Genomic DNA, 54,009 nt, shown 5'->3' with positions numbered 1-54,009 from the left:
ATCGCCGCCTTTATGCGCGACAACGGCCTGCTCAGCGACGCCTACAGCCTGACCTTCGCGCGGTAGCGGATCTAGGCCGGCTTGGTCGCCAGCCAGATCACATGCCGCGCGCCACGGCCCTTGTGGGCTCGCACGCCAACTTCCTCAACGGCATAGCCCGCACGCTTCAATCGGTTGGTGAAGGCCGTGTCGCGGGTCGAGGACCAGACCTCCAGAAGGCCGCCAGGACGCAGGGCGCGTTTGGCGTCAGCCAGGCCGGCGGGGCTGTACAGGCCGTCGTTTTCCTTGCGGCTGAGGCCGCCCGGCCCGTTGTCGACGTCGAGCAGGATGGCGTCCCAGGCGGCCTCGCCCGCGCCGATCAGCGCGCCGACGTCGCCTTCGTGGATCGTCGCGCGAGGATCCGACAGGCTGTTGCCGTAAAGCGCGCCCAGCGGGCCGCGCGCCCAGGCGATGACGCCGGGCACGAGTTCGGCGACGACGATCCGGGCGTCATCCCCGAACGCGCCCAGCGCCGCGCGCAGGGTGAAACCCATGCCCAGGCCGCCTATCAGCACACGCGCCTTTGACCGTGCGCCGACCCGCTCGAAGGCCAGGGTGGCCATGGCCTCTTCCGAACCGCTGAGCCGGCTGTTCATCAGCTCGATGCCACCGGTGATGATGGAATATTCGGTCCCCCGCCGCATCAGCCGCAGCGCGTCGCCGTCGCCGTCGCCGGGGACCTGGGCGGTATCAAGATGCTGCCAGGGGATCATGGGGACTCGCGATTGGGGACAGACACTCATTGCCCGGGTGGTGGTCGATGATCAACGGTTGTGGGGTGAGTGTGTGCCCCCGCCGTCCTAGCCGCTTGACGCAAGGCTCCAGCGGCGCGACCCTCAAGCTAACAATGATAACCTAGGGAGGATCCGCCATGGCCGACGGTACATCGCCGATCGTTACGTCACTCAAGGACCAGGTCAGCGAGGCGGAGTGGAAGGCCCGCGTCGATCTGGCCGCGCTCTATCGGCTGGTCGCGTTGCACGGCTGGGACGACATGATCTTCACCCACGTCTCGGCCCGCATTCCCGGGCCCGAGCACCATTTCCTGATCAACCCCTACGGCATGTTCTTCGGCGAAATGACCGCTTCGATGCTGGTCAAGGTCGATCTGGACGGCAATGTCATTGACAAGACGCCGTACTTCATCAATCCGGCGGGCTTCACCATCCATTCGGCGATCCACGCCGCGCGGGAAGACGCCCACTTCGTCATGCATCTGCACACAGACCAGGGCGTGGGCGTTTCGGCCAACCGCGACGGCCTGTTGCCGCTGTCGCAGCAATCACTAATTGTCTTGCCTCAGCTCGCTTATCACGACTATGAAGGCATTGCGCTCAACCTAAACGAACGGGAACGCCTGGTGGCCGACCTCGGCGACAAAAAGCTGATGATGTTACGCAACCACGGCACACTGTCGGTGGGCATGACGGCGGCCGAGTGTTGGCTGGGGATGTTCTTCCTCGAACGCGCCTGCGCCCAGCAGGTGATGGCGCTCAGCGCCGGTCCAGGCAACGTGCTCCACGCGCCCGAGAATGCTCAAGCCGAGGTCCGCAGCCAAACCGGCATGGGCATGGGCATGATCGCCGGCCTGGCCTGGCCCGGCTGTATCCGCAAGCTCGACCGGGAGTCTCCCGGCTACGCAGATTGACGCCGAGACGGCGAAAACGATGGGCCGCTGCGATCCTGGCGATCGCGGCGGCTTTCTTTTGCGCGCTGCCCCACGCCGCCCAGGCGGGCGCCTGGCCCATGTCGGACGGCCACGGGCTGGCGATCCTGAAATACGAGGACCAGCAGGCTGACGAGGGGTTTGATCCCGCCGGCCAGTTGCTCGCCATCGATCATCGCCGTGACGAGAGCCTGTCGCTCTACACTGAGTATGGACTGACGAAGCGTCTCACCCTGCAGGCCAAGGCCGGGGTGACCCGCGGCCACGACCGTTTCGTGGCCTATGATGGACGGGGGCCGATCGAACTGGGGCTGCGATACGCCGTGGTGCGTACGGATCGATCAGTCGTCAGTTTTTATCTGGGCGCCGCCAAGGACGGAGTGGGGCGCAACGCTGGCTACGCCGCGCCGGGCAGGGGCGACGCCGTCCTGGAAGCCCGGCTGCTGGCGGGGACGTCGCGCGACTGGCGCGGACGCCACGTGTTCGGAGACCTCCAGGTCGCGCGGCTCAAGCGGAGCGGCCTGGCCGACGAGACGCGCCTCGACGCCACCCTGGGCCTTCGTCCCGCAAAGTCCTGGCTATTGCTGGCCCAGACCTATGCCGGCAAGGCGGACTCTCGACCCATCGGGTCGCGCTGGATCAAGAGCGAGTTATCGGTGGTTCGTGACCTGGGCGATTGGAGCGTGCAGGCTGGGTGGCGGCAGACGCTAGCCGGTCGGGAGACTCCGGCCGATCGGGGTGTCGTCCTGGCGGTCTGGCGCAGGTTCTGACTGTTTCAAAACTGAGACATCCGGTCATCTGTGTGTCACTGGACGCGGGTTAGAGCAGGCGGCATATGAGCCACAGTGCACAAGCTAGGCCGACTCTCCTCGGCGCCCGGAGCTTTTCGTGATCCGCAGACACTTCTTTCTCGTCGCGGCGGTCGTCGCTGTTCTGCTGATGCTGCTGGTCGGGGGGCTCAAGCTGGCCTTCGGCGGCAAGGCCCCCAACCAAGGCGGGCCCGGCGGCGGTGGGGGTGGCGGTCGCGCCATCGCCGTGTCGCAGATCACCGTCAAGCCGCGCGATTTCACCGACCGGGTGGAAGTGCTGGGCGTGGCCAAGGGCCGCCAGTCGGTAACCATCACCTCCAACACCGCCGAACTGATCACCAACGTGCACTTCAGTGACGGCCAAGCTGTCTCCAAGGGCCAGGTGCTGGTCGAACTGAAGGCCGACCAGGAGAACGCCGGCATCGCCGAGGCCCAGGCCCGCTACGCTCAAGCCGACCGCGAATACACGCGATGGAAGACCCTGGCCGACAAGGGGATCGCCCCACGCGCCACCGCCGAGCAATATCTGGCCGCCCGCGACACCGCCCGCGCGGCCGTCAGCTCGGCCAGCGCCCAAAAGCTGGACCGGGTAATCCGCGCGCCGTTCTCGGGCGTGGTGGGCATTTCCGACATCGCGCCGGGCGCCTTGATCAGCCCCGGAACGCCGATCGTCAGTCTGGACGACGTTTCGATGATCCGCGTCGATTTCTCGGTGCCCGACCGCTATCTGCCGATCCTGCGCAACGGCCTGATGATCACCGCCGCGCCGGACGCCTTGCCGGGCGAGACCTTCACCGGCCGGATCGCCCAGATCGACACCCGCATCGACCCCGCGACCCGCGCCCTCAAGGCTCGGGCCGAATTTCCCAATGCTGGCGGGCGCTTGAAGCCTGGCATGCTGATCAAGGTCGGCATCGACCAAGGCCAGCACCAGGCCCTGGCCGTACCGGAAGCCGCCATCCAGTTCGAGGGGACCCAGGCCTCGGTGTTTCTGATCGCCAAGGGCCCCAAGGGCCAGGTCGCTCGTCGCACCACGGTGCAGACCGGCCTGTCGTCCGATGGGTTTGTCGAGATCGTCTCGGGCCTGAAGGCTGGTGACAAGATCGTCGGCGACGGCCTGAACCGCGTGCAGGATGGCGCGCCGATCGGCGGCGGACAGCCGGGCGCGGGCAAGGATGACAAGGCCCAGGGCGGCCAGCCCGGCAAGAAGGCCGGCTGATGCTTTCCGACCTTTCCGTACGCCGCCCAGTCTTCGCGGCCGTCGTCGCGATCATCCTGTGCGTGATCGGCCTGGCCGCGTTCAGTAGCCTGGCCATCCGTGAGCTGCCCAATGTCGACCCGCCGGTGGTGTCGATCTCGACCACCTATACCGGCGCCTCGGCCGAGGTTATCGAGGAGCGCATCACCCAGGTGATCGAGCGCCAGGTGGCCGGCATCCAGGGCATCGACCGCGTCAACAGCTCCTCGCGCGACGGCCGCTCGCAGATCACCATCACCTTCACCCTGGATCGCGACCTCGACGCGGCCGCCAACGATGTGCGCGACGCCGTCAGTCGGGTGACCTCGAACCTGCCCGACCAGGCCGATCCGCCACAGATCGCCAAGGCCCAGGCCGACAGCTCGCCCATCGTCATCCTGAACCTGACCTCAAAGACCCTCTCGCCGCTGGAATTGGCCGACTATGCCGACCGCTATCTGGTCGAGCGCCTGTCGACCGTGCCGGGCGTGGCCCAGGCCGGCTTGAACGGCCAGCTCTACGCCATGCGCATCTGGCTCGATCCCGACGCCATGGCGGCGCGCGGCGTGACGGTCGATGACGTCGAGGCCGCGCTGAACAGTCAGAACGTCGAATTGCCGGCAGGGGCGCTGGAGGGTGACTCCAAGGACTTCACCATCCGCGTCGCCCGCAGCTACTCCAAGCCCGAGGACTTCGTGAAGCTGCCCCTGCGTCCGGCCGACGCTGGCGGCTTCGTGATCCGCCTGGGCGACGTGGCGCGGGTGGAGGAGGGCTCCAACGAGCGCCGCAAGATCTTCCGCGGCAACGGCGTCAACCAGGTCGGCATCTTCCTGACCCGCCAGTCCCAGGCCAATGACGTGGCCATCTCCAAGGTGGTCGACAAAGAACTGGTCGAGATCAACAAGACGCTGCCGATCGGCACCCAGCTGATCAAGGCGGTCGACAATTCGATCTTCACCGCCGAGGCGATCCACGAGGTGTGGGTCACCATGGGCATTTCGATCGGCCTGGTGGCCCTGGTCAACCTGGTGTTCCTGGGCAGTTGGCGCTCGGCCCTGATCCCCTCGATCATCGCGCCGATCTGCATCCTCTCGACCTTCATCATCCTGGCGCCGCTGGGTTTCTCGCTGAATCTGCTGACCCTGCTGGCCCTGGTGCTGGCCGTCGGCCTGGTGGTCGATGACGCCATCGTCGTGGTCGAGAACATCCAGCGGCGCGTGGACGAGGGCGAGCCGGCCAATGTCGCGGCCCTGCGCGGCACCCGGCAGGTTTTCTTCGCCGTGGTGGCCACCACCATCGTGCTGATCTCGGTGTTCGCGCCGCTGATGTTCCTGCCCGGCTATATCGGTCGGCTGTTCGTCGAGCTGGCCGTGGCCATCGCCGCCGCCGTGGCCTTCTCGGCCCTGCTGGCGCTGAGCCTGTCGCCGATGCTGGCCTCTAAGCTGCTGAAGCCCGCCTCGGGCGGCAGTTGGTTCAACCGCAAGGTCGACCACGCGATGGACCGGTTGAAGGACAGCTATCGCCATTCGCTGGAACGCCTGCTCGCCGCCCGCGCGGGCGCCATCGGGACGGGTGCCGTGGTGTTGGTCCTGGCCCTGGTGGCCGGCGGCCTGTTCGTCGCCCTGCCGCAGGAGCTGGTCCCCGCCGAGGATCGCGGCCGCGTCGATATCTCGATCAACGGGCCCGAGGGCGCGGGGTTCGACTACACGGTCAAGGCCGCCAACGCCGTCGAGAAGCAGCTTGAAAAGTACCGCGCCGACGGCGTCGCCGCACGGACCATCATCGCGGTGCCGCGTTTTGGCCAGAACCAGTTCAACACCGGCAATGGCGTGCTGGTGCTGAAGGGCTGGGGGGAGCGGAACAAGACCGCCGACCAGGTGGCCGCCGAGCTCAACAAGACCCTGGGCAAGATCACCGGCGTGCGCGCCGTGGCCAGTGTGCGCGGTGCCTTCCAGCGTGGCGGAGGCGGTGGCGGCGGCACCAATGTCGACCTGATCGCCACCGGCAACGACTATGTCGAGCTGGCCAACTGGCTGAAGCCGATCCTGGCTCAGGCCCAGGACAATCCGGGCCTGTCCCGTCCCCGCATCGACTATGAGCCCACCTCGCCGCGCCTGTCGGTGCAGATCGACCGCGACAAGGCCGCCAGCCTGGGCATCTCGGCCCAGTCGATCGGTCGGGCCCTGGAGACGATGTTCGGTTCGCGCCGGGCAACGACCTACATCAAGAACGGCCAGGAATACGACGTCATCCTGCAGTCCAGCCTCGAGCAGCGCCGCAGCCTGGCTGACCTGGACCGGCTGCAGGTGCGCACCCAGTCGGGCGCGCTGGTGCCGCTGTCGACCGTGGTCACCACCCAGCTGCGGGGCGACGCTCCGGACCGTCCACGCGTCGATCGCCTTCGCTCGGTGACCCTGACAGCGCAGCTGTCGCCCGGCTACACCGTCGGCGACGCGGTGAAATTCTTGCAGGACCAGGCCGCCGCCAATCCGAGCCCCGGCGTCAGCGTCAAGTGGGGCGGCCAGGCCAAGGACTTCCTGGAAGCCTCCGGCGCCGTCGGCATCGCCTTTGGCCTGGCCCTGCTGCTGGTCTTCCTGGTGCTGGCCGCGCAGTTCGAAAGCTGGATCCACCCGGCCGTCATCATGCTGACCGTGCCCCTGGCCGTTCTGGGCGGGCTGTTTGGCCTGCTGATGACCGGTTCGACCATCAACACCTACAGCCAGATCGGCCTGATCATCCTGGTCGGCATCGCCGCCAAGAACGGCATCCTGATCGTCGAGTTCGCCAACCAGCTGCGCGACGAAGGCCTGAAGGTGAAGGAGGCCGTGATCGAGGCCGCCGCTCTGCGCCTGCGGCCGATCATCATGACCTCGATCGCCACCGCCATGGGCGCCCTGCCGCTGATGCTATGGACCGGGGCGGGGGCGGGCAGCCGCAAGACCATCGGGGCGGTGATCTTTACCGGCGCGATCTTCTCCACCCTGCTGACACTGTTCATCGTCCCGGTGTTCTACAACCTGCTGGCCCGCTTCACGAAGTCTCCGGAGTGGACGTCGCGGCAGATCGAGGACTATGAAGCTCGCGAGAAGAGTGGTGAGGGGCAAGCCTCACCCGTCTGACCCGGGTGAGGAAGCATGGCTGAAGCCGTATTGGCGGCGAAGCGGCAGGAGCTTGCGCTTCTGCGTCGCATCGAGGAACGCATTCTCTGGCTGGCCTCTTGGACCATCCACAACGCCAACCACCTGCGCGAGAGCCGCGACGGCCTGAAGGTGGGCGGCCACCAGGCCTCCTGCGCCTCGATGACCACCCTGATGACCGCGCTCTACATGAAGGCGCTGCGGCCGCAGGATCGCGTGGCGGTCAAGCCGCATGCCAGCCCGGTGTTTCACGCCATCCAGCACCTGTTCGGCCGCCAGAGCCTGGACAAGCTGAAGGCGTTCCGCGCCCTGGGCGGGGCGCAGTCCTATCCGTCACGGACCAAGGACGTCGATGACGTGGATTTCTCCACCGGCTCGGTCGGCCTCGGCGTGGCCATGACCGCCTTCGCCTCGCTGACCCAGGACTACCTGGCGGCGCGCGGGTCGGTGAAGCCCGAACGGATGGGCCGGATGATCTCGCTGCTGGGCGACGCCGAGCTGGACGAGGGCAATATCTACGAGGCCCTGATCGAGGCTTGCAAGCACGACATCCGCAACACCTGGTGGATCGTCGACTACAACCGCCAGAGCCTGGACGCCACCACCAAGGACCGGATGTTCACCCGCTACGGCGACATCTTCGAGGCGGCCGGCTGGACGGTCGAGACGCTGAAATGGTCCAAGCGCCAGCGCGAGGCCTTCGCCAAGCCCGGCGGCGCGGCGCTGAAGACCTGGATCGAGACCGCCCCCAACGACCTCTATGCCGCCCTCAGCTACCAGGGCGGCGCGGCCTGGCGCGAGCGGTTGACCGCCGATCTGGCGGGCGAGGCCGAGACCCTGGCCTTGATCGCAGCCTACAAGGACCTCGACCTGGCCGAACTGATGACCGAGCTGGGCGGTCACTGCATGGAGACCATACTGGAGGCCTTTGAGCGGGCCAGTCAGGACGACGCCCCGCGCTTCTTCATCGCCTACACCGTCAAGGGCCTGCGCCTGCCGTTCCAGGGGCATAAGGACAATCACTCAGGTCTGATGACCGAGACCCAGATCTCGCAGCTGCGCGGCCGGCTAGGCGTGGTCGAGGGCGAGGAGTGGGACGCGCTGTCGGGGCTATCGGCCGCCGAGCACACCGCCCTGAAGGGCCTGGTCGCCCGCGCGCCGTTCGCCGCCAATGTCGAGCGCAACCACGTCGCCCCGATCATCGCCACGCCGACAGCGGACGAGCTTCTTGTCCCTGTTCTGGGCGGCGGCGAGCAGTCGACCCAGGCGGCGTTCGGCAAGGTGATGTTCGAGATCTCGCGGCGCGACGACGAGTTCGCCGGGCGGGTGGTGACCACCTCTCCCGACGTCACGGTCTCGACCAATCTCGGCGGGTTCGTGAACCGCCGGGGCGTATTCCAGCGCCGAGCGCATGAGGACGTCTTCAAGCGCTGGCGCATCCCCTCGGCCCAGGTGTGGTCCAAGGCCGAGACCGGCCAGCATGTCGAGTTGGGCATCGCCGAGAACAACCTGTTCATCGCCCTGGCCGCCTTGGGCCTGACCGCGCCGCTGTTCGGCGAGCGGCTGTTCCCGGTCGGCACGCTATACGACCCGTTCATCGCTCGGGGCTTGGACGCCTTGAACTACGCCTGTTACCAGGACGCCCGCTTCCTGCTGGTGGCCACGCCCTCGGGCCTGACCCTGGCCCCCGAAGGCGGCGCGCACCAGTCGATCACCTCGCCGCTGATCGGCATGGGCCAGCCGGGGCTCGACAGCTATGAGCCGGCCTTCGCCGACGAGACGGCGGTGCTGATGGCCCACGCCTTCGATCAGATCCAGGCCAAGGACGGGACCTCGACCTATCTGCGGCTCTCCACCCGGGTGATCAGCCAGCCCGAGCGGGCGGACGACGCCTGGCGCCAGGGCGTGATCGACGGCGCCTACTGGCTGCGGCCCCCGGCCCCCGGCGCGCGCCTGGCCATCGCCTATGCCGGGGCCCTGGCCCCCGAGGCCCTGGCGGCCTTCGAGGCGGTGCTGGAGGACGAGCCCGGCGCGGGCCTGCTGGCCATCACCTCGGCCGACGTGCTGCACCGCGACTGGACCGCCGCCGGCCGCTCGCGCTGGACCGACGGCGCGGCCCGCACCTGCACCATCGAGACCCTGCTGGGGCCGCTGGCGCGCGGCGCGGGCCTGGTGACGGTGATCGATGGCGCGCCGTCCACGCTATCGTGGCTGGGTTCGGTGCGCGGCATGCGGCTGCGGGCCCTGGGTCTGGAAACTTTTGGCCAGTCGGGCGACCTGCAAGACCTCTACGCCAAGTACCGCCTCGACGCCGACGCCATCCTGGACGCCTGCGCGGACGTGATGATCTAGCGCCGCTCGTCCCCTAGCTCGACCGCCTGGATCAGGTCTTCCAACACCGTGTAGGTCGCGGTGACCCGGGTGTCGGACCACAGGTGGCCCGAGTGGTCGTGGATGGACACCTGCAGCTCGGTGCTCAGGCGGCCGTCGGGCAGGTCCGTCACCGTCAGCAGATCGACGGCGGGGGCCATGGTCTCGAACAGGCGCTGGTAGAAGGCCCGCACGGCGGCCGGCCCCACCAGCTCGCCTCCGTCCAGATAGTCGAGGAAACGAACGTCGGGATGAAACAGCCTCATCAACCCGTCGAGATCGCGGCGATCCAGGGCGTCGTGCAGGCGGACGATCAGGGTGTTCGCTTCGCTCATGGTCGTCAGGTCCTGACCAGGGGTTCGGTGTCCATGCGCGCGATCAGACCGTCCCGGAGCGTGTAGTAATGTCGCACGCAGGTATCGGACCACAGCTTGCCGGTCGAGGCGTTGTGGACGGTCTGGTGGATATCGACGGCGATCCGGCCATCCGGTTGGACGGCGAAGGCCGAGGCGGCCAGCTCAACCCGGATCGACCGGTTCGTCTCCATCCAATAGGCCTCCATCGCGTCCTGCCCGATCACGCGCCCGGCGCCGGTCTGGTTGGGCCAGTCGATGTCGGCCGTGACTAGGGTCGAGAAAGCCACCCAATCGTTGCGGTTATAGGCGTCGAAGAATCGGGTGAGCAGCGCCTGGGCGTCTTCCATGGCTAGGTCGGGGGCGGCTTGTAACCGCTCTCCACCTTCAGATAGGCGATCAGGTCGATGCGGTCCTTGGGGTCGTGCAGGCCGGCGAAGGTCATCTTGGTGCCCGGCAGGTAGGTGCGCGGGTTGTCGAGCCACTTGTCCAGATGCTCGGCGTCCCAGGTGAAGCCGGCGGCGGCCACGGCGGACGAGTAGCTGTAGTCGGCCTTCGACCCCGCCTTGCGGCCGAACACGCCATGCAGGTTGGGGCCGGTCATGTTTGGCCCGCCCTCGGTGATGGTGTGGCACGAGCGGCAGAGGGCGAACTTGCTCTGGCCGTTCAGCAGGTCGCCGGTGTTGTAGGGGGCGGGGAGGGCGCCCAGCAGGGCCTGTCTTTCGGCGTCGGTGGGGGCCGCGGCGGCCGAACTGGCGCCACCCGCGCCCGAAGCCCCGCTTGGCGCCTTCGAGCAGCCCGTCAAAATTACGCAAAGAGCCGCGGTCGCGGCGAAATGGAACAGACGCATCAAGGGTCCCCAACTGTCATTATGTCGCAAGCTCTGCGGCGGCGCGCCGCATTCATTTTCTCACCCAACTGTGGGCCCGACGGCCAATATATAACGTTGTTATCCTGACAATGTCTCGCCACAGTTAGGCGCGCGCCCTGCGACAACGATCGCTATCTTACAGAATGCAAACGCAAAATGCCCGATTGCAAACCGTGGGTATGCACATAAAAAATTGACCGGAATTAACCATAAACGTACCCCTGATGAGGCCAGGGGGGCTGCCCTGGCGACCGGGATGGAAGCAAAATCATGGACTGGAACGAAGATCGCACCGCCACCCTCCGCAAGCTGTGGTTGGAGGGCATGAGCGCCAGCCAGGTGGCGAGACAATTGGGCGGCGTCAGCCGCAGCGCGGTGATCGGCAAGGTTCACCGCCTGGGCATCACCGTCCGCGACGTCCCCGCGCGCCAACGCAATGTGGTCCGCACCGCCAGCCGGGCTCAACCCCGCGCCCGCGACGTCCGCGAACTGACCAGCGCCGCGCGCCCGGTCATCCGCTACACCGCGCCGGTTGTCGAGATGACCGCCACCTCGAGCATATTGGGCCTCGAGACCCATTCCTGCCGCTGGCCGATCGGCGACGTCGACTCCCACGACTTCGGCTTCTGTGGCCGGGACAAGACCGCCCGCGCCTCCTACTGCGAAGACCATGCCCGCGGGGCGTTCCGCAAGCTGTCCTCCCCGGCCCAGGTCAAGGCCTGGGGCGCGCAACCCGCCCGCCTGGCCCAGTACAACGCTTGATCCGCCCTGACGCTGCAACCCGCTTCTGGAACGACCCCCATGAACATGGTCTTCATCGAAAACACCGCCGGCAGCAGCCAGGTCATCACCATCATCGAGGAGTTCGCCGGCCACTCGGTGTCGCGCGACCTCAACCCCGGTGAGAACACCCACATCCCGGTGGGCCAGTTCAAGTCGATCGTGGTGCGCGACACCTATCCCGACGACTGGTTGACCCGGGCCCGCGCCCGCAACGCGACGATCCCCAACTGACCACGAACCGAGCGGAGCGCGCGCGTCAGACGGGCGCCGCCCCCCTTCTCGAAGGCGAAAAACACAACGGCCCCGCGAAACCGCTCGCGGGGCTTTTTCGTGGGCGGAACCCCCATGGTTACTGTTACGTTAGGGTCGGAGAACGGTGGTAGATGATCGTTCACGCCACGGGGACCGGCGTCGGGCGTTTCCAAAATGTGCATTCGGGCGTGACGCGCGGGTGATCCGCGCGCCATGATTGTGCGACGGCTTAGCTTGTGGGATGAAAGCGCCCGGACGGCATGGGGGAACCATGTCAGATCACGATCAGGGGGAGGCCTGCGGTTTGCCGTTACCGACCTATGTCGGCTATCTGATGTATCAGACCGAGCAGCATCGGCGCGCCCTGGCGGCCGACTGCATCGCGCAACACGGCCTCAACTTCAGTAAATGGGTGGCCCTGGCCTCGCTGTCGCGGTTCGGCGAGTGCTCGATGACCCGCCTGGCCAAGCTGTCGGCCGCCGACCGCACCACCCTGACCCGCTCCATCGACGGCCTGATCCGCGAAGGCCTGGTCGAGCGCGGAGCGCAAGCCTCCGACCGCCGCAAGGTGGTGGTGCGCCTGACGACCGCCGGCGAAGAGTTGCTGGACCGCGTCCGCGAGGACATCCACCCGATCCACCAGGAAGTCTGCGCCGAACTCACCGAAGAGGAACAGGCCAACCTGGCGACCTACCTGCAGAAGATCCTCAGTGGACTGATCACAGAGCCGGAGTGGAAGCACGAGGTGCTGTCTTACGGCCCCGCGCCGTATGGGGGGGCTTGGGGGAGGGGGTAGGGAGCTACTCACGCCCCTCCCACACCGCTCATCCTCGACGAAAGTCGGGACCCAAGCCGAGTCTGCCGGCTTCGCTCTGAGAAGACAGCCCATCTCATCTTGGGTCCCGACTTTCGTCGGGATGAGCGGAATTTGGGGTAGACGGATGACCCCTAATCCTCGCCCTTCGGCCGCCCCCGCAACGCCTTCACCCCCGCCCGTTTCCCCTTCGTCTCCAGCCGCTTGAGCTTGCTGGAATAGGTCGGCTTGGTCGGTCGCCTCGGCTTCGGCTTCTCCGTCGCCTTGCGGATCAGCTCGACCAGCCGTTCGCGGGCCTCCTGGCGGTTCATCTCCTGGGATCGGCTGCCCTGGGCGAACAGCACCAGCACGCCGTCGAGGGTTATGCGGCTGCCGCCGAGCGCTTCAAGGCGTGTCTTGACGTCCTCGGGTAAGTTCGGGGAGCCCCGGACGTCGAACCGTAGCTCGATCGCCGTCGAGGTCTTGTTGACGTGCTGGCCGCCGGGCCCCGAGGCGCGGGCGGCCTTTTCGACGATCTCGTCGTCCTCGATCCGCAGCCAGGACGTGATCTCGATCATTTGACCACGCGCCGCGCCTTGACCACGGCGGTGTCGAGCGCCTGCAGGAACTTGGAGCGGTCGTTGGGGCCAAAGGCCTTGGGGCCGCTGGTGATCTCGCCCATCGAGCGCAGGTGCTCGCCGATCATCCGCGAGGCCAGGGCCGAGCCGATGGTGTCCATGGTGAACAGCCGCCCCGTCGTGTCCAGGGCCTGGCCGCCGGCCTTCAGCACCCGGTCGGCCAGGGGGATGTCGTTGGTGATCACCACGTCGCCGGGGCCGGCCCGCTCGGCGATCCAGTCGTCGGCGATGTCGGGACCCGCGTCGACCACGACCTGCTCGATGGCCGGGGTCAGGGGCGTGCGGATCCAGCTGTTGGAGACCACGAAGGTCTTCAGGCCATAGCGGGCGGCGACCTTGTAGACCTCGTCCTTCACGGGGCAGGCGTCGGCGTCGATATAGAGGATTGTTTTGTCAGGGACGGGGGTCATGACCCGTCTCGTAGCGCCTTCCCCAGCTTGGCGCCAAGCGTGGTGACGGCCTCGACCGCCACGGGCGAGACATGGGTGAAGTTGGCGAAGCCGTGGGCCTGTTTGGCGTAGGTGGTCAGGTCGACCGCGATCCCGGCCGCCTCCAGCTCTTCGGCATAGAGCATGGCGTCGGGCAGGACCGGGTCCAGTCCCGTGCCACAGACCAGGAAGGTGGCCGGGGTGGTTGGGCCGACGGCGTCCAGCAGCGATGGGGCGGCCGCGCCGGCCAGCTGGGCGTTGATATAGGCCACGGCCAGGCGACCGATCAGCCGGGCGTCGCGCAGCAGGGTCTGGCTCCACATAGCATCGTCCAGATGCAGCAGCGGATAGAAGAAGCCCTGGGCGCGCACGGCGCCGGGGCGCTCAGCATTGGCCTCGGCCGCCACGGTCGCCGCCAGATAGGCTCCGGCGCTGTCGCCCGCCACGGCCAGGCGGTCTGGATCGACGCCCAGGTCGGCGGCCTCGCGCAGCAGCCAGGCGAAGGCCGCGCGGGCGTCGTCGATCTGCGACGGGAAGGGGTGTTCGGGCGCCAGGCCATAGCCAGCCGAGATCACCCGCGCGCCCGAGGCGTCGGCCAGGCGATGGCACAGGGCGTCGTGGGTCTCGATGTCGGAGATCACGAAGCCGCCGCCGTGGAAGAACAGGATGGCCGGGCCGGGCGTCGCCGCGCCCATCGGCACGTAAAGCCGCGCGGGGCGCCAGCCGGTGGCGGCGGGATAGTCGAGATTGCGGATCTGAGCCAGGCGCGGCAGCTTGTGGTCGCGTCGTGCTGTCGCCAACCGAACGGCCTGCCGGACGCGGTCGAGTCCGAACCGATGGACGCCAGAGACCCGCTCGGCGAAGAGGCTGTGCAGAGGCGCGATCATGGAATTCACTTGCTGGGTGTGCGAGTGAATACTTACATATCCTGAGTTGGGCGTCTAGTGGTCCCGCTTGGCGGGCGCTCGCGGCTGGGTGGGTCGAACACGGCTAAGGCCTTGGCGGGGGTTGAGCCTTCAAATTCGCCTACAGCGCGAACAGTCGGTACGGAAAATTCGCTCAGATTTTAAGCACAACATGGTTGCCTGTGTGCTTTGGCGGCGGCCTGGCGATAGCGGTCACGTCGCCGGCAAAAGGCCCGGTCGCCGCCTTGAACCTCGGCGCGGGACCATTAGGTATCCATCCGTGGAGCCGCCTCTGGCCGCTCCTGCCCTTCCTGGGCGTTTCCTCCCTAATGACTGCCCGGCCTTCGCGCCGGGCTTTTTTTTGCCCTTTGGTCAGGCGTTGATCGACGGACGGGAGCGGCGGTCGTAAGCTTGGTCCTCAAGCGTGGAGACCCAGTATGGACAAGGCCGAACTCAAGAGTGTCGTCGAGCGACACAAGCAGGAACAGGACGCCTTGGAGGCGCGGCTGACGGCGATGCGCAACGGCGAACTGCACGTCGGCTCCAGGACCGGCGATGGCGAGACGATCGATGAGACCCACGTCCACATCAGCGAGCTGGAACGCCTGCGCGGCTGGCTGGCCGAAAACGTCGCCCGGTATGAGGCGCTGCTGGGGGCCTAGGAACGGAAGTGGTGCCGGTTACAGGAATCGAACCCGTGACCTTCGGTTTACAAAACCGCTGCTCTACCAGCTGAGCTAAACCGGCCAATCCGCCTTGGCGACGGGGCGTTCTCCATAGCCGCAAGGACGGGTGCCGGGCAATGGCCTTCGGAGAGCGCACAGCCGTCATTGCCGCATCGTTAAACCAAGCTAAGGTGCTCTCAAACAACTGTTCGGGGAGTGGCGGATGCGAGTTCGGTTGATGATGGCGGCGGCCCTGGCCGTCCTGAGCCTGACGGGCGCCCCGACGTGGAGCGTGGCGAACGCGGCTCCTGCGGCGACCCTGGCCACGGCCAGTCCCGAGGCGGAAGGCTTTTCGTCCGAGCGCCTCAAGCACCTGAACGTCCACATGCAGGCGCTGGTCGATGGCGGCCACGTGCCGGGCGCGGTCACGATGGTGGCGCGTCACGGCAAGATCGTCAGCTACGAGGCCTTCGGCAAGAAGGCCTTCGACGGCGCGCCGATGACCAAGGACACGGTCTTCCGGATCTATTCACAGACCAAGCCTGTCACCGGCGTGGCGATGATGATCCTGTTCGAGGAGGGCAAGTGGCGTCTCGATGATCCGGTCACCCAATATGTGCCGGAATTCGCCAACCTGCGGGTCTACAAGAGCCAGAACGCCGACGGGACCTTCGTCACCGAGCCCCTCTCGCGCCCGCCGACCCTGCGCGAGATCATGAGCCACACCGGCGGCTTCGCCTATGGTCTGCGCACGGATCAACCGGTCGAAAAGGCCTACCGCGACAGCGGTCTGCTGAGCTCCAAGACCAGCCAGGCCTTCCTCGACACCCTGGTCAAGCTGCCCCTGGCCAGCCAGCCGGGCACGGAATGGCGCTACAGCGTCTCGGTCGACATCCAGGGCCTGATCATCGAGCGTCTGTCTGGCATGAGCCTGGCCGATTTCATGAAGACCCGGATCTTCGACCCGCTGAAAATGACCGACACCGCCTTCTGGATGCCGCCCGAAAAGGCCGATCGCCTGGCCGCGCTCTATGTGCCCAATCCCAAGACCGGCAAGCTGATCGCGGCCGACAACTTCATGGTGCTGGATGTCACCAAGCCTCCGGCCGTGGCCTCGGGCGGCGGCGGCCTGGTCTCGACCACGGCGGACTATGCGCGCTTCGCCCAGATGCTCCTGAATGGCGGCGAACTAGACGGCAAGAGGATCCTGGCCCCGGGCACGATCAAGCTGATGGCCAGCAATCACCTGTCCGACATCGTGATGGGCGCGCCGGACGCCTCGTTCTCGCTGGCCAAGGGCGTGGGTTTTGGCCTGGACTTCGCGGTGGTCGCCAATCCGGCGCGGGCCGGCACGCTTCAGGGCGAGGGGAGCTACAGCTGGGGCGGCGCGGCGGGGACCTGGTTCTGGATCGACCCGAAGAACGACCTCTTCATGTTGGGCATGATCCACATCCTGGCCAAGGAGTTCGACCCGTCCCTGAAGCATATCGACGATGACGCCGCCACCCTGGTCTACCAGGCCCTGGTCGATCCGGCGAAATAAGCCGCTGGCGCAAGCTGGCTAACAAAAACAAGACTTAGGGAGCGCCCCATGAAGGCCGCCGTCTATTACGAAACCGGTTCGCCGGACGTCTTTCGCTACGAGGACGTCGTCGATCCACCCTGCTATCCCAGCGGCGTGGTGATCCGCGTCGAGGCCGTCAGCATCGAGGGCGGCGACACCCTCAATCGCGGCGGCGGAGCGATGGCTGGTAGCCCGCACATCGTTGGCTACCAAGCGGCCGGCGAGATCATCGAGGTCGGGGCCGAGGTCACGCACCTGAAGGTCGGCCAGAAGGTCGTGACCGTGAACGCCTTCGGCTCGCACGCCGAGCTGCGCAGCGTGCCGGCCCGCAACGCCTGGCCCATCCCCGACGGTTTCGACATCCGGCAGGCTTCGGCCATCCCCGTGCCGTTCGGCACGGCGCACGAGTGCCTGTTCGGGGCCGGACATCTGAAGGCCGGCGAGACCGTGCTGGTCCAGGCCGGGGCCGGAGCGGTCGGTATCGCCGCGATCCAGCTGGCCAAGCGGGCCGGGGCCACGGTGCTGGCCACCGCCTCCAGCGACGGGCGGCTGGAGAAGCTCAAGGCCTTGGGCCTCGACCACGGCATCAATTACAGCCGCGACGACGTGGTCGAGCAGGTGATGAAGCTGACCGGCGGCAAGGGCGTCGATCTGGTGGTCGATCCGGTCGGCGGCTCGACCCTGCAGGGCAGTATCGGGGCGCTGGGCTATCGCGGCCGCATCTCGCTGGTCGGCATGGCCGGGCGCGAGCCGACCAAGGTGGATGTTTCCTCGCTAATGGGCGGCAACCGCTCGCTGACCGGCGTGTTCCTCGGCGCCGAGATCATGACCGACCGCGTCCACGACATGATCCAGCAACTGATCGACGAGGCCGCGCGCGGCGAGCTGCAGGTGGTGATCGACCGCACCTTCCCGCTGTCGGAAGCCGCCGCCGCCCACGCCTATATCGAGAGCCGTCAGGCTGTCGGTCGGGTGCTGCTGATCCCGGAAGCACGCGACAAATGACCAATAGAGTGCTCGCCCACACGGGCGCCAAATATCCGATCGTCCAGGCTCCGATGGGCTGGATCGCACGCTATCCGTTGGCCAGCGCGGTTTCGCGGGCCGGAGGTCTGGGGATCATCGAGACCTCGTCCGGCGAGACCGAAAACTGCAAGGCCGAGATCCGCAAGATGGCTGACAGCGGCCTGCCGTTCGGGGTCAACCTGCCGATCCTGTTTCTCAAGGACGACGCCATGCTGCGCTTCGTCTGCGAGAGCGGGGTGAAGTTCGTCACCACCTCGGCGGGCAGCCCGGCCAAGTTCATCGGACCACTGAAGGAGGCCGGCATCATCGTCTATCACGCCGTGCCGACGGTCGATGCGGCGGTCAAGTGCGCCGAAGCGGGGATCGATGGTTTGGTGGTCGAGGGCGCCGAGGGTGGGGGCTTCAAGAACCCCGAGGAGGTCTCGACCCTGGTGTTGCTGCAGGCCATCCGCGCCCGGGTCGACGTGCCGCTGATCGCCGCCGGCGGCATCTGCGACGGACGCGGCATGGCCGCCGCCTTCGCCCTGGGGGCCGAGGCCGTGCAGATGGGCACCCGCTTCGTCAGCGCCGCCGAGAGCCCGGTGCATGACAATTACAAGGCTGCGATCACCGGGGCAAAGGAGACCGGCACCTGGATCCTCAACAAGAAGGCCAGCCCGTGCATCCGCGCCCTGAAGTCTGAGCGCACCCGTGAGATCCACGACGCCGGCCTGATGCCGCCCGACGCCCTCAAGGGCATTCTGGGCGTCTATTTCGGCGGCGACATGGAGGCGGCGCCCGCCTTGGCCGGCCAGACGGTGGGTCTGATCGACGAAGTGAAGCCCGCCGCCCAGATCATCGACGAGACCGTCGCCGAGTTCTTCGAAATCACCCAGCGACTGGGCGCGCTCGCCGCCAGCCGCAGCTTCTGAGAGACACCACCATGATGCAGAACCTGTTTTCCCTGAAGGGCCGCGTCGCCCTGGTCACCGGCGGCTCGCGCGGCATCGGCAAGATGATCGCCGAGGGCTTCCTCACCTACGGCGCCCGCCGCGTCTATGTCTCGGCCCGCAAGGCCGCCGCCTGCGACGCCGCCGCCGAGGAGCTGTCGGCGATCGGCGAATGTATCTCACTGCCGGCCGACGTCTCGACGCTGGAAGGCATCAACGGCCTGGTGGCGCGGATCGCCGAGCGCGAGGACAAGCTCGATATCCTGGTCAATAACGCCGGCGCCGCCTGGGGCGCACCCTTCGACGAGTTTCCCGAGAGCGGCTGGGACAAGGTCGTCGACCTCAACATGAAGACCCCGTTCTTCCTCACCCAGGCGCTGATTGGCCACCTGCGGGCGGCGGGCAAGGATCATGTGGCCAAGGTGATCAACATCGCCTCGATCGACGGCCAGTCGGTGGCGCATGAGGAGACCTATCCCTACGGCGCGTCCAAGGCTGGCTTGCTGCACATGACCAAGCGCATGGCCTTGCGCCTGGCCCCCGACAACATCGCCGTCAGCTGCATCGCGCCCGGCGCCTTTGCGTCCGACATGAACAAGGTGGCTCGTGACCATTCCGACGCGGTGTCCAAGAGCATCCCGGCCGGCCGCATCGGCACGACTGAGGACATGGCGGGGGCGGCAATCTACCTGGCCTCGCGGGCCGGTGACTATGTGACGGGCTCGGCGGTGACCGTGGACGGCGGGGTCAGCTTCGCGCGGTGATCCGCGGCTGGGGCAGGCGCATGCGCCTGTCCCCAATCGTCGCTAAGGCTTACCCGGCGCGGGAAAACCCGCCAGCTCGGCGGGTTCGGCGTCGCTGAGCTCAACCCCGGCGTTGCGAGTCCCGCCGCCGCTGAGCGGCTTGGGCGGACGGGCGCCGCGTTCGCGGGCCGACATCAGAGCCCAGCCACCTGGCTTGAGGATCTCCAGCGGCGAGTAGCGGGCCTTGTAGGCCATCTTCTCGCTGCCTGGCACCCAATAGCCGAGATAGACGTAGGGCAAGCTGTTCACGCCCGCCTGGACGATATGGTCCAGGATGATGAACGAGCCCAGGCTGCGCTTGACCTGGGTGGGGTCGTAGAAGCTGTAGACCAGCGACAGGCCGTCGGCGAGCACATCGACCAGCACGCAGGCGATCAGGTCGCCAGGGCCCCGATCCTGAGAGCGCAAACGGTATTCGATAAGGTGGGTGCGAACCGCCGTGTCCTCGACCATGGCCACATAGTCGGGCCAGGTCATCTCGGCCATGCCGCCGTCGGCGTGGCGGGTCAGCAGGTACCGGCGCAGCAGTTCGAACTGTTCGAGCGTCGCCTCTGCCTCGACCAGGTGGCGTTGAAGGTCGCCATTGCGGCCCAGGACCTTGCGCTCCGAGCGCGAAAGGACGTATTCGCCGGCCGGTGCGCGGGCCGACTGGCAGGCACGGCAGGTCTCGCAAGCGGGGCGGTAAGCGATGTTCTGCGAGCGGCGGAAGCCAACCTGGGTCAGGCTGTCATTGACGGTCGGGCCATCGGACAGCGGCAGGTGGGCGAAGACTTTCCGTTCCTCGCGGCCCGGCAGATACGGGCACGGCGTGGGCGCCGTCAGGAAGAAGCGCAGCTGTCGCGTGGGGAAATGCTGCGTCACGGAAAGCGCCTGTTCCTCTAGGGAGCCCGGTTGGGGGCTGATAAGCGATTAGGCGGTATCTGTGAGGCTTGCGCAAGCTGCGCCGCAGCCAAGAGCGGCTTAGCGCCACAGGTCTGGTCAGAGGCCATCGGGAAGCACTGGCTTTTCGCGCAGAAGCACGATGGACATACGTCGGTTGCCCGCCAGAGTGGGGTCGTCCGCATATAGCGGCTCGGAATTGGCCTTGCCCGACACTTGGTAGATGCGGTCTTCGTCGACGCCCACGCTGCGCAGCACCTGGCGCGAGGCGTCGGCGCGTTCTGCCGACAGGGACCAGTCGCTGTCGGCGCGCTTGCCGTCCGGGCTGGCGCTGGTGTGCCCCGAGATGGTGATGCGGTTGGGCAGTTGGTTGATCACCTTGGCCACGGCGCGCAGCAGGATCCGGGCCCGGTCGTTAGGTTCGCGCGAGTTCTCCTTGAACATCGAGCGGCCGTCCTGGTCGATCAGCTGGATGCGCAGGCCCTCGGGGGTCTGGTCGATCATGATCTGCTTCGACAGCTCGGCCAGCTCCGGCATGTCCTGCAGCGACTGGCGCAGCGATTGGGCGGCCGAGGCGAAACTGTCCTGCTCCTTCTTGGCCAGGGCGTCACGCAGGGCTTGCTCGCTGGCCGAGTCGAGGCTGGCGGCAGTCGAGCTCTGGCCGTCCTTGGTGGTTTCGGTCGGGGCCTCGGCGGCCATCTGCTGGATCACCGACATCTTGCCGTCGGCCTTGGCGCCGTCGTCGCCCAGCGAGGTGCCGCCCAGAATGCCGCCCGAGCCGCTGGTGCTGGACGAGATCGAGGCCGGCGCGAAATAGTCGGCGATGCCTGCCTTCTGTTCGGGGCTGGTGGTGTTGAGCAGCCACATCAGCAGGAAGAAGGCCATCATCGCGGTCACGAAGTCGGCATAGGCGACCTTCCAGGCGCCGCCGTGGTGACCCCCACCGACGACCTTCTTGACCTTCTTGATGATGATCGGCTGTTCGCCGCTGACCGCCATGGTGCTTAAGCCTGCTTAACCCAGTTCGATGGAACCTGAGGCCTGGACGTTAAAATGGCGTTGCGATCAGGGCCGGGAAGGGCGATGTCGGACCCGCTTTCACAGGGAGTTGGCGGCATGAAAACGGCGTTTATCGGTCTGGGCGTGATGGGCTACCCGATGGCGGGCCACCTGAAGACCGCCGGCCACGAGGTTTCCGTCTTCAATCGCAGCCCCGACAAGGCCCGTCGCTGGGCCGCCGAGCACTGCGGCGCGGCCTTTGAGACCGTCGAGGAAGCTGTCGGAGGCTGCGAGCTGGTCGTGCTGTGCGTGGGCAATGACGACGACGTCCGCAGCGTTGCGGCGAGGGTGCTTCCGGCGATGGGCGAGGCGGGCGTGATCGTCGACCACACCACCACCTCGGCCGTCGTTGCGCGCGAGATGGCCGAACTGGCGGGCCAGAGCGGCCGGTTCTTCATCGACGCGCCGGTCTCGGGCGGACAGGTCGGCGCGGTGAACGGTCAGCTGACGATCATGGCGGGCGGCGACGCCGCCGCCTTCGCGCGGATCGAGCCGGTCATCGACGCCTATGCCAAGGCCATCCGGCGGATGGGCGAGGTCGGCACGGGCCAGCTGACCAAGATGTGCAACCAGATCGCCATCGCCAGCCTGGTTCAGGGCGTCGCCGAGGCCCTGCACTTCGCCAAGCGCGCCGGCCTGCCGACCGATGACGTGCTGGCCGCGATCTCCAAGGGCGCGGCCCAATCCTGGCAGATGGAAAACCGTTGGGCGACGATGGCGGAGGGCAAGTTCGACTTCGGCTTCGCCGTCGACTGGATGCGCAAGGATCTCGGCATCGCCTTGGACGAGGCGGCCCGCAACGGCGCGCGCTTGGAGTCCACGGCGATGGTCGATACCTTCTACAGTGAGGTTCAGGCCTCGGGCGGAAATCGCTGGGATACGTCCAGCCTCGTGGCCCGGTTGGAGAAGTAGATCATGCGCAAGCTTGCGACTGCTCTGGCGGCCTGCGCCGCGTTCCTGGCCTCCGCCGCCATTGTAGCGCCTGCTTGGGCCGCGCCCGCCATCGCGCCCAAGGAAGGCAACTTCGTGGTGCGGGACTTCAAGTTCCGTTCTGGCGAGACCCTGCCGGAGTTGAGGCTGCACTACACCACGTTCGGCGAGCCCAAGCGCGACGCTGCCGGCCATGTGACCAATGCGGTCATGGTGCTGCATGGCACCGGCGGCACGGGCAAACAGTTCCTCAATCCGGCGTTCGCCGACACGCTTATGGCGCCTGGCGGCCTGCTGGATCCGGCCGAGTACTATGTGATCCTGCCGGATGGCATCGGCCACGGCCAGTCGTCCAAGCCCAGCGACGGCCTGCGCGCCAAGTTTCCCAAGTACGACTATGACGACATGGTCCTGGCGCAGTATCTGTTGCTGACCCAGGGGCTAAAGGTCGATCACCTGCGGCTCCTGCTTGGGACCTCCATGGGCTGCATGCATGGCTTCGTCTGGGGCGAGGCCTACCCTGACTTCGCCGACGCCCTGGCTTCGTTCGCCTGTCTGCCCAATGAAATCGCCGGCCGCAACCGGATCTGGCGCAAGCTGTTGATCGACGCCGTCACCCAGGACCCGGCCTGGAAGGGCGGCGACTATGTGCAAGAGCCCAGGGAAGGCCTGCGCACCGCCCTGGGCCTGCTGATGGTGGCCGGCCTCGCGCCATTGCCGACCCAGATCGCTCAGCCGACCCGTGACGCCGCCGACAAGTTCGTCGACGACTATTTCGCCGCTCGCCTGTCGGCGCTGGACGCCAACGACCTGATCTACCAGGTGGCCGCGTCGCGGAACTACAACCCGTCGCCAAGGCTGGACTCGATTACCCAACCGGTGCTGTGGATCAATTCGGCCGACGACTTCATCAACCCGCCGGAACTGGGCATCGCCGAGGTCCAGGCCAAGCGGCTGAAGCATGGGACGTTCGTGCTGCTGCCAGCGTCCGAGAAGACGCGCGGCCATGGCAGCCACACCATCGCGGCCCTGTGGAAGGACCGGTTGGCCGCGTTGATGAAGGCGACTGAGCGGTAGCCATAAATCCTCCCTGAGGGAAGGATTTGCTCCTCCGCCGCCCCCTTCAGCACGGGCGACTGTCGCCAAGGTCGGCGTGGATCGAAGCGTTCGCGCGGCCGGGCGCCTCGGAACGATCCAGGACGCCCGCCGCGGTGGGCGACTACCGCCCCTCGACCCAGAGGCTCAAGGGCTGCTTCTCCTCGTGGCGCACCAGGATGGCGTAGCCGACCGCGAACACCGCGATCCCTACGGCGACCGCCCCCAGGAAGCCGCCCGGCGTGGCGAAACACACGGTCAGGGCCGAGATGACCGTGGCCAATCCCAGCATGCACCATCGCAGCAGGATGCTGAATCCGTGATAGGTCTGCTCGTGGGCCAGCAGATCGGGTTTTCCGGCGTCGTTGAAGTCGGCGTCCATCGCGTTACCTCCATGGGCACGGTCTCGGGCCGTCGTACGCGGCCTCGGGCCGAACACTGGACCCGAGACTACGCCTGTTTTGGCTCGCGCGCGAGGGCGCCCAGCGGCGGCCCGAACTCAGCCCAGCTTCTCGGCCGCCCATGGCGCGAAATAGCTGATGATGCCCGCGGCGCCGGCCCGCTTGAAAGCGGTCAGGCTCTCGAGGATGGCCCGTTCCTCGTCGATCCAGCCGTTCATGCCGGCGGCCTTGATCATCGCGTATTCGCCCGACACCTGGAAGGCGTAGGTGGGTATGCGGAATTCCTCGACCAGGCGGCGCAGGATATCCAGATACGGCATGCCCGGCTTGACCATGACCATGTCGGCCCCTTCGGCGATGTCGAGGGCCACCTCGCGGATCGCCTCCTCGGTATTGGCGGGGTCCATCTGGTAGGTCTTCTTATCGCCCAATCCTTGACCATTGGGGCCGGCCGACAGCTTGGCCGAGCCGATGGCGTCGCGGTAGGGGCCGTAGAAGGCCGAGGCGTATTTGGCGGCGTAGGACATGATCATGGTGTCCTGGAAACCCGCGCCCTCCAGGGCCGCGCGCAGGGCGCCGACCCGGCCGTCCATCATGTCGGAGGGGGCCAGGATGTCGGCCCCCGCTTCAGCCTGCATCAGCCCCTGTTCGATCAGCCGCTCGATGGTGGGATCGTTGAGGATGCGGCCGCCCTCGACCACGCCGTCGTGGCCATGGTCGGTGAAGGGGTCGAGCGCCACGTCGCACATGATGCCGACCTCGGGGGCGGCGTCCTTCATGGCCTTGACGGCGCGGGGGATGACGCCGTCGGGATCGGCGGCGATCGAACCCGTTGCGTCCTTCCGCGAGCCGTCGATGTGCGGAAAGATGGCGATGGCGGGAATGCCGAGGTCACGGGCTCGCACGGCGGCCTTGGCGGCGTCCTTGACCGACAGGCGTTCGACTCCCGGCATCGAGGCCACGGGGATGGTCCCTTCGCCCTCATGCACAACCATCGACCAGATCAAGTCGGACGGGCGAACCTCGGTCTCGCGCACGAGGCGGCGGGTCCAGTCGGCCTGGCGCAGGCGGCGCAGGCGGGTGGCGGGGTAGGGGGCAAGCGGCGGTGTGGTCATGGTCTAGGGTTTCGCGCGAGAGCGGGCGCGAGGCAAGACCGGTCGCGTGCTTAAGGCGCGTAGGTCGTAGCGTTGCTGGCCTGCTGGACGCCGTCGATGCGGGTCCAGATCTGCGACTTGCACAGCACATTGCCCAGGACGCAGCCCTTGGCCTTCATGGTGTGGGCGTCGAGGAACTCGGCGGTGCCGTTCAAGGTGACCTTCAGGGTCGGCACGAAGACCTTGCCGCGCATGTTGCCATGGCCGGCCGGCTCGAAGTCGCGCAGCAACTGCTGGCCGATCAGGGTGTTGTAGCCACTCTTGCGGGCGTCGGCCTGGGCCTTGGGGCTGGCATAGACCACATAGCCGCAGGTGCTGGCGCCGCAACTGCGGATATCGACGCGCACGCTGTCGTGCGGGTTGCGCCATACGCCCATGTCGGCCGCCTGCGCGGGGGCCGTGGCGATACCGAACATGGCCGCGAGCACGGCGAAGAAAGCAATGAACTTGCGCATGACGAAAATACGGCGCCTCCGATGCCGGGTGATCTGAGGCGGTGAGGGTTAAGGATCAAGAGCCCGCAGCCTTTGGTTCGCGATTTTCTTCGCGCTGCGGCCTTCAAAGTCAGCGAGTGGGATATGATTGACACACTCGCCGCCGCGCGGCAGGTCAGCGGATAAGAAGGTGGTGGGGTTCACTCTGCCCGCACAGGAGGATTTCGCGCATGGATTTCGCACTCAACGAGGATCAGCGCGCGATCCAGGACATGGCGTCGGGCTTCGCGGCGGAACGGCTTGCCCCGCACTCGGCCGCGTGGGACGAGCACAAGCACTTCCCGGTCGACGTGCTGCGCGAGGCGGCCGGCCTGGGTTTCGCCGGCATCTATGTTCAGGACGACGTTGGCGGCAGCGGGCTTTCGCGCCTCGACGCCTCGATCATCTTCGAGGCCCTCAGCTATGGCGACGTGCCGACGGCGGCCTATCTGACCATCCACAACATGGCCTCGTGGATGATCGACCGGTTCGGCTCGGACGCCCTGCGCCAGCGCTACCTGCCACGCCTGACCACCATGGACCTGATCGCCAGCTATTGTCTGACCGAGCCGGGCGCGGGCTCCGACGCCGCGAGCATGCGCACCACGGCGCGGTTGGACGGCGACCACTATGTGCTGAACGGCGGCAAGGCCTTCATCTCGGGCGGCGGCGTCTCGGACCTCTATGTGGTCATGGCCCGTACCGGCGCGGACGGCGCCAAGGGCGTCTCGGCCTTCGTGGTCGAGAAGGGGACGCCCGGCCTTAGTTTCGGGGCCAACGAACGCAAGATGGGTTGGAACGCCCAGCCAACGGCGGCGGTGAACTTCGACGACTGCCGTGTGCCGATCGCCAACCGCATTGGCCAGGAAGGCGAGGGCTTCCGCTTCGCCATGATGGGCCTGGACGGCGGACGGCTGAACATCGCCTCGTGCTCGCTGGGCGGCGCGGCCTTCGCGCTCGACACCGCCAAGGCCTATCTCGAGACCCGCAATCAGTTCGGCAAACCGCTGAAGGAGTTCCAGGCCCTGCAGTTCAAGCTGGCCGACATGGCCACCGAGCTGGAGGCCGCCCGCCTGATGGTCCGCCGCGCCGCCCACGCGCTGGACAACAACGACCCGCAAGCCACCAAGCTCTGCGCTATGGCCAAGCGCTTCGCCACCGACGCCGGCTTCCAGGTGGCCAATGACGCCCTGCAACTGCACGGCGGCTACGGCTATCTGCAGGACTATCCGCTGGAGCGCATCGTCAGGGATCTCCGGGTTCACCAGATCCTGGAAGGCACCAATGAGATCATGCGGGTGATCATCGCTCGCGAGATGTTCCGGCAGTAGTCCGCGAGAGTCAGGCCTTGGCCCGGCGGCGGCGCGGGACCCGGACGATCGCCTCGCCGCCCATGATCAGGTCGTCGCCGACGAAGCCTTCGCAGTTCAGGGTGACCCGTGCGCTGACCTCGTCGATGGCGGCGACCGTGACGCGGGAGATCACGACATCGCCGATCCGCACCGGCTTGTGGAACGCCAGGGTCTGGGACAGATAGATCGCCCCCGCGCCCGGCAGGATGGTGCCGACCAGGGCCGAGCCGAACGAGGCCGACAGCAGGCCGTGGGCGATCCTGCCGCGATAGGCGGTCTTGGCCGCGAAGGCCTCGTCCATGTGGACGGGATTGAAGTCGTCCGAGGCCTCGGCGAATTTCTGAATACGCTCTTCGGTGATGGCCACGCGCTTTTCGGCGATCATCCCGACGCGGAGTTCTTCCAGTATGTAGCCGCCGGAGGAATGAGGTTCGATCATACCGTCGCCGTTAGCGGCCATGGCGCGCGGGCGCCAGCGAAAATGCACGCGCATTCGTGCCCATTCCACCAGGGCGTCCGATGGGACGCGTCGAGACGAGGCGACATCCGCCGCGTTCCGGACTATGCCGAGCGCCTTCGCAGCCTGGAACGCGCCCCGTGATCTATCTCTGTCGCCACGGCCAGACCGCCTTCAATCGCGAGCAGCGCCTGCAGGGGCAGATGGAATCGGACCTGACGCCCCTGGGCCGCGCCCAGGCCAGCGCGATGGGCGATCTGCTTGGGGACCTGATCGCCCGAGACCCGCCCGCGCCATGGCGGATCGTCGCCAGCCCCTTGCGCCGGGCGCGGGACACGGCGGGGATCATCGGCGAGCGCCTCGGTCTGCCCGTGGAATTCGACGATCGATTGATGGAGTTGACCGTCGGCGATTGGGAGGGCCGGCTGCGGGACGAGCTGGCCCGCGAGCATCCCGAGGCCTTCGCCGACCGGCAGTGGTTCTTCGGCGCGCCCGGCGGCGAGACCTATGACCAGGTCATGGCCCGCGTGTCGGACTGGCTCGCCGAGCAGGCCGCCGAGCCCGAGCGGCGGCTGATCGTCATCAGCCACGGCATCGCCGGCCGCCTGCTGCGCGGGGCCTATGCGAGCCTATTGCGGGGCGAAGTCCTGGAGCTGGACGTGCCGCAGGACGCTCTTTACCGACTGTACGCCGGCCAGATCGACCGTTTCGACTGCGCGCCCGTCGAAGACCCCGAACTATCCAGGGACACCGTATGAACGCCCAACCCGAAGTCCTCGTCCGCGTTCAGAAAAACGTCGGCCGGTTGACCCTGAACCGGCCCAAGGCGCTGCACGCCCTGACGCAAAACATGTGCGAGATCATGATCGGCGCCCTGCTAGCCTGGCAGGAAGATCCCGAGATCGAGATGGTCATCATCGACCACAGCGGCGAGCGCGGCTTCTGCGCCGGCGGCGACATCCGCATGCTGGCCCACAGCGGAGCGGGCGACGGCGCCGAGGCGCGGGCCTTCTTCCACACCGAGTACCAGCTGAACCACCTGCTGTTCACCTATGAGACCCCGGTGGTGGCCATGCTGGACGGGGTGGTGATGGGCGGCGGGGTCGGGATCTCGATGCCGGCCTATTACCGGATCGCCACCGAGCGCACGACCTTCGCCATGCCCGAGACCGGCATCGGCCTGTTCCCCGACGTCGGTGGCGGTTGGTACCTGCCGCGGCTGCCGGGCAAGGCTGGTCTGTGGCTGGCCCTGACCGGGGCGCGAATCAAGGGGGCCGACTGCCTGCGCCTGGGCGTCGCCACCCACTTCGTTGAGTTCGGCGCGGTCGAGGGGTTGAAGAAGGCCATCGTCGCCGACCCGCGTCGCATCGACGACATTCTGAAGAAGTACCGCGCCGATGCCGGCAAGGCCCCGCTGGTCAGCATCGAGCAGGACCTAAATCGCCTGTTCGTCGGCGACAGCGTCGAGCAGATCTTCGAATTCCTGGAAGCCGACAGCAGCGACTGGGGCAAGGCCCAACTGGCCGTGATGAAATCGAAGTCGCCCCAGACCCTGAAGGTCGCCTTCCGCCAACTGGAGACCGGCGCCGCCCTGACCGACTTCGCCGACAACATGGCCATGGAATATCGCATCGGCGCCCGCGTGGTCCAGAAGCACGATTTCATCGAGGGCGTGCGGGCGGTGATCATCGACAAGGACAACGCCCCGCTCTGGGATCCGGCACAGCTTGAAAGCGTTACCGACGCGATGCTCGATGAGATTTTTGCGCCCCTTCCGGCCGATCAGGAATGGTCGCCGCTGACGTAGCGTGGTTGGTGCGCTAGCTTGCCCACAACAAGAAGATGTCCGCCGGAAGGAATACCTATGCGTAAGCCGCTACTCAGCCTCGTCGCCGTGCTCGCCCTGGCGGGCTGCGCCACCACGCCGATGGGTCCGATGGAGGCCCCGCCGCCCCCGCCGGCCGATGCGCCCTCCGCCGTTCCCGCCAATATCGCCATGGCGCTGTCGGACCCATCGCGCCCCGCCGCCGACATGGTCCGCGATGAGCTGCGCCTGCCGGGCCAGACCCTGGCCTTCGCCGGCGTCAGGCCAGGCGCCAAGGTCGCCGACCTGATCCCGGGCAGCGGTTACTTCACCCGCATCTTCTCGAAGGCCGTCGGGCCGCGCGGCCATGTCTACGCCTATGTGCCCGACGAGCTGACCAAGCTGGCCAAGCGCGAGCCGGCCGTGAAGGCCATCGCCGCCGACCCCAACTACCGCAACGTGTCGGTGATCCTCGACACCCTGCCCAGTTTCGGCGCTCCCGAGCGACTGGACCTGGTGTTCACCGCCCAGAACTATCACGACATGCACGACAAGTTCATGGGCCCGGCCGACCTGATGGTCGTCAACCGCCAGGTCTTCAAGGCGCTGAAGCCGGGCGGCGTCTATCTGGTGCTGGACCATTCGGCCGAGCCCGGCTCGGGCCTGCGCGACACCGAAACCCTTCATCGCATCGACCCCGAGGCCGTGAAGCGCGAGGTCACCGCCGCCGGCTTCATCTTCGAGGGCGAGAGCCGCGTGCTGCGCGACGGCTACGACACCCGCAAGCTCAGCGTCTTCGACCCGTCGATCCGCGGCAAGACCGACCAGTTCATCTACAAGTTCCGCAAGCCGGCCGGGGCGCGATAGGGCGCCTTGCGTCCTTCGAGGCTTCGCCTTCGGCTCGCACCTCAGGATGAGGAACATCGTTGCCAGGAATTCCTCATCTTGAGGCGCCTTCGAAGCAGGCCTCGAAGGACGCACCGCGCTAGACGCAATGGTAAGAACCGCGCCCCATGAGGCGCGGTTCGCATTTGGGAGTTCGAACATGACCCGCATCGCCTTCATAGGGCTGGGCAACATGGGCGGCGGCATGGCCGCCAATCAGGCCAAGGCCCAGCATCACGTCTCGGCATTCGACCTGTCGGCGGTGGCGCTGGAAAGAGCCGTGGCGGCGGGGTGTCATGCGGCGGGCTCGGTAGCTGAGGCGGTGGCAGACGCCGAGGTGGTGATCACCATGCTGCCGGCCGGTGCTCACGTGCGCGGCGTCTATGGCGACCAGATTCTGGTCCATGCGCCGAAAACGGCCCTGTTGATCGACTGCTCGACGATCGACGTCGAAAGCGCTCGCGCCGTGGCAGGCCAGGCGAGGGCGGCGGGGTTTCGGTTCGCCGACGCGCCGGTATCGGGCGGGATCATGGCGGCCGAGGCCGGGACTCTGGCCTTCATGGTCGGTTGTGAGGCGGACGACTTCGCAGCCGTGGAAGCCGCGCTGGCCCCGATGTCGCGGGTGACGATCCACGCCGGCGACCCGGGGGCGGGGCAGGCGGCAAAGATCTGCAACAACATGCTGCTGGGGATCTCGATGCTGGGAACCTGCGAGGCCTTCGCCCTGGCCGAGAAGCTGGGCCTGGCCGCAGACCGGTTCTTCGAAATCGCCACCAAGTCGTCAGGCCAGTGCTGGTCCGTTTCGACCTATTGCCCCGTGCCCGGTGTCGGCCCCTCCACCCCCGCCGATCGCCAGTACGAGGGCGGCTTCGCCACCGCCATGATGTTGAAAGACCTGAAGCTGGCCCAGGACGCCGCCGCCAGGGCCGGCGCCTCGATCCCGATGGGGGCCCAGGCCGAGGCGCTGTACGCCCTGTTCGACGGCAACGGATTTGGCGGAAAGGACTTCTCGGCGGTGCTGCAGATGTTGCGCGGAAGGCTGTCGGAGCTGAACTGATCCATCCGAGACGCGACTGGCTCGCAAGTGGCCGTGTTCGCTGACGAAAGCGTGCGTCCATTCGCGCGATATTTGCCGTTAGGTAGACGTCCTTATGTGGACAGGGGGCGTCGCCGGTGCGAAAAGCCAAGCCTTGTGAAGGGACCGATCGGACTTGTCGAAGTCCGTCGTGTGAAGACGCCATGGACTACAAAGCCGCGTTCCGCAGCGCCGTCGATCAGATCCGCGATGAAGGCCGCTATCGGGTATTCGCCGATGTGAAGCGCCATCGCGGCGCCTTTCCGCGCGCCACCTGGACCCGTCCGGACGGCTCGGAAAGCGACATCGTGGTCTGGTGCTCGAACGACTATCTCGGTCAGGGGCAGAACCCCGTCGTGCTGGACGCCATGCACGTGGCGATCGACCAGCATGGCTCGGGCTCGGGCGGCACGCGCAACATCTCCGGCACCAACCATCACCATGTTGAGCTGGAGGCCGAGCTGGCCGATCTGCACGGCAAGGAAGCGGCCCTGCTGTTCACCTCGGGCTACGTCTCCAACGAGGCCAGCCTGTCGGCGCTGCAGAAGATTCTGCCGGATCTGATCATTTTCTCCGACGCCCAGAACCACGCCTCGATGATTGCCGGCATCCGCAACGGTGGCTGCGAGCGCCACATCTTCCGTCATAACGACTTGGCCCACCTCGAGGCGCTGCTGATCGCCGCGCCGGCCGACCGGCCCAAGCTGATCGCCTTCGAGAGCGTCTATTCCATGGACGGCGACATTGCCGACCTGGCCGGCACCGTGGCTCTGGCGAAGATGTACGGCGCCATGACCTATCTCGACGAGGTCCATGCCGTGGGCATGTATGGCGAGCGCGGCGGCGGCGTCGCCGAGCGCGACGGCCTGATGGACCAGATCGACATCATCGAAGGTACGCTGGGCAAGGCCTTTGGCGTGATGGGCGGCTACATCACCGGCGACACCGTGGTGGTCGACGCCATTCGCCTGGTGGCCTCGGGCTTCATCTTCACCACCTCGCTGCCGCCCGCGCTTACTGCGGGGGCCTTGGCCAGCGTCAGGTGGCTCAAGCAGCACCCGGAGGTCCGCGAGGCCCACCAGGAGCGCGCTCAGACCTTGAAGGCGATGTTCAAAGCCGCGGGCCTGCCGGTGATGGAAAACGACAGCCACATCGTGCCGGTGTTGGTTGGAGATCCTCATCACACCAAGCTGATCAGCGACATGCTGCTGGCCGACCACGGCGTCTATGTCCAGCCGATCAACTATCCGACCGTGCCGCGCGGCACCGAACGCCTGCGCTTCACCCCAACGCCGTTCCACACCGACGACATGATGCGCAAGCTGGTCGGCGCGATGGAGAAGCTTTGGGCGCATTGCAACGTCGCCCGCATGGGCGGCCACGCGGCTTGACTTCACAATTCCTCCCCCTGTGGGGGAGGTGTCGGCAAAGCCGACGGTGGGGGGCGTGGTCGACCAATGGCCGGCCCTACGATCTTCGACGCCAATCTCCCCCACCGATCGCTATGCGGACGCCTTGCCCACAGGGAAGGACTTTCGTGGCCGCTAACGCCCCCGCATCTTGCCCTTGCCGAGCCCGATCTGCTTGGCGAAGTCGGACCGCCGTTCGGCATAGGCCGGGGCCACCATCGGATAATCCCCGGGCAGCGACCATTTGCGGCGGTAGTCCTCGGGGCTCATGTCATAATGAGTGCGAAGGTAGCGCTTGAGCATCTTCAGTTTTTGGCCGTCTTCCAGGCAGACGATGTGGTCGCGCTGCACCGAGCGCGAGACCGGCACGGCCGGCTTGCCGCGGCCGACGACCAGCGCAGCCTCGGCGGTCCCGAGCGCCGAAAGCGTCTCGTGAACCGAGCGGATCAGGTCGGGAACCGCCGTCCGGGCCACGGTGTTCTGCGCGACATAGGCCGCCACGATGCTGGCGCTCAGGCCGAGGATGTCGATGTCGCCGTCGTTGGTCTCAGCCTCGCCGTAAGCCATCGTATTCCATCCCACCTTGGTGTTCTAAGATCGCCCGGCACCCGGCATGCCAGCCCTGCTGACCCGGTTACCTTCGCAACGCGTCCCCGCCACGCGTGGTTCCCGGATTGATCGCGGCGCGAAGGGGGTTAAAGAGAGCGCGACCGAACTCCCGCCAAGTCCGCTAAATCGATATCCTTCAGTCTCCCAGCCCCAGGAGAGCGTCAATGACCGCACCGGCCCATAACATCACCGCCGACAAGAACGCCTTCTTCGGCGCTGATCTGGCCGCGATCGATCGCGACATCTTCGATCGCATCGGCCTGGAGCTGGCTCGGCAGCAAAACCAGATCGAGCTGATCGCCTCGGAGAACATCGTCTCGCGCGCCGTGCTGGAGGCTCAGGGCTCGATCCTGACCAACAAGTACGCCGAGGGCTATCCGGGCAAGCGCTACTACGGCGGCTGCGAATATGTCGACGAGATCGAGACCATCGCCATCGAGCGGGCCAAGCAGCTCTTCGGCGCGGGCTTCGCCAACGTTCAGCCGCACTCGGGCTCACAGGCCAACCAGGCGGTGTTCATGGCGCTGCTGCAGCCCGGCGACACCTTCCTGGGCATGGATCTGGCGGCCGGCGGCCACCTGACCCACGGCTCGCCCGCCAACCAGTCGGGCAAGTGGTTCAAGCCGGTGTCCTATACCGTGCGCCAGCAGGACCAACTGATCGACTATGACGCCGTCGAAGAGGTCGCGGTGCGTGAGCAGCCCAAGCTGATCATCGCCGGCGGCAGCGCCTATAGCCGCCAGATCGATTTTGCCCGGTTCCGCCAGATCGCCGACAAGATCGGGGCCTATCTGATGGTCGACATGGCCCATTTCGCGGGTCTGGTGGCTGGCGGCGCCTTCCCCAGCCCCATCCCCCATGCCCACGTGGTCACCACCACCACCCACAAGACGCTGCGCGGTCCGCGCGGCGGCTTGGTGCTGACCAATGACGAGGCGATCATCAAGAAGGTCAATTCGGCGGTGTTCCCCGGCCTGCAAGGCGGTCCGCTGGAGCATGTGATCGCCGCCAAGGCCGTAGCCTTCGGCGAGGCGCTGCGCCCCGAGTTCAAGGCCTATGCCCAGCAGGTGATCGACAACGCCCGCGCGCTGTCGGAGGCCCTGCAGACGCAGGGCGTCAATATCGTCTCGGGCGGCACCGACAGCCACCTGATGCTGGTCGACCTGCGGCCCAAGGGCGTGACCGGCCGCGACGCCGAGCATAGCCTCGAACGGGCCAACATGACCTGCAACAAGAACGGCGTGCCGTTCGACACCGCGCCGTTCACCGTCACCTCGGGCATCCGCCTGGGGACGCCGGCCGGCACCACCCGTGGCTTCGGCACGGCCGAGTTCACCCGCGTCGGCCAGCTGATCGGCGAGGTCGTGAATGGCCTGGCCGCCAATGGTCCGACCGGCAATGGCGAGATCGAGGCTCTGGTCCGCGAGGAAGTGCTGGCCTTGACGGCGCGGTTCCCGATCTACAACTAATAGACCTAAGTCGGGCGGGAGGGCCTAGATCATGCGCTGCCCGTTCTGCGGTCATATGGAAAGTCAGGTGAAGGACAGCCGCCCGTCGGAAGATGGGGCGGCCATCCGGCGACGGCGGCTATGCCCTGAATGCGGCGGCCGCTTCACCACCTTCGAGCGGGTGCAGCTGCGCGAATTGACCATCGTCAAGCGCTCGGGCCGGCGCTCGCCCTTCGACCGCGAGAAGCTGGTGCGTTCGATCTCGATCGCCACGCGCAAGCGGCCGGTCGATCCCGAGCGCGTCGAACGCATGGTCAATGGCATCGTCCGCCAGCTGGAAAGCCTGGGCGAGACGGAGCTTCCGTCGTCGGCCGTGGGCGAAATGGTCATGAAGGCGCTGAAGTCGCTCGATGACGTGGCCTATGTCCGCTACGCGTCAGTTTATCGCGATTTCCGAGAAACCAGCGACTTCGCGAAGTTTCTCGGCGCGGAAGGCCTAAGCGACGTCACCGAGGAGGAGCTATAGGCGCATTCTACGATTCGGTTTTGACATCGACGCCGGCACTCTGCGATTTGATTTCGGCGGCGAGGCCGCCGGGGTCTACGATTCGATTTTGCGACGGCGCCTTTTGATGCGAAGTGACCGGTCCCGTCGAGGAGAGTTCAGAGGACTATGGTGGAAGACAAGATTCGCCTGCTGATCGTGGAGGCCCGTCGTTATTCGGGGCTTTCCGACGCGTTGCTGCAGGGTGCGGCGCAGGCGATCGACGCCCAGGGCGCTGAGTACGACGTGATCACCGTGTCCGAGTCGATGCAGATCCCGACCGCCATCGCCCTGGCCGAGGAGGCGGGTCATCGTCCCGTTGGCGTGCGCTATGACGGGTTCGTGGCGCTGGGTGCGATCATTCGCGGCGAGACCTACCATGCCGAGGTCATGGCCAACGAGACGGCGCGGGGCCTGAACGACCTGTCGTTCGGCAAGCGTCTGGCGATCGGCTATGGCATCGTCACCGTCGACGAAGAGCAGCAGGCCTGGAGCCGGGCTCGCGTCTCGGAAGGCGATCGCGGCGGCAAGGCCGCCAAGGAGTGTCTGGAAATCATCGGCTTGAAGCGTCAACTGCTGGGACTGGCGCGATGAGCAAGGGCGATCGCATCCAGCCTCGCTCCGTGGCTCGCCTGGCCGCCGTGCAGGCGCTGTATCAGATGGAAGTCTCGGGCGTCGGCGTCGACGCCGTGGTTCGCGAATTTACCGAGCACCGCTTTGACCGCGACGTCGATGGTCCGGACGGCGACCAACTGGCCGCCGCCGACGAGACTTTCTTCGCCGAACTGGCCAAGGGCGTGGTGGCTCACCAGGGCGAGGTCGATCAGGCCATCGTCAAGCGCCTGGCCTCCAACTGGAAGCTGGAACGCCTGGACGCCACCGCTCGCGCCATTCTGCGTTCCGGAGCCTATGAACTGCTGCACCGCCCCGACGTACCCAAGGAGGTGGTGATCGACGAATATGTCGAGATCGCCAAGTCCTTCTTCGAGGGTTCCGAATCAGGTTTCATCAATGGCGCCCTGGACGCTATCGCGCGTGACGCCAGAAGCTGACGACGACTGGTTCGCCGAGCCGACGCCGGAAACGGCGGCGGTCGATGACGCGTGGTTCGACGAGGCCGTGTCGCCGGCCGAGGCGCTGGCGGTCAACGAATTCGGCCTGATCGAGCGCCTCTTGCGACCGTTGACGCGGGGCGACGCCGCCGCGCTGGACCTGCTGGACGACGCCGCCGTGCTGCCCTCGCGGCCCGGCTATGACCTGGTGATCACCAAGGACGCCATGGTGGCGGGTGTGCACTTCCTGGCCGGCGAGGACCTGGACGTGGTGGCCAAGCGGCTGCTGCGCACCAACCTGTCTGACCTGGCGGCCAAGGCGGCCACGCCCTATGGCTATTTCCTGGCGGTGGGCTGGCCTTCTGCCACCACCCTGCAGGATCGCGAGACCTTCGCCCGCGGCCTGGCCGAGGATGGCGAACTTTACGACGTCAGCCTGCTGGGCGGCGACACTGTGACCACCTCCGGCCCGATGGTGGTCTCGGCCACCTTTCTGGGCTGGGTGCCCAGCGGCGACGCCGTGTTGCGCAAGGGCGCCCAGGTCGGCGACCGGCTGATGGTGTCGGGGACGATCGGCGACGGCTGGCTGGGCCTGCTAGCCCACTGGGGCGAGGTCGAGGACCCCGACGGCGGCTTGGTGCGACGCTATCGCCTGCCGCCGCCGCGCCTGGCCATCCGCGACGCCCTGAAGGCCTATGCCCGCGCCGCCGCCGACGTCTCCGACGGCCTGCTGGCCGACGCCGCCCATGTGGCCAAGGCCAGCGGCCTGCGGGTCAAGGTCGACCTTGACCGCCTGCCGCTGTCACCCGGCGCTCGCCACTGGCTCAGCGCTCAACCTGAAGCCGGCGAGGCGCGGATGTCTCTGGCCTCGGGGGGCGATGACTACGAGATCGTCTGCGCCGTCGATCCTACCGACGTAGCCGCCTTCCAGGCCGCCGCCATGGCCGCCGGCGTGCCGGTCCGCGATATCGGCGAGTTCGTGGAAGGCGAGGGGATCTGCGCCCTGTTCAAGGGCAAGGACATCACCCCCGAGCGGCTGGGCTGGCTGCACGGGTAGATTGGGCCTGACGTGCGAAAGGCCGAGACGCGAGGTCTCGGCCTTTCTACTTGCCCCGTAAACCGGGGCTCGAGCTCTCGCCCTGCGACCAAATCGGGGCCACGTCCTGAAGCGCAGCGGCGGCTTGGGTGGTTTGTATCGGCTGGATGGCGCCGTCATAAGGTCATGTTTAACCGAGCGGTGTAGCTTTGTCGCGAGTATGGGTGACGGATTGCTCTCAAGGTTGAGTTCATGGTCCTCGACGCGATTGGAAACGGCGCAAGTCACCAAACGTCAAGCCTTCCTGGTTAAGCCAGCAGCATGGCCCATCCCTCGCTCACCTCACGCCGCGCCCTCCTGACAGCCTCGCTGGCCTTGCTGGCGACGCCGGCCTTCGCGCGCTCGGCCAAGAAGGAAGAGAAGGGCAAGGAAGGCGGGGCCAAGGTCGATCCGATCATCACGCTGCAGTCGATGGCCCTGCCGGTCATCGCGAATGGCCAGCTGGTCAACTACGTCTTCCTGCATATGAGCATCACCCTGAACACAGGCGTGCCAGTCACGGTTTTCGCGGGCAAGGAGCCGATGCTGCGCGACGCCATGGTCCGCGAGGCTCACGCCAAGCCCTTCACGCGCCCCGACAGCTATGTCGCCCTAGACGAGGCGCGCTTGAAGGCCTCGGTGCTGCGCGAGACCAACGGGCTGATTGGGCCTGGAAAAATCGCCAAGGTCACGGTTCTCAAGCAGATTCCGCGCCACTTCATGGCCCCGCCGACCAAGGCCGCGGCCCAGACCGGCGCCAAGCCGGCGCGCCCGCCCGAGCCACCGTCGAACCCCAACATAATCCCCTAGGCGCAGCCCCTTCAGCCGAACGCCGTTCCCGCAGGCGGTTGCGCCGACCGCGACCATTTGGCAGTGTCTCGACCTTGGCGTCGAACCGGCGCCATCAGGGAGCATCGAGGGGGCATGAGGCCATAGGCCCGCCCGTCGTCTGCGGCCGGGGGCGGTCCTAGCGACCGTGGTCCTGCCGGAGCGGCGAACCCTCTCGTTTCGAAACGCGGAGAGGGCAATTTACTTATGAGTTCTTGGCTTTACGTGGCCATAGGGGCCGGGCTGCTGGCGGTGCTTTACGGCGCTGTTCAATCAGCCGCTTTGATGCGGGCGTCGCCCGGCAATGCAAAGATGCAGGAGATCGCCGCAGCGATCCAGGAAGGGGCCCAGGCCTATCTGAACCGTCAGTACACAACGATCGCCATCGTCGGGGTGGTGGTCATCGCCCTGCTGGCGTTCTTCTTCAAGTCCTGGGAGCAGCCCGTCGGCTTCGCCTTGGGTGCGATCCTATCGGGCGCGGCGGGTTTCGCGGGCATGCTGATCTCGGTGCGGGCCAATGTCCGCACCGCCCAGGCCTCGTCCGAGAGCCTGGCGGCCGGCCTGAAGATGGCCTTCACCTCCGGCGCCGTGACCGGCATGCTGGTGGCGGGCTTCGCCCTGATCGGCGTGGCCGGCTATTTCGCCGTCCTGATGCAGACGGGCCATGCCGGCACTGACCGCGTCGTGGTCGACTCGCTGGTGTCGCTGGGCTTCGGGGCCAGCTTGATCTCGATCTTCGCCCGTCTGGGCGGGGGCATCTTCACCAAGGGCGCCGACGTGGGCGGCGATCTGGTGGGCAAGGTCGAGGCCGGCATTCCGGAAGACGACCCGCGCAACGCCGCGACCATCGCCGACAATGTGGGCGACAATGTCGGCGACTGCGCAGGCATGGCCGCCGACCTGTTCGAGACCTATGCCGTGACCACGGTCGCCACCATGGTGCTGGCGGCGATCTTCTTCCGCGGCGCCGGTGTCGAGATCGTCAGTTCGATGATGCTGTTGCCGCTGGCCATCTGCGCGGTCTGCATCATCACCTCGATCATCGGCTCGTTCGCCGTACGTTTGGGCAAGAAGCAGAATATCATGGGGGCCCTCTATCAGGGCCTGATCGTCACCGGCGTGCTGTCGATTCCGGCGGTCTGGTACGTGATCCATCAACTGGTGCCGAACGCCGTCACCGTGGGGACGCGCACCTTCGACGCCGACAGCCTGTTCTACTGCGGCCTGGCCGGCCTGGCCGTCACAGCCGCCATCGTGGTGATCACCGAATACTACACCGGCACCAATTTCCGCCCGGTGAAGTCGGTCGCCCAGGCTTCGGTCTCAGGCCACGGCACCAACGTGATCCAGGGTCTGGCCATGTCGCTGGAATCCACGGCCCTGCCGGCCCTGACCATCATCGTCGGCATCCTGGTGACCTATAATCTGGCGGGCCTGTTCGGCATCGCCATCGCCACCACAACCATGCTGTCCCTGGCGGGCTTCATCGTCGCCCTGGACGCTTTTGGCCCGGTCACCGACAACGCCGGCGGCATCGCCGAGATGGCCGGCTTGCCGCCGGAGGTCCGCGTCACCACCGACGCCCTGGACGCCGTGGGCAACACCACCAAGGCCGTCACCAAGGGCTACGCCATCGGTTCGGCCGGCCTGGGCGCCTTGGTGCTGTTCGCCGCCTATACCGAGGACCTGAAGTTCTTCTCGGCCAACGCGGCGCCGGGCAGCTTCTTTGAGGGCATGGGGCCGGTGACCTTCGACCTGTCCAACCCCTACGTGGTGGTCGGGCTGCTGTTCGGAGGGCTGCTGCCCTTCCTGTTCAGTGGCATGTCGATGACCGCCGTGGGCCGGGCCGCCGAGGCCGTCGTGGCCGAGGTGCGTCGCCAGTTCCGCGAGAACCCGGGCATCATGACCTATGAGGTCAAGCCGGAATACGGCCGGGCGGTAGACATCCTGACCAAGGCGGCGATCCGCGAGATGATCGTGCCGTCGCTCCTGCCCGTCGTGTCGCCGATCGTGCTGTTCTTCGTGATCAAGGCCATCGCCGGCAAGGTCGACGCCTTCGCCTCGCTCGGCGCCATGCTGATGGGCGTGATCGTCACCGGCCTGTTCGTCGCCATCTCGATGACCAGCGGCGGCGGCGCCTGGGACAACGCCAAGAAGGTGATCGAGGAAGGCTTCACCGACAAGGACGGCGTCCTGCACACCAAGGGTTCGGAGGCTCACAAGGCCGCCGTCACCGGCGACACCGTCGGCGACCCCTACAAGGACACCTCGGGTCCGGCTGTGAATCCGATGATCAAGATCACCAACATCGTGGCCCTGCTGCTGCTGGCGATCCTGGCCCACGGCGTCTGATCTCTTCTACAGCCTGATACGACGACGCCCCGGAGGCTTCCTCCGGGGCGTTTTTCGGTTTGGGTTCAACGCCAGCCGTTGGCCGCGACGGTGATCACGGTCCTGGCGCTGATCAGTACATGTCTTCGGGGTCCAGCGCCGCGCCGACGATGCCGCGCCGCTCGGCGCCTTCGTAGCCGTGGTCGATCCGGCGCCGACGGCAGGGGCCGAAATACCCACTGACCCGCACGAAATCGCGCGGGTTGTTGATCACCTCGTTCACTCGGTGCAGCACGCCGCGGGCGGTGAGGGGCTTGGCCAGGAACTCGGTGACGCCGGCCATGCGGGCCTCGTCCAGGCTGGCGCGGGTGGCGTGGCCGGTGACCATGATGATCGGCGTATAGGGATTGCTGCTGGCCGGCGAGGTGCGGATCCAGCGGATGAACGCCAACCCGTCGACCGGCTGCATCATCAGGTCGGTGAAGATGATGTCGACCTCGCGCTCGGTGACGGCCTTGAGGGCCTCGACGCCGTCGGCGGCCTCGATGATCTTGCGCACGCCCAGTGACTTGAGCACCGCGCCGATGATCTCGCGCATCGGCGCGTTGTCGTCGATGATCAGCACCGTCAACGGACGCAGATCTGGCGCGCTCACAATGCATTCCCCCGGCGAAGATCGGCGCAGCGGCGTTGGGCCGCTGCGCCGTTGCATGGCAAGGTAGCGGCGTCGTTGTTGATAAACCGTTGATGCGGCCGGTCAAATCTATCGGAATTTCAGCCAGTTATACCTGGCGGCTGCGTCGCGCCGGATACAGTCTTAGCGGCGGTCCTGCGGACGATTGCCGGGGGTGTCCTGATCGTCGTTCGGCAGCATACCGCCGCGGCCGACCGTGCCCAGCAACTGTTCCAGAATCGTCATCTCGCGGCCGCGGGTCGGGGTCTCGTGGCCGCTATAGGCGATGACCTTGCCGTCCTTCAGCGTGTAGGTGTCCACAGACGCGACCTTTTCGTCGGCCGCGCTGAACTTGATCGCCACCACGTCACGCTTGATCACGCGCGGCTTGTAGAAGGCCACGCGGTCAGTGGTCTGCGAGATATAGTACCAGGCGTTGGTGTCGAAGGTGGAGATGGTGGAGGGCGAACCCAGCTTCTCCGTCACCGTCGACTTGCTGTCCTCGCCGATCTTCATGTCAGCGGGCTTGGCTTCGATGGCCTGAAAGCCGGAATAGCTCGTCAGCGGCGTGCAGCCTCCGGTGACGGCGGCGAGGCCGATGACAGCGGCGGCGAGAACGACGGGACGAAACATGCAGGCTCCGGTACCTGGAAAGGCTGACTTTGACCTATCGCCCGCGCGGGCTTAGTTCAATGGTCCGTGTGGGTCGGATGGCGAAGTTAGTTCGGTGTCGCGGCGAAATCGAGGCGAAGTGATGATTCTAGATCGGTTGCTCAAACCCAGGCCCGCCAAGGCGGCGGGGGGCAAACTCTATGCCTCCGCGGTGGCCCAGGCCCGGTCGGCGCCGCTGTATGTCCAGATGGGCGTGCGCGACTCGCTGGAGGGCCGGTTCGAGCTGTTCACCCTGCATGTGGTGCTTTTGCTCGAGCGCCTGAAAGGTCAGGGCGAGACGGCGGCCGAGCTTTCCCAGGCGACGTTCGACGCCTATGTGCGTGGCCTTGATGACGCTTTCCGCGAGATCGGTGTGTCCGACACCGCCGTCGGCAAGAAGATGAAGAAGCTGGCCGGGGCCTTCTATGGCCGGTTGAAGGCCTTCGACGAGTCGGCGGCAAGCCTGCCCGATAGCGCCGCCCTGTCCGGGATGCTGGCCCGCACCGCCTTCGAGGAACGCGGCGAGGGCGACGTGGCCGCCTTGACCGCCTACGTGATCGCCGCGCGCGATCATCTGGCGGCCCAGCCGGTGGAAAGCTTGATGCAAGGAGACGTCCAATGGCCGAAGGCGTGATCAATCCCTGGCCCTTCAGCATGACGCTTGGGCGCATGGGCCGCGGCCAGGATCTGCGCTTCGAGCCTGACGAGGCGATCCGCAAGGACATCGCCAAGACCCTGAACCTGGTGTCGCTCGACGCCTTGGAGGCCGAGATTTTCCTGCGGCCGTGGATGGACGGGGCCGAGGTGTCTGGCCTGATTCGCGCCCGCGTTGTGCAGACCTGCAGCGTCTCGGCCGACGAGTTCGAGGAGCCGATCGAGGCGCGGTTCTCGGTCCGCGTCCTGCCCGCGACCAGCGAAAACACCTCGCCCGACGAGAGCGGCGACCTGGCGTTGGATCCCGACGGCGACGATCCGCCTGACGTGCTGGAGAACGAGACCATCGATGTCACGGGTTATGTTCTGGAGCATCTGGCTTTGGAGCTGGATCCCTTTCCACGCAAGCCGGGCGCCGTCTTCGAGCCCCCGCCCGAACCGGTCGATCTGTCGCCCTTCGCCGGGTTGAAGGCCCTCAGGGCAGATCCCGGACCAGGCGGGGAAGGGGCCTGAATGGCTCTTGCCTGAGCTTGCGTGATATTTTCGCGGCTGTATCGTCCTGCCGCCTTGATCCAGCGGTACGCCGCTCCAGGAGCCTTTAGCGCCTCGTGCCTCAACCCGTAGTCATTTCGATCGACGCCATGGGCGGCGATCACGGCCCATCCGTGATCGTGCCCGCCGTGGCGATCGCCGCCCAGAACCAGTCCGACGTGCGTTTCCTGCTGCATGGCGACCAGACCCTGCTGAACGCCGAACTGGCCAAGTCGCCGGCCGCCCGAGCGATCAGCGAGGTGCGCCACACCGACAAGGCAATCTCGATGGACGAGAAACCCGCCCAGGCCATGCGCCGGGGCAAGGGCTCGTCGGTGTGGAACGCGGTCGAGTCCTTGCGCGGCAACGAGGCCCAGGCCGTGGTCTCGGCGGGCAATACCGGCGCCCTGATGGCGATCTCCAAGTTGATCCTGCGCATGGGGGCAGGGCTGGAGCGCCCGGCCATCGTCGCCAGCTGGCCGACCATGAACGGCGTCTCGGCGGTGCTGGACGTCGGCGCCAATGTCGAAAGCGACGCCGCCCAGCTGGTCGAGTTCGCGATCATGGGCGCGGCCTTCCACCACGCGGTTCACGGTTCGGAGCGGCCGACCGTCGGCCTGCTGAATGTGGGCTCCGAGGACCAGAAGGGCCATGAGGAGGTGCGCGAGGCGCACGCCATCCTCAAGCAGACCACGCTGGACTTCGACTATCGCGGCTTCGTTGAGGGCACCGACATCGCCAAGGGCACGGTCGACGTGGTCGTCACCGACGGCTTCACCGGCAATGTCGCCCTGAAGACCGCCGAGGGCCTGGCGCGGTTCTTCTCCGCCGAGATCAAATCGACCCTGACCTCCGGACCGCTGGCCATGCTTGGGGCGCTGATCGCTTCGAGCGCCTTGAAGAAGATGCGCCAGCGCCTCGATCCAGGCCGCGTCAACGGCGGCCCGCTGCTGGGCCTCAACGGCATCGTGGTCAAGAGCCACGGCGGGGCCGACGCCACCGGCTTCGCCTCGGCCATCCGGGTGGCGGTGGACCTGGCCCGCAGCGACTTCACGGCCGAGATTGACCGCAACCTGAAGCGCCTGACCGAAAGCGGCCTCAAGCCTGGCGCGGAAACCAAAGCTGAAGGCGCTCCGGGCGCGCAAGTCCAGGGAGTTTCCGAGTGAGCGTGATGCGTAGCGCCGTGACCGGCGTCGGGGCCCATCTGCCTGACAATGTGGTCACAAATAGCCAGCTGGCCGAGACCGTCGACACCAGCGACCAATGGATCGTCGAGCGCACCGGCATCCGCCAGCGCCACAAGGTGGCCGACGACCAGCCGGTGTCTGACCTGGCCTTCCGCGCCGCCCAGCAGGCGCTGGAGAAGGCCGGCAAGACCGCCGCCGACGTCGATCTGATCATCGTCGCCACGACCACGCCGGACATGACCTTTCCGGCCGTCGCCACCATCGTCCAGCGCAAGCTGGGCGCGCCGGTCGGCATCGCCTTCGACATCCAGGCGGTGTGCTCGGGCTTCGTCTATGCGCTCAGCGTCGCCGACGGCTTCGTGGCGCGTGGCCACGCCAAATGCGCGCTGGTGATCGGGGCCGAAGCCATGACCCGGCTGATGGACTGGACCGACCGCGGCACCTGCGTGCTGTTCGGCGACGGGGCCGGCGCGGTGGTTCTGGAGCCGCGCGAAGGGCAGGGGACCACGGCCGACCAGGGCCTGCTGGGCTTTGCCCTGCGGGCGGATGGGACCAAGCAGGACCTGCTCTATGTCGACGGCGGCCCCTCGACCACCGGCACGGTCGGCAAGCTGCGGATGCTGGGCAACCAGGTGTTCAAGCACGCGGTGATCAACATCTCCGAGGCGATCCACGCGGCCGCCGAGGTGGCGGGCGTGACAATCCCCGAAGTCGACTGGTTCATTCCGCATCAGGCCAACCAGCGCATCCTGGCCGGCGTCGCACACCGCGTGGGCATTGACGAGGACAAGGTGATCTCCACCGTGGCCCTGCACGCCAACACTTCGGCGGCCTCCATCCCGTTGGCCTTCGCCCAGGGAATCGCCGACGGCCGCATCAAGCCGGGTCAGCTTTTGCTGCTTGAGGCGATGGGCGGCGGCCTGACCTGGGGCGCCTGCGTCATTCGTCTTTGAGCAAGAGCTTGCGCCCTTTATGGCCAAGCTTGGCTGTTTTCTGGGGTCAGCTTGGCTCATCGCCTGAAGTCCTGGCGCTCAGCCTTTGACTCCATGCGATAATCACGGCATGCAGGCTTGAGTTGATGAGAGCGTGTCGCACGAACGGGGCTCGATCCCGGTTTCGTGTGCAGGCTCTGGGGTTTGTCAATCCAGCGTAAGGGGGCGTCATGAAAGGCGCGACATTGACCCGGGCCGACCTCTGCGAGGCGGTCCATGAGGAAGTCGGTCTGACGCGGCAGGATTGTGCCGGTCTGGTCGAACGGACCCTCGATCTAGTCGCGGAAGCGCTGGAACGGGCGGAAACCGTCAAGCTATCCGGATTTGGCGTCTTCCAGGTTCGCGACAAGCGCGCCCGGATGGGCCGCAATCCCAAGACCGGAGAGCCCGCCGAGATCGAGCCCCGCCGGGTGATCGGTTTCCGGGCCTCGCAAGTCATGAAGGCGCGAATCGACCGCGCCCTCGGCGGCTAGGGATTTGATGCGGTGGCGAAGGGGCCCAACGCCTTCCGCACGATTTCCGAGGCCGCTGAAGAGCTTGGCGTGCCACAGCACGTGCTACGCTTCTGGGAAACCAAGTTCTCGTTCATTCGCCCGATGAAGCGGGCCGGCGGGCGGCGGTTCTACCGCCCGCAGGACATCGCCGTGCTGAGCGGCGTCCGCGCCCTGCTGCACGCCGAGGGCTACACCATCAAAGGCGTGCAGAAGCTGCATCGCGACCAGGGGATCACCCACGTGGTCGCCGCTGGCCTGGACGACAACAGCTCGGCCTCGCTCGACCTCCTCGTTGACCTGCCCGTCGATTCCCTGCCGCCGGCCAAGCTGGGTGACGACCGGCGCGATCGGCTGACGCTGGCGCTCGGCGATCTGACGGCCGTCAAAGCCCGGCTGGACGGGCTTTTGCGGGGCCTCTGAGCCGTGCCGAAAATCGCTCAGGAAACTCATTGCCCCCGGCAAGGCTCGCCCCTATAAGGGCGCTCCTTCCGTGTCGGAGCGTGGCGCAGCCTGGTAGCGCACTTGACTGGGGGTCAAGGGGTCGCAGGTTCAAATCCTGTCGCTCCGACCATTTCCTTCACCGGGAATGAGACCGGAAGAACGGAAAGGCCGCCTGAAAAGGCGGCCTTTTTCGGTTTCGGGCTTGGCCCAACTTGCCCCCTACGGGTCGCTTCGCGACCGTCTTCCTCCCATGGGGGAAGAGCTCAGGCGCATGGGGCGCCGCCCCCTATGGGAGCGGACAGGCGGCGAAGCCGCCAGGTGGGGGCAAGTCCGTGCTTCTCAAAGCTTCTCATCCGCCTTGCCCATCCAGGACATCAGCGGCATCAGCGGCAAGCCCCAGCCCAGGCCCGTGACCGCGAAATAGAGCAGGTGGATGGCGCGATTGTCCGGCAGGTAGTCGTAGAGGCTGGTGACGGCCCAGACATAGGCGGCCAGGAACACCATGATGCCGATCCCACCGATCAGTTTACGCACTCTTGCGGGAATTTGGCGGGCGGGGATGAGGGGAGCGCTCAAGCGGGTCTCCGGAAGACACTCGAAAAAATGCCAAGGATGGCAAGGAAGAAGATCGCCCCCACGCTGGAGACCAGCAGGCTTCCCAGGAAGCCGTCGAGCCGCAGGCCCAGGCGCTGGGCGATGAAGGTTCCGATGAACGATCCGACCACGCCGATCAAGAGCTTGGTGAACAGCGCATGGCGACGGGCCAGCACCAGGTCGGCGACCCAGCCGGCCAATATGCCGATAACGACCGCCACGAAGACGCCCACGCCGCTCATTCGATAGTCTCCGACCCCGTGCCCGCGCAAGTATCGCACGCCCAGCCTTACGCGTCATGAGGCCATGGACGCGAGCCTTCGTCGGGCGTAGGCAGGACTTCGCCGCATTTCGGCCCTCAACTGACGTTCTTTCCGGCGACCATGACGTCCTTCCTGCGTTCCGACCGTTCAAGGCCCGTGGCCGTCTGGCTGTTCGTCACGGCCCTCCTGGTGTTTGCCATGGTGGTGGTGGGCGGCGCGACGCGCCTGACCGACTCGGGCCTGTCGATAGCCGAGTGGAAACCGATCATGGGCGCGCTGCCGCCGATGTCGGACGCCGCCTGGCAAGCCAATTTCGCGCTCTACCAACAGATCCCCCAGGCCAGGCTGGTCAATGCGGGCATGACCCTGGAGGCTTACAAGGGCATCTTCTGGTGGGAGTGGGCGCATCGGCTTCTCGGCCGGGTGGTCGGCGTGGTGTTCGCCGTGCCTCTGGCGTTCTTCCTCGTCAGACGCATGATGCCGCGGCGGCTGATCTGGCGCTGCGTGGCCATGCTGGCGCTCGGCGGCCTGCAAGGCTTGATCGGCTGGTGGATGGTGTCCAGCGGCCTGGGCAAGGACAACACCATGCTGGTGCAGGTCGCGCCGGAACGCCTGGCGACCCATCTGGGCTTGGCCCTGGCCCTGTTCGTGCTGCTGATCTGGACGGCTCTCGACGCCTGGTCCGGCTCGCCCCGTGTTGAGGAACGCACAAACTGGCGGGGCTGGGCGCTGGGCTTTCTGGGCGCGGTGTTCCTGCAAAGCCTGCTGGGCGCCCTCGTGGCCGGCAATGACGCGGGCCTGGTCTATAACGACTGGCCACTGATGAACGGCGCGCTGGTCCCGGCCGAATATGCCGGCCACGGCCTCTGGGGCACTCTCGCCCACAGTCAGGGCGCGGTGCAACTTCATCACCGGCTGATGGCCTACGCCCTGTTCGTCGCGGCGATCATCATCGGTGTGGCCGCCGCGCGCTCCCGCCGCCTGCCGCAGGATGGCAAGACCCTGGCCTTCGTCCTGCTCGCCGCCGTCTGCCTGCAGGCCGGTCTGGGGATCTGGACCCTGATGGCCGCCGTGCCCGTGGCGCTGGGCGTGCTGCACCAGGCCGGCGCGGCGATGCTGCTCGCCACGGCGGCGGCCTTCGCCTGGCGGGTGAGGCGGCCCTAGAGCCACTGACGCACAACGAACTGTCACGAAACGCCAGCACAGGACGTTTCGACGTCTCTAGCTGGAGCTTGCCCGTGATCCGCGCTTCCCATCTGCTGGCCGGAGCCCTGCTCCTGACCGCGCCCGCCCTGGCCCTGGCCGCGTCGAAGCCCATCCCCAAGCCCCCGGCGCCGATCATCAACGCCGCGCCCGGCGACCCCTATTTCAAGTCCGGCGAGGCCGCCCTCGCCAAGGCCCTGATGGTCAATCCCAAGACCGGCAAGGCCAAGAACGTCATCCTGTTCCTTGGCGATGGCATGGGCATCTCCACGGTGGTGGCTAGCCGGATCTATGAAGGCCAGCAGCGCGGCGTCGACGGCGAGAGTAACAGCCTGGCGTTCGAGAAACTGCCTTGGACGGCGCTGTCCAAGACCTACAGCCACGACACCCAGGTCACCGACAGCGCCGCGGGCATCACAGCCATCACCACGGGGGTCAAGACCCGCAACAAGATCATCGGCCTGACCGGCCAGGCCAAGCCCGAGGACTGTTCCAGCGAGGCCGGTCAGCGCGTCCAGACCATCGCCGAACTGGCCAAGGTCCATGGCCTGTCAGCCGGCGCTGTCACCACCACCCGCATCACCCACGCGACCCCCGCAGGGACCTATGCCCACACGGCCTACCGCGATTGGGAAGGCGACGCCGACATGCCGCTGGAGGCCGTCAAGGCCGGCTGCCGCGACATCGCCCGCCAGCTGGTGGAGGCTCCAATCGGCCAGCGCCTGGACGTCGCGATGGGCGGCGGGCGCTCGCGCTTCCTGCCCGAGGTCAAGGACGGCAAGCGGACGGACGGCCGCGACCTAACGGCCGAGTGGCTGAAGGCCCCGAACGCGGCCTATGTGACTACCGACACCGAGCTGGCGGCGCTTGACGCGTCCAAGACCGGCCCGGTGCTGGGCCTGTTCGCCAACGAGCATCTTCCCTATGAGGTCGAGCGGCCGGTGCTAGGGCAGGGCGTGCCGACCCTGGCGGCCATGACCACCAAGGCCATCGACCTGCTGTCGCAGAACCCCAAGGGCTATTTCCTGCTGGTCGAGGGCGGCAAGATCGACATGGGCAGCCATCTGAACAACGCCCACCGCACCCTGACCGAGACCGTCGAGTTCTCCAAAGCGGTCCAGGCGGCGCTCGACAAGGTCAATCTCGACGAGACCCTGGTGATCGTCACCGCCGACCACAGTCACGGGCTGGTGATCTCCGGCTACGCCGCCCGCAACGCCCCGATCCTGGGCCTGGCGGGCAATGAGGGCGACCCGGTCTTGGCCGGCGACGGCAAGCCCTACACCGTGCTGAGCTTCGCTACCGGCCCTGGCGGGCCGGAGGGCTCGAACCTCCGCGCCGACCCGGCCAAGGAAGACACCGACGACATCGACTACCATCAGAACGCCACGGCCTTTTTGGGCAGTTCCGCCCATTCGGGCGAAGATGTCGGCGTGTTCGCCGACGGGCCGGGGGCCTATCTGGTTCATGGCGTGGTGGAGGAAAGCTACCTCTTCCAGGTCATGCGGCATGCCTATGGGTTTGACGCACAATAAGAACCGTCATCCTCGGGCTTGTCCCGAAGACCCCTTGGTCCGCCTCATCATCGGTAGCTATTCGGGGCGCTGCGTTCGCGGCGCCCCTTTCTGCGTTTCAACGACGGTTGAAACAGGGGTCCTGGGTACAAGTCCGAGGATGACACCATAAATACGGTATTATAATACCGCAACACGAAATCCCTTATCCTGTAAGGGTTTGCGGACTTTCTCGCGCAGCCATTGTTGACAGACCGAGAACCCTCCTGTACCTGCCGCCCTTCACGCAGACGGAGCCGCCTTCCTTGGGTCCCGACGCACAAGGAATACGGATCAATCCCATGCAAAAGACCACGGCTTCCCTGAAGCCCGCCGAGGTCGAGAAGAAGTGGATCGTGGTCGACGCCCAGGACGCCGTTGTCGGCCGCCTGGCGACGTTCATCGCGATGCGCCTTCGCGGCAAGCATCGTGCTGACTACACCCCCAACGTCGACTGCGGCGACTTCGTCGTCGTGATCAACGCCGACAAGGTGAAGTTCACCGGCAAGAAGATGGACGACAAGATTTACTATCGCCACACCGGGCACCCGGGCGGCGTCAAGTCGACCACCCCGCGCAAGCTGCTGGAAGGCCGCTTCCCCGAGCGCGTCCTCGAAAAGGCCGTCGAGCGCATGCTGCCCAAGGAAAGCCCCTTGGCCCGCAAGCAACTGACCCACCTGCTCATCTACAACAACGGTGAGCACCCGCACCAAGCGCAGAGCCCGGAAGCGATCGACTTCGCTGCGCGCAACGCCAAGAACACCCGGAGCGCCTAAGTCATGTCCGAAGCTCAAGGCTTTGACGCGCTGGCCAGCCTGTCCAGCAACCCCGAAGCGGCCGCTCCGGCCGTCCAGAAGCTCGACGCCCAAGGCCGCGCCTACGCGACCGGCAAGCGCAAGAACGCGATCGCCCGCGTCTGGATCAAGCCCGGCAAGGGCACGATCACCATCAATGGTCGCGATCAAGAAGTGTATTTCGCCCGCCCCGTGCTGCGGATGATGATCGCCCAGCCCTTCCAGGTCACCGACCGCGAAGGCCAGTTCGACGTCGTCGTCACCGTCGAGGGTTCGGGCCTGTCAGGCCAGGCCGGCGCGGTGCGCCACGGCCTGTCCAAGGCCCTGACCTATTACGAGCCCGGCCTGCGCGCCGCGCTGAAGCCGCATGGCTTCCTGACCCGCGACAGCCGCGTGGTCGAGCGTAAGAAGTACGGCAAGGCCAAGGCCCGTCGTAGCTTCCAGTTCTCGAAGCGCTAGGCGCTTCCGCATTTTCGGAGAAAGAGGCCGCAGTTTCTGCGGCCTCTTTTTTTGCCTGAAAACCCGAATCTGCCAGTAGGTTGCCGCACCCGTCGGTGGCCGCTGTCACGCTTCTCGCGACACGCTCCATCTCGCTGAACAAGTCGAGGTTGTCGTGGACGTCAGTCAGGTCGTGAGAGACTCCATCCTGCGGTTGGGCGCCAAGCGCGTCATGCTCCAGAACGCCAAGGATTCTCTGGAAACCATCGTCCTGGGATCGGAGCAGGGCGACTCGGCCTTCGATCCCGCCTACCTGCCGGGTTCGTTTAACCTGTGCTACCGATCCCTCGACCTCAAACATTGCTACTATCTGTACCGCCGGGTCACCGACCTCTGTCCAAACCTCAAGAATATCGTGTTGTTCTATTCGATGTTCTCGCCTGGCCACGTCCTTGAGCGCAGCCCCGACGACAGCGACATAGGGCCGTTGGTCAGCGCGCTGTTCGAGTTGGACGTCGAGTATCAGGCCGACAATCTCAACGCCTTGGCCAAGGCCCTGACGCGGCAATTGCAGGACGGCATGGCCGCCACCCTGGCCCGGGAGGCTGTCCAGCTGGACGGCTATGACGGGTTCCAGCCGGCCGATAGGAGCGTGGCCCCGGCGGCGCAGTTTGATCGTCGTGTGCTGTCTCACATCCGGATGAACTACGAAACCGGCGCGGACTATTACCTGCTGAAGATCCTGGCGATCGCGAGCAATCTCGGCCACAGCGTGCACATCGTCATCCCGCCGGTCACCGGGATGTACCGCGAGGCCGTCGGCGCACGCTCCAGCATCATCTTCCGGGAATTGATCGAGGTCGTCGGCTCATTCCCGTGGCGCGTGCCGGTCAAGGTGCTGAACGCCTACGACGACGAGGCCTACGAGGACGCCTTCTTCGTCGACAGCGATCATCTGGACGCGCACGGCAAGGGGACAAGGATGCTGTCCCAGACCATCGCCGATCAGGTTGGGGCCAACGAGGCCGCCGCCTAGCTTCGCTCGCGGCCGCCATGGGACAAGAGATCCGTTTCGTTCCCCGGCTGACTAGGCTAGATCGTCCGCTCTTGTTGGATCGATTAGGGACGGCGCATGGCCCCCAAGGTTTTCATCGACGGCGAAGCTGGCACCACCGGCCTGCAGATCCGCGAGCGCCTGGTCGGCCGCAAGGACCTGCAGTTGGTCTCGATCGATCCGGACAAGCGCAAGGATGCAGACGCTCGCAAGGCGATGCTCAACAGCGCCGACGCGGTGATCCTGTGCCTGCCCGACGAGGCGGCCGTCGAGGCCGTGGCGCTGATCGACAATCCGAAGGTCAAACTGATCGACGCCTCGAGCGCCCATCGCACCGCGCCAGGCTGGACCTACGGCTTTCCAGAACTGGACGAGGATCAGCGCGGCAAGGTCGCCCGGTCGAACCGGGTGTCGAACCCGGGCTGCTACGCGACCGGCGCCATCGCCCTGGTTCGCCCCCTGGTTTCGGCCGACGTGATCGCGCCGGACCTGCCGCTGAGCTTCAACGCTGTGTCGGGCTACACTGGCGGCGGCAAGGCGATGATCGCCGAGTTCGAGGACCCGTCCTCGCCGAACTACACCAAGGTCCCGTACCGCCTCTACGCGCTGGGCCTGAGCCACAAGCACCTGCCCGAGATCCAGTCGCACGGTGGCCTGCTGACCCGGCCGATCTTCACCCCCGCCGTCGGGCGCTACGCCCAGGGCATGCTGGTGGAGCTGCCGCTGCACCTGTCGATGATGAACACTAGCGTTGGCGTGGCCGACGTGCATGGCATTTTGGCCGATCACTATGCGCGCGAGCCCTTTGTCGAGGTCGCCTCGATCGCCGAGGCCAAGACCCTGACGACCCTTGATCCAGAGGGGTTGAACGGCACCAATCGCCTGAAACTGTTCGTGTTTGGCTCGGATACCAGCGGCCAGGTTCGCTTGGTGGCCCTGCTCGACAACCTCGGCAAGGGCGCCTCGGGCGCGGCGGTTCAGAACCTCAACCTGATGCTGGGCCTGAAGGAAGGCGCGGGGCTTTAGGGCTCGTCCGCCGTCAGGACGGCGCCTCATGTGTATCAGTGTGTACAGGATTGACTGAACACCCGTGAGTGTTCCTACACACGCGGATAGCCGCGACATCATCACGGCGCTCAAGGCCGATGGCTGGGCTGAAGTCGCGGGTCGCGGCTCGCACACCCAGTTCAAGCCTTCGACTAAACCGGGTCGCGTGAGTGTGCCTCATCCGACGAGAGACATTCCCATCGGAACGCTGCGCTCCATCGAGCGTCAGTCCGGATTGGCCCTGAGGTGAGCGAGATGGCCAACTACATCGCCCTGATCCACAAGGACGCCGACAGCGACTATGGCGTCTCGTTCCCCAATTTCCCCGGCGTGATCTCGGTGGGGACCTCGTTGGACGACGCCCGCGCCATGGCCGAAGAGGCCTTGGCGCTGCACGTTGCAGGTCTGATCGAAGACGGAGACGCCATCCCCGAGCCGTCCTCTCTAGAGGGTGTCATGGCCGACGCCGGCAACCGTGACGGCGTGGCCATCATTGTGCGCTTGACGGCCGAGGCGAAGAAGGCGGTGCGCGTCAATATCACCCTGCCGGAAGACGCCCTCCGCGACATCGACCGCTTCGCCGAAGCGCACGGTTTGACTCGGTCGGGTTTGCTGGTTCAGGCCGCTAGGCGGATGATGGAAAGCACCTAGGCAGTTCGTTTGTTGGGCTCAAGCGCCGGGCAAAAGAGTGTGTGGGCGGTCTCAACCGGTCATCGCAACGGCTATGGATTGTAGCGGTTGAGGCGAGGTTGGGATGGGTCGTCGGGTTCGGTTGACGGATGGGCAGCGTCGGGAGCTCTGGGCGCGCTGGAAGCGCGGCGAGACCTTGGTGGAGATCGGCAGAGCGCTGGAGCGCTCCACGCCGAACGTGTTCAACATTATCCGGGCCAGCGGCGGGATCGGGCCGCAGGAGCGCCGAGAGCGTTCATCGGCGCTGACGGTGGCGGAGCGTGAGGAGATTTCGCGTGGGCTCGTCGCGGGGCTGTCTCTTCGGGCGATCGCTCGTGGGTTAAGGCGAAGCGCTTCGACCGTAAGCCGTGAAGTGACCCATAGCGGCGGGCGGCAGGGTTACCGCGCTCTGTCGGCGCAGGAGCGGGCGATCGCTTGCGCCCGCCGTCCCAAGCCATGCCTGCTGGCGCGGCGGCCCGATCTGCGGGATTTGGTCGCCGCCAAGCTGGAACAGAAGTGGTCTCCGCAGCAGATCGCCGGCTGGCTCAAGCGCAGCCATGGGCAGGAGAGCGCGATGCAGGTGTCGCACGAGACGATCTACAAGAGCCTGTTCATTCAGGCCCGAGGGGTCCTGAGGCGTGAG

The 54,009-nt window shown here is 66.5% G+C and carries 62 protein-coding genes and 2 tRNA genes (1 of these 64 only partly in view); 45 read left to right on the top strand and 19 right to left on the bottom strand.

Annotated features, from left to right (window positions below; translation table 11 throughout):
- Window positions 1-66: the 3' portion of a DUF2145 domain-containing protein gene (locus ACP696_RS16010; RefSeq protein ID WP_426012374.1), read on the top strand. 768 nt of this gene lie to the left of the window's left edge; 66 of the gene's 834 nt are visible here — the last part of the coding sequence; the start codon falls outside the window, past its left edge; it ends in the stop codon at window positions 64-66.
- Window positions 67-71: 5 nt separating this feature from the next.
- On the opposite strand, the gene ACP696_RS16005 is transcribed toward ACP696_RS16010, so the two are convergent.
- Window positions 72-752, bottom strand: a complete 681-nt coding sequence (locus ACP696_RS16005; protein ID WP_426012372.1) for a spermidine synthase — start codon at window positions 750-752, stop codon at window positions 72-74.
- Window positions 753-910: 158 nt separating this feature from the next.
- Here ACP696_RS16005 and ACP696_RS16000 point away from each other — a divergent pair, with 158 nt between their 5' ends.
- From ACP696_RS16000 to ACP696_RS15980, 5 genes are all read left to right on the top strand, one after another.
- Window positions 911-1,687: a class II aldolase/adducin family protein gene (locus ACP696_RS16000; protein WP_426012371.1), complete on the top strand. Its 777-nt coding sequence runs from the start codon at window positions 911-913 to the stop codon at window positions 1,685-1,687.
- Between the two features lie 98 nt (window positions 1,688-1,785).
- Window positions 1,786-2,475, top strand: a complete 690-nt coding sequence (locus ACP696_RS15995) for a hypothetical protein (protein ID WP_426012369.1) — start codon at window positions 1,786-1,788, stop codon at window positions 2,473-2,475.
- Window positions 2,476-2,593: 118 nt separating this feature from the next.
- Complete coding sequence (locus tag ACP696_RS15990) at window positions 2,594-3,733, top strand: efflux RND transporter periplasmic adaptor subunit (protein WP_426012367.1); 1,140 nt, start codon at window positions 2,594-2,596, stop codon at window positions 3,731-3,733.
- Window positions 3,733-6,870, top strand: coding sequence for an efflux RND transporter permease subunit (locus ACP696_RS15985; protein WP_426044024.1), 3,138 nt, complete (start codon window positions 3,733-3,735; stop codon window positions 6,868-6,870). The genes ACP696_RS15990 and ACP696_RS15985 overlap by 1 nt, the downstream gene beginning before the upstream one ends.
- Window positions 6,871-6,885: 15 nt before the next feature.
- Window positions 6,886-9,240: a transketolase gene (locus ACP696_RS15980; protein WP_426012363.1), complete on the top strand. Its 2,355-nt coding sequence runs from the start codon at window positions 6,886-6,888 to the stop codon at window positions 9,238-9,240.
- On the opposite strand, the gene ACP696_RS15975 is transcribed toward ACP696_RS15980, so the two are convergent.
- Genes ACP696_RS15975 through ACP696_RS15965 form a run of 3 tightly spaced genes read right to left on the bottom strand, consistent with a single transcriptional unit; the run spans window position 9,237 to window position 10,461 of the window.
- On the bottom strand, window positions 9,237-9,593 hold the full coding sequence (locus tag ACP696_RS15975; protein ID WP_426012361.1) for a nuclear transport factor 2 family protein: 357 nt from the start codon (window positions 9,591-9,593) through the stop codon (window positions 9,237-9,239). The genes ACP696_RS15980 and ACP696_RS15975 overlap by 4 nt on opposite strands.
- A gap of 5 nt (window positions 9,594-9,598) precedes the next feature.
- The gene (locus ACP696_RS15970; RefSeq protein WP_426012359.1) at window positions 9,599-9,961 is read right to left on the bottom strand and encodes a nuclear transport factor 2 family protein; all 363 of its coding nucleotides are present in this window, start codon (window positions 9,959-9,961) and stop codon (window positions 9,599-9,601) included.
- 2 nt (window positions 9,962-9,963) lie between these two features.
- The gene (locus ACP696_RS15965) at window positions 9,964-10,461 is read right to left on the bottom strand and encodes a c-type cytochrome (RefSeq protein ID WP_426012358.1); all 498 of its coding nucleotides are present in this window, start codon (window positions 10,459-10,461) and stop codon (window positions 9,964-9,966) included.
- 291 nt (window positions 10,462-10,752) lie between these two features.
- On the opposite strand from ACP696_RS15965, the gene ACP696_RS15960 reads away from it, so the two are divergent.
- From ACP696_RS15960 to ACP696_RS15950, 3 genes are all read left to right on the top strand, one after another.
- Window positions 10,753-11,244: a GcrA family cell cycle regulator gene (locus ACP696_RS15960; RefSeq protein ID WP_426012356.1), complete on the top strand. Its 492-nt coding sequence runs from the start codon at window positions 10,753-10,755 to the stop codon at window positions 11,242-11,244.
- Window positions 11,245-11,283: 39 nt separating this feature from the next.
- The gene (locus ACP696_RS15955; RefSeq protein ID WP_426012355.1) at window positions 11,284-11,496 is read left to right on the top strand and encodes a hypothetical protein; all 213 of its coding nucleotides are present in this window, start codon (window positions 11,284-11,286) and stop codon (window positions 11,494-11,496) included.
- Window positions 11,497-11,788: 292 nt separating this feature from the next.
- Entirely contained in the window at window positions 11,789-12,313 is a 525-nt protein-coding gene (locus ACP696_RS15950) for a MarR family winged helix-turn-helix transcriptional regulator (RefSeq protein ID WP_426012353.1), read from the top strand.
- Between the two features lie 152 nt (window positions 12,314-12,465).
- On the opposite strand, the gene arfB is transcribed toward ACP696_RS15950, so the two are convergent.
- Genes arfB through ACP696_RS15935 form a run of 3 tightly spaced genes read right to left on the bottom strand, consistent with a single transcriptional unit; the run spans window position 12,466 to window position 14,263 of the window.
- Window positions 12,466-12,888: an alternative ribosome rescue aminoacyl-tRNA hydrolase ArfB gene (arfB, locus tag ACP696_RS15945; RefSeq protein WP_426012351.1), complete on the bottom strand. Its 423-nt coding sequence runs from the start codon at window positions 12,886-12,888 to the stop codon at window positions 12,466-12,468.
- Entirely contained in the window at window positions 12,885-13,358 is a 474-nt protein-coding gene (locus ACP696_RS15940) for a YaiI/YqxD family protein (RefSeq protein ID WP_426012349.1), read from the bottom strand. Before ACP696_RS15940 ends, arfB begins: the two co-directional genes overlap by 4 nt.
- A complete protein-coding gene (locus tag ACP696_RS15935) occupies window positions 13,355-14,263 on the bottom strand; it encodes an alpha/beta hydrolase (protein WP_426012348.1) in 909 nt (302 codons plus the stop codon). Before ACP696_RS15935 ends, ACP696_RS15940 begins: the two co-directional genes overlap by 4 nt.
- A gap of 455 nt (window positions 14,264-14,718) precedes the next feature.
- Between ACP696_RS15935 and ACP696_RS15930 the strand changes: the two genes are divergently transcribed.
- Complete coding sequence (locus tag ACP696_RS15930; protein ID WP_426012346.1) at window positions 14,719-14,943, top strand: hypothetical protein; 225 nt, start codon at window positions 14,719-14,721, stop codon at window positions 14,941-14,943.
- Between the two features lie 9 nt (window positions 14,944-14,952).
- On the opposite strand, the gene ACP696_RS15925 is transcribed toward ACP696_RS15930, so the two are convergent.
- Window positions 14,953-15,028: transfer RNA gene (locus ACP696_RS15925), tRNA-Thr, on the bottom strand.
- 141 nt (window positions 15,029-15,169) lie between these two features.
- Here ACP696_RS15925 and ACP696_RS15920 point away from each other — a divergent pair.
- From ACP696_RS15920 to ACP696_RS15905, 4 genes are read left to right on the top strand one after another with little or no spacing between them, the layout of a single operon-like run.
- Entirely contained in the window at window positions 15,170-16,489 is a 1,320-nt protein-coding gene (locus tag ACP696_RS15920; protein WP_426012344.1) for a serine hydrolase domain-containing protein, read from the top strand.
- 48 nt (window positions 16,490-16,537) lie between these two features.
- Window positions 16,538-17,515 carry a quinone oxidoreductase family protein gene (locus ACP696_RS15915; RefSeq protein ID WP_426012343.1) on the top strand — a complete coding sequence of 326 codons (978 nt, stop codon included), beginning with the start codon at window positions 16,538-16,540 and terminating at the stop codon, window positions 17,513-17,515.
- A complete protein-coding gene (locus ACP696_RS15910; RefSeq protein ID WP_426012341.1) occupies window positions 17,512-18,447 on the top strand; it encodes an NAD(P)H-dependent flavin oxidoreductase in 936 nt (311 codons plus the stop codon). The genes ACP696_RS15915 and ACP696_RS15910 overlap by 4 nt, the downstream gene beginning before the upstream one ends.
- 14 nt (window positions 18,448-18,461) lie before the next feature.
- Entirely contained in the window at window positions 18,462-19,229 is a 768-nt protein-coding gene (locus ACP696_RS15905) for an SDR family oxidoreductase (protein WP_426012579.1), read from the top strand.
- A gap of 42 nt (window positions 19,230-19,271) precedes the next feature.
- Here ACP696_RS15905 and ACP696_RS15900 read toward each other — a convergent pair whose 3' ends face one another.
- Both ACP696_RS15900 and ACP696_RS15895 read right to left on the bottom strand, forming a co-directional pair.
- On the bottom strand, window positions 19,272-20,129 hold the full coding sequence (locus ACP696_RS15900; RefSeq protein WP_426012339.1) for an arginyltransferase: 858 nt from the start codon (window positions 20,127-20,129) through the stop codon (window positions 19,272-19,274).
- A gap of 117 nt (window positions 20,130-20,246) precedes the next feature.
- The gene (locus ACP696_RS15895) at window positions 20,247-21,146 is read right to left on the bottom strand and encodes a flagellar motor protein MotB (RefSeq protein WP_426044023.1); all 900 of its coding nucleotides are present in this window, start codon (window positions 21,144-21,146) and stop codon (window positions 20,247-20,249) included.
- Window positions 21,147-21,230: 84 nt separating this feature from the next.
- Here ACP696_RS15895 and ACP696_RS15890 point away from each other — a divergent pair, with 84 nt between their 5' ends.
- The gene (locus tag ACP696_RS15890) at window positions 21,231-22,118 is read left to right on the top strand and encodes an NAD(P)-dependent oxidoreductase (protein WP_426012336.1); all 888 of its coding nucleotides are present in this window, start codon (window positions 21,231-21,233) and stop codon (window positions 22,116-22,118) included.
- Window positions 22,119-22,121: 3 nt separating this feature from the next.
- Entirely contained in the window at window positions 22,122-23,213 is a 1,092-nt protein-coding gene (locus ACP696_RS15885) for an alpha/beta fold hydrolase (protein ID WP_426044022.1), read from the top strand.
- A gap of 142 nt (window positions 23,214-23,355) precedes the next feature.
- Here ACP696_RS15885 and ACP696_RS15880 read toward each other — a convergent pair whose 3' ends face one another.
- The 3 genes from ACP696_RS15880 to ACP696_RS15870 form a co-directional block, all read right to left on the bottom strand.
- On the bottom strand, window positions 23,356-23,613 hold the full coding sequence (locus tag ACP696_RS15880) for an aa3-type cytochrome c oxidase subunit IV (RefSeq protein ID WP_426012332.1): 258 nt from the start codon (window positions 23,611-23,613) through the stop codon (window positions 23,356-23,358).
- A 117-nt stretch (window positions 23,614-23,730) separates the two neighbouring features.
- Window positions 23,731-24,747, bottom strand: a complete 1,017-nt coding sequence (gene hemB / locus ACP696_RS15875; protein ID WP_426012330.1) for a porphobilinogen synthase — start codon at window positions 24,745-24,747, stop codon at window positions 23,731-23,733.
- 50 nt (window positions 24,748-24,797) lie between these two features.
- Window positions 24,798-25,241 carry a DUF2147 domain-containing protein gene (locus ACP696_RS15870; RefSeq protein ID WP_426012328.1) on the bottom strand — a complete coding sequence of 148 codons (444 nt, stop codon included), beginning with the start codon at window positions 25,239-25,241 and terminating at the stop codon, window positions 24,798-24,800.
- 209 nt (window positions 25,242-25,450) lie between these two features.
- Here ACP696_RS15870 and ACP696_RS15865 point away from each other — a divergent pair, with 209 nt between their 5' ends.
- Window positions 25,451-26,590: an isobutyryl-CoA dehydrogenase gene (locus tag ACP696_RS15865; protein WP_426030645.1), complete on the top strand. Its 1,140-nt coding sequence runs from the start codon at window positions 25,451-25,453 to the stop codon at window positions 26,588-26,590.
- A 10-nt stretch (window positions 26,591-26,600) separates the two neighbouring features.
- Here ACP696_RS15865 and ACP696_RS15860 read toward each other — a convergent pair whose 3' ends face one another.
- A complete protein-coding gene (locus ACP696_RS15860; RefSeq protein ID WP_426012324.1) occupies window positions 26,601-27,050 on the bottom strand; it encodes a MaoC family dehydratase in 450 nt (149 codons plus the stop codon).
- A gap of 158 nt (window positions 27,051-27,208) precedes the next feature.
- On the opposite strand from ACP696_RS15860, the gene ACP696_RS15855 reads away from it, so the two are divergent.
- The 5 genes from ACP696_RS15855 (at window position 27,209) to hemA (ending at window position 32,223) form a co-directional block, all read left to right on the top strand.
- Window positions 27,209-27,826, top strand: coding sequence for a histidine phosphatase family protein (locus ACP696_RS15855; RefSeq protein ID WP_426012322.1), 618 nt, complete (start codon window positions 27,209-27,211; stop codon window positions 27,824-27,826).
- Entirely contained in the window at window positions 27,823-28,875 is a 1,053-nt protein-coding gene (locus ACP696_RS15850) for an enoyl-CoA hydratase/isomerase family protein (protein WP_426012320.1), read from the top strand. Before ACP696_RS15855 ends, ACP696_RS15850 begins: the two co-directional genes overlap by 4 nt.
- A 57-nt stretch (window positions 28,876-28,932) precedes the next feature.
- A complete protein-coding gene (locus tag ACP696_RS15845; RefSeq protein WP_426012319.1) occupies window positions 28,933-29,739 on the top strand; it encodes a class I SAM-dependent methyltransferase in 807 nt (268 codons plus the stop codon).
- A 178-nt stretch (window positions 29,740-29,917) separates the two neighbouring features.
- A complete protein-coding gene (gene mmsB, locus ACP696_RS15840; protein WP_426044021.1) occupies window positions 29,918-30,814 on the top strand; it encodes a 3-hydroxyisobutyrate dehydrogenase in 897 nt (298 codons plus the stop codon).
- Window positions 30,815-30,996: 182 nt separating this feature from the next.
- Window positions 30,997-32,223 carry a 5-aminolevulinate synthase gene (gene hemA / locus ACP696_RS15835; protein ID WP_426012315.1) on the top strand — a complete coding sequence of 409 codons (1,227 nt, stop codon included), beginning with the start codon at window positions 30,997-30,999 and terminating at the stop codon, window positions 32,221-32,223.
- Window positions 32,224-32,376: 153 nt separating this feature from the next.
- Here hemA and ACP696_RS15830 read toward each other — a convergent pair whose 3' ends face one another.
- Complete coding sequence (locus tag ACP696_RS15830; RefSeq protein ID WP_426012313.1) at window positions 32,377-32,808, bottom strand: MucR family transcriptional regulator; 432 nt, start codon at window positions 32,806-32,808, stop codon at window positions 32,377-32,379.
- A gap of 206 nt (window positions 32,809-33,014) precedes the next feature.
- Here ACP696_RS15830 and glyA point away from each other — a divergent pair, with 206 nt between their 5' ends.
- The 7 genes from glyA to ACP696_RS15795 all read left to right on the top strand — a co-directional run bounded on the left by glyA (window position 33,015) and on the right by ACP696_RS15795 (window position 40,149).
- Window positions 33,015-34,319, top strand: coding sequence for a serine hydroxymethyltransferase (gene glyA, locus ACP696_RS15825; protein WP_426012311.1), 1,305 nt, complete (start codon window positions 33,015-33,017; stop codon window positions 34,317-34,319).
- 31 nt (window positions 34,320-34,350) lie between these two features.
- A complete protein-coding gene (gene nrdR / locus ACP696_RS15820) occupies window positions 34,351-34,824 on the top strand; it encodes a transcriptional regulator NrdR (protein WP_426012309.1) in 474 nt (157 codons plus the stop codon).
- A gap of 147 nt (window positions 34,825-34,971) precedes the next feature.
- Entirely contained in the window at window positions 34,972-35,436 is a 465-nt protein-coding gene (locus ACP696_RS15815) for a 6,7-dimethyl-8-ribityllumazine synthase (protein WP_426012307.1), read from the top strand.
- Window positions 35,433-35,894 (top strand): transcription antitermination factor NusB, encoded by a 462-nt coding sequence (nusB, locus tag ACP696_RS15810; RefSeq protein ID WP_426012306.1) that lies wholly within the window; start codon window positions 35,433-35,435, stop codon window positions 35,892-35,894. Before ACP696_RS15815 ends, nusB begins: the two co-directional genes overlap by 4 nt.
- Complete coding sequence (gene thiL / locus ACP696_RS15805; protein WP_426012304.1) at window positions 35,854-36,951, top strand: thiamine-phosphate kinase; 1,098 nt, start codon at window positions 35,854-35,856, stop codon at window positions 36,949-36,951. Before nusB ends, thiL begins: the two co-directional genes overlap by 41 nt.
- A gap of 300 nt (window positions 36,952-37,251) precedes the next feature.
- Window positions 37,252-37,779: a hypothetical protein gene (locus ACP696_RS15800; RefSeq protein ID WP_426012303.1), complete on the top strand. Its 528-nt coding sequence runs from the start codon at window positions 37,252-37,254 to the stop codon at window positions 37,777-37,779.
- Between the two features lie 225 nt (window positions 37,780-38,004).
- A complete protein-coding gene (locus ACP696_RS15795) occupies window positions 38,005-40,149 on the top strand; it encodes a sodium-translocating pyrophosphatase (protein ID WP_426012302.1) in 2,145 nt (714 codons plus the stop codon).
- 112 nt (window positions 40,150-40,261) lie between these two features.
- Here the strand turns inward: ACP696_RS15795 and ACP696_RS15790 are convergent, their stop codons facing one another.
- Window positions 40,262-40,783 (bottom strand): response regulator, encoded by a 522-nt coding sequence (locus tag ACP696_RS15790; protein WP_426012300.1) that lies wholly within the window; start codon window positions 40,781-40,783, stop codon window positions 40,262-40,264.
- A 162-nt stretch (window positions 40,784-40,945) separates the two neighbouring features.
- On the bottom strand, window positions 40,946-41,434 hold the full coding sequence (locus ACP696_RS15785; protein ID WP_426012299.1) for an outer membrane protein assembly factor BamE: 489 nt from the start codon (window positions 41,432-41,434) through the stop codon (window positions 40,946-40,948).
- Between the two features lie 121 nt (window positions 41,435-41,555).
- Here ACP696_RS15785 and ACP696_RS15780 point away from each other — a divergent pair, with 121 nt between their 5' ends.
- The 7 genes from ACP696_RS15780 (at window position 41,556) to ACP696_RS15750 (ending at window position 45,881) form a co-directional block, all read left to right on the top strand.
- Window positions 41,556-42,086, top strand: coding sequence for a ubiquinol-cytochrome C chaperone family protein (locus ACP696_RS15780; RefSeq protein ID WP_426012577.1), 531 nt, complete (start codon window positions 41,556-41,558; stop codon window positions 42,084-42,086).
- Window positions 42,071-42,619 (top strand): YceD family protein, encoded by a 549-nt coding sequence (locus tag ACP696_RS15775; RefSeq protein WP_426012298.1) that lies wholly within the window; start codon window positions 42,071-42,073, stop codon window positions 42,617-42,619. The genes ACP696_RS15780 and ACP696_RS15775 overlap by 16 nt, the downstream gene beginning before the upstream one ends.
- A gap of 95 nt (window positions 42,620-42,714) precedes the next feature.
- Window positions 42,715-43,803: a phosphate acyltransferase PlsX gene (gene plsX / locus ACP696_RS15770; RefSeq protein ID WP_426012296.1), complete on the top strand. Its 1,089-nt coding sequence runs from the start codon at window positions 42,715-42,717 to the stop codon at window positions 43,801-43,803.
- The gene (locus tag ACP696_RS15765) at window positions 43,800-44,777 is read left to right on the top strand and encodes a beta-ketoacyl-ACP synthase III (protein ID WP_426012294.1); all 978 of its coding nucleotides are present in this window, start codon (window positions 43,800-43,802) and stop codon (window positions 44,775-44,777) included. Before plsX ends, ACP696_RS15765 begins: the two co-directional genes overlap by 4 nt.
- A gap of 209 nt (window positions 44,778-44,986) precedes the next feature.
- Window positions 44,987-45,289, top strand: coding sequence for an integration host factor subunit alpha (locus ACP696_RS15760; protein ID WP_426012293.1), 303 nt, complete (start codon window positions 44,987-44,989; stop codon window positions 45,287-45,289).
- Between the two features lie 12 nt (window positions 45,290-45,301).
- Window positions 45,302-45,730: a MerR family transcriptional regulator gene (locus tag ACP696_RS15755; RefSeq protein WP_426012291.1), complete on the top strand. Its 429-nt coding sequence runs from the start codon at window positions 45,302-45,304 to the stop codon at window positions 45,728-45,730.
- Window positions 45,731-45,804: 74 nt separating this feature from the next.
- Window positions 45,805-45,881, top strand: a tRNA-Pro gene (locus tag ACP696_RS15750).
- Between the two features lie 209 nt (window positions 45,882-46,090).
- On the opposite strand, the gene ACP696_RS15745 is transcribed toward ACP696_RS15750, so the two are convergent.
- Together ACP696_RS15745 and ACP696_RS15740 are read right to left on the bottom strand one after the other, a co-directional pair.
- Window positions 46,091-46,327 (bottom strand): DUF2842 domain-containing protein, encoded by a 237-nt coding sequence (locus ACP696_RS15745; RefSeq protein ID WP_426012290.1) that lies wholly within the window; start codon window positions 46,325-46,327, stop codon window positions 46,091-46,093.
- A complete protein-coding gene (locus ACP696_RS15740; RefSeq protein ID WP_426012288.1) occupies window positions 46,324-46,587 on the bottom strand; it encodes a GlsB/YeaQ/YmgE family stress response membrane protein in 264 nt (87 codons plus the stop codon). Before ACP696_RS15740 ends, ACP696_RS15745 begins: the two co-directional genes overlap by 4 nt.
- 141 nt (window positions 46,588-46,728) lie before the next feature.
- Between ACP696_RS15740 and ACP696_RS15735 the strand changes: the two genes are divergently transcribed.
- The 9 genes from ACP696_RS15735 to ACP696_RS15695 form a co-directional block, all read left to right on the top strand.
- On the top strand, window positions 46,729-47,772 hold the full coding sequence (locus ACP696_RS15735; protein ID WP_426044020.1) for a COX15/CtaA family protein: 1,044 nt from the start codon (window positions 46,729-46,731) through the stop codon (window positions 47,770-47,772).
- Between the two features lie 74 nt (window positions 47,773-47,846).
- Window positions 47,847-49,346 (top strand): alkaline phosphatase, encoded by a 1,500-nt coding sequence (locus ACP696_RS15730; RefSeq protein WP_426012284.1) that lies wholly within the window; start codon window positions 47,847-47,849, stop codon window positions 49,344-49,346.
- 320 nt (window positions 49,347-49,666) lie between these two features.
- Complete coding sequence (gene rplM / locus ACP696_RS15725; RefSeq protein WP_426012282.1) at window positions 49,667-50,140, top strand: 50S ribosomal protein L13; 474 nt, start codon at window positions 49,667-49,669, stop codon at window positions 50,138-50,140.
- A gap of 3 nt (window positions 50,141-50,143) precedes the next feature.
- Complete coding sequence (rpsI, locus tag ACP696_RS15720) at window positions 50,144-50,617, top strand: 30S ribosomal protein S9 (RefSeq protein WP_426012280.1); 474 nt, start codon at window positions 50,144-50,146, stop codon at window positions 50,615-50,617.
- 154 nt (window positions 50,618-50,771) lie between these two features.
- Window positions 50,772-51,632 (top strand): hypothetical protein, encoded by an 861-nt coding sequence (locus ACP696_RS15715; protein WP_426044019.1) that lies wholly within the window; start codon window positions 50,772-50,774, stop codon window positions 51,630-51,632.
- A gap of 96 nt (window positions 51,633-51,728) precedes the next feature.
- The gene (gene argC, locus ACP696_RS15710; RefSeq protein WP_426012276.1) at window positions 51,729-52,676 is read left to right on the top strand and encodes an N-acetyl-gamma-glutamyl-phosphate reductase; all 948 of its coding nucleotides are present in this window, start codon (window positions 51,729-51,731) and stop codon (window positions 52,674-52,676) included.
- A 64-nt stretch (window positions 52,677-52,740) separates the two neighbouring features.
- Entirely contained in the window at window positions 52,741-52,947 is a 207-nt protein-coding gene (locus ACP696_RS15705; RefSeq protein ID WP_426044018.1) for a type II toxin-antitoxin system HicA family toxin, read from the top strand.
- 5 nt (window positions 52,948-52,952) lie between these two features.
- Window positions 52,953-53,348 carry a type II toxin-antitoxin system HicB family antitoxin gene (locus ACP696_RS15700; RefSeq protein WP_426044017.1) on the top strand — a complete coding sequence of 132 codons (396 nt, stop codon included), beginning with the start codon at window positions 52,953-52,955 and terminating at the stop codon, window positions 53,346-53,348.
- Window positions 53,349-53,451: 103 nt separating this feature from the next.
- Window positions 53,452-54,009: transposase (locus ACP696_RS15695; RefSeq protein WP_426044016.1), on the top strand; the 558-nt coding region annotated here is incomplete at its 3' end.

The sequence above is a fragment of the Caulobacter sp. DWR3-1-2 genome, from assembly GCF_049896225.1.
Classification (GTDB): domain Bacteria; phylum Pseudomonadota; class Alphaproteobacteria; order Caulobacterales; family Caulobacteraceae; genus Caulobacter.
This window is presented reverse-complemented; position numbering and strand designations above follow the sequence as displayed.

Bases quoted from the DNA above. Each gene is read 5' to 3' on its own strand.
- ACP696_RS15860 (WP_426012324.1), bottom strand. From the start codon at position 27,050: ATGATCGAACCTCATTCCTCCGGCGGCTACATACTGGAAGAACTCCGC.
- ACP696_RS15975 (WP_426012361.1), bottom strand. From the start codon at position 9,593: ATGAGCGAAGCGAACACCCTGATCGTCCGCCTGCACGACGCCCTGGAT.
- ACP696_RS15850 (WP_426012320.1), top strand. From the start codon at position 27,823: ATGAACGCCCAACCCGAAGTCCTCGTCCGCGTTCAGAAAAACGTCGGC.
- ACP696_RS15950 (WP_426012353.1), top strand. From the start codon at position 11,789: ATGTCAGATCACGATCAGGGGGAGGCCTGCGGTTTGCCGTTACCGACC.
- ACP696_RS15700 (WP_426044017.1), top strand. From the start codon at position 52,953: ATGGCCAACTACATCGCCCTGATCCACAAGGACGCCGACAGCGACTAT.
- ACP696_RS15970 (WP_426012359.1), bottom strand. From the start codon at position 9,961: ATGGAAGACGCCCAGGCGCTGCTCACCCGATTCTTCGACGCCTATAAC.
- ACP696_RS15830 (WP_426012313.1), bottom strand. From the start codon at position 32,808: ATGGCTTACGGCGAGGCTGAGACCAACGACGGCGACATCGACATCCTC.
- argC (WP_426012276.1), top strand. From the start codon at position 51,729: ATGGCCCCCAAGGTTTTCATCGACGGCGAAGCTGGCACCACCGGCCTG.
- ACP696_RS15980 (WP_426012363.1), top strand. From the start codon at position 6,886: ATGGCTGAAGCCGTATTGGCGGCGAAGCGGCAGGAGCTTGCGCTTCTG.
- ACP696_RS15775 (WP_426012298.1), top strand. From the start codon at position 42,071: ATGGCCGAAGGCGTGATCAATCCCTGGCCCTTCAGCATGACGCTTGGG.
- ACP696_RS15995 (WP_426012369.1), top strand. From the start codon at position 1,786: ATGTCGGACGGCCACGGGCTGGCGATCCTGAAATACGAGGACCAGCAG.
- glyA (WP_426012311.1), top strand. From the start codon at position 33,015: ATGACCGCACCGGCCCATAACATCACCGCCGACAAGAACGCCTTCTTC.
- rpsI (WP_426012280.1), top strand. From the start codon at position 50,144: ATGTCCGAAGCTCAAGGCTTTGACGCGCTGGCCAGCCTGTCCAGCAAC.
- nusB (WP_426012306.1), top strand. From the start codon at position 35,433: ATGAGCAAGGGCGATCGCATCCAGCCTCGCTCCGTGGCTCGCCTGGCC.
- hemB (WP_426012330.1), bottom strand. From the start codon at position 24,747: ATGACCACACCGCCGCTTGCCCCCTACCCCGCCACCCGCCTGCGCCGC.
- ACP696_RS15885 (WP_426044022.1), top strand. From the start codon at position 22,122: ATGCGCAAGCTTGCGACTGCTCTGGCGGCCTGCGCCGCGTTCCTGGCC.
- ACP696_RS15960 (WP_426012356.1), top strand. From the start codon at position 10,753: ATGGACTGGAACGAAGATCGCACCGCCACCCTCCGCAAGCTGTGGTTG.
- ACP696_RS15935 (WP_426012348.1), bottom strand. From the start codon at position 14,263: ATGATCGCGCCTCTGCACAGCCTCTTCGCCGAGCGGGTCTCTGGCGTC.
- arfB (WP_426012351.1), bottom strand. From the start codon at position 12,888: ATGATCGAGATCACGTCCTGGCTGCGGATCGAGGACGACGAGATCGTC.
- ACP696_RS15920 (WP_426012344.1), top strand. From the start codon at position 15,170: ATGCGAGTTCGGTTGATGATGGCGGCGGCCCTGGCCGTCCTGAGCCTG.
- ACP696_RS15910 (WP_426012341.1), top strand. From the start codon at position 17,512: ATGACCAATAGAGTGCTCGCCCACACGGGCGCCAAATATCCGATCGTC.
- thiL (WP_426012304.1), top strand. From the start codon at position 35,854: ATGGCGCCCTGGACGCTATCGCGCGTGACGCCAGAAGCTGACGACGAC.
- ACP696_RS15870 (WP_426012328.1), bottom strand. From the start codon at position 25,241: ATGCGCAAGTTCATTGCTTTCTTCGCCGTGCTCGCGGCCATGTTCGGT.
- ACP696_RS15815 (WP_426012307.1), top strand. From the start codon at position 34,972: ATGGTGGAAGACAAGATTCGCCTGCTGATCGTGGAGGCCCGTCGTTAT.
- rplM (WP_426012282.1), top strand. From the start codon at position 49,667: ATGCAAAAGACCACGGCTTCCCTGAAGCCCGCCGAGGTCGAGAAGAAG.
- mmsB (WP_426044021.1), top strand. From the start codon at position 29,918: ATGACCCGCATCGCCTTCATAGGGCTGGGCAACATGGGCGGCGGCATG.
- hemA (WP_426012315.1), top strand. From the start codon at position 30,997: ATGGACTACAAAGCCGCGTTCCGCAGCGCCGTCGATCAGATCCGCGAT.
- ACP696_RS15800 (WP_426012303.1), top strand. From the start codon at position 37,252: ATGGCCCATCCCTCGCTCACCTCACGCCGCGCCCTCCTGACAGCCTCG.
- ACP696_RS15760 (WP_426012293.1), top strand. From the start codon at position 44,987: ATGAAAGGCGCGACATTGACCCGGGCCGACCTCTGCGAGGCGGTCCAT.
- ACP696_RS15890 (WP_426012336.1), top strand. From the start codon at position 21,231: ATGTCGGACCCGCTTTCACAGGGAGTTGGCGGCATGAAAACGGCGTTT.
- ACP696_RS15985 (WP_426044024.1), top strand. From the start codon at position 3,733: ATGCTTTCCGACCTTTCCGTACGCCGCCCAGTCTTCGCGGCCGTCGTC.
- ACP696_RS15905 (WP_426012579.1), top strand. From the start codon at position 18,462: ATGCAGAACCTGTTTTCCCTGAAGGGCCGCGTCGCCCTGGTCACCGGC.
- ACP696_RS15735 (WP_426044020.1), top strand. From the start codon at position 46,729: ATGACGTCCTTCCTGCGTTCCGACCGTTCAAGGCCCGTGGCCGTCTGG.
- ACP696_RS15930 (WP_426012346.1), top strand. From the start codon at position 14,719: ATGGACAAGGCCGAACTCAAGAGTGTCGTCGAGCGACACAAGCAGGAA.
- ACP696_RS15955 (WP_426012355.1), top strand. From the start codon at position 11,284: ATGAACATGGTCTTCATCGAAAACACCGCCGGCAGCAGCCAGGTCATC.
- ACP696_RS15795 (WP_426012302.1), top strand. From the start codon at position 38,005: ATGAGTTCTTGGCTTTACGTGGCCATAGGGGCCGGGCTGCTGGCGGTG.
- ACP696_RS15940 (WP_426012349.1), bottom strand. From the start codon at position 13,358: ATGACCCCCGTCCCTGACAAAACAATCCTCTATATCGACGCCGACGCC.
- ACP696_RS15865 (WP_426030645.1), top strand. From the start codon at position 25,451: ATGGATTTCGCACTCAACGAGGATCAGCGCGCGATCCAGGACATGGCG.
- ACP696_RS15780 (WP_426012577.1), top strand. From the start codon at position 41,556: ATGATTCTAGATCGGTTGCTCAAACCCAGGCCCGCCAAGGCGGCGGGG.
- ACP696_RS15895 (WP_426044023.1), bottom strand. From the start codon at position 21,146: ATGGCGGTCAGCGGCGAACAGCCGATCATCATCAAGAAGGTCAAGAAG.
- nrdR (WP_426012309.1), top strand. From the start codon at position 34,351: ATGCGCTGCCCGTTCTGCGGTCATATGGAAAGTCAGGTGAAGGACAGC.
- ACP696_RS15740 (WP_426012288.1), bottom strand. From the start codon at position 46,587: ATGAGCGGCGTGGGCGTCTTCGTGGCGGTCGTTATCGGCATATTGGCC.
- ACP696_RS15965 (WP_426012358.1), bottom strand. From the start codon at position 10,461: ATGCGTCTGTTCCATTTCGCCGCGACCGCGGCTCTTTGCGTAATTTTG.
- ACP696_RS16000 (WP_426012371.1), top strand. From the start codon at position 911: ATGGCCGACGGTACATCGCCGATCGTTACGTCACTCAAGGACCAGGTC.
- ACP696_RS15880 (WP_426012332.1), bottom strand. From the start codon at position 23,613: ATGGACGCCGACTTCAACGACGCCGGAAAACCCGATCTGCTGGCCCAC.
- ACP696_RS15845 (WP_426012319.1), top strand. From the start codon at position 28,933: ATGCGTAAGCCGCTACTCAGCCTCGTCGCCGTGCTCGCCCTGGCGGGC.
- ACP696_RS15915 (WP_426012343.1), top strand. From the start codon at position 16,538: ATGAAGGCCGCCGTCTATTACGAAACCGGTTCGCCGGACGTCTTTCGC.
- ACP696_RS15785 (WP_426012299.1), bottom strand. From the start codon at position 41,434: ATGTTTCGTCCCGTCGTTCTCGCCGCCGCTGTCATCGGCCTCGCCGCC.
- ACP696_RS16005 (WP_426012372.1), bottom strand. From the start codon at position 752: ATGATCCCCTGGCAGCATCTTGATACCGCCCAGGTCCCCGGCGACGGC.